The sequence below is a fragment of the Frankiales bacterium genome (assembly GCA_016125335.1).
In the GTDB taxonomy this organism is placed as follows: Bacteria; Actinomycetota; Actinomycetes; order S36-B12; family CAIYMF01; genus Longivirga.
On record WGLY01000010.1, the window covers coordinates 57,672 to 102,177 of the forward strand.

The following is a 44,506-nucleotide window of genomic DNA, read 5'->3' on the forward strand; positions in this document are numbered from 1 at the left end:
CGAGCACCAGGCCGGTGGGCAGCGTGGCGATCCGCCACTCGTTGCCGATGCGGGCCATGCCGTAGGAGATGCCGTCGAGCTTCGACCCCGGCGCGGCGACGGTGTACTCGCCCTCGCGGTTGATCTGCGCGGTGAGGCTGCCGTCGACGGTCACCACCGAGCCCGCGCTCTGGTAGGTGAGCTGCCCCGCCGTGATCTTCACGCCCGCGGTCGGGTCCCACACCGACGAGGCGCCGGGCGTGAGGTAGAGCCGGGCCACGTAGTAGTCGGCGTCGGCACTGGCGGTGGCCTGCTGGAAGCCGCGCACGATCTGCTCCGGGGTGGCCCCGGGCTGCGGCGGCTGGGCGATCACGCGGGTGAGCGGGTCCTCCCCCACCGGCGCCACCGTGGGGCCCTGCTGGATCGGACCGGACGTCGGGATCCCGGCGCAGGCGGCGAGCAGCAGCGCCAGCGGCGCGAGCAGGGCGGCCCGCAGGCGCGGCGTCACGGCGACACCTCCTCGCGGCGCGGGCCGGCGTACGGCGTGGCCAGCGAGGCCTGCACGCGGGGGCCGGCGTCGGTGGGCTCGAGGGGCAGCGGCGACTCGTTGATGGTGCCGTGCACGCGGCGCGGCAGGGTCATCCGGAAGTTCGCGCCGTCGCCGGGGGCGCCCCACGCCTGGAGCCAGCCGCCGTGCAGGCGCACGTCCTCGAGGGAGATCGACAGGCCGAGCCCGGTGCCGCCCGTGGTGCGGGCGCGCGCGGGGTCGGCGCGCCAGAACCGGTTGAACACCAGGGAGGACTCGCCGGGCCGCAGGCCCACCCCGTGGTCGCGCACGCCGACGGCGACGGCGTCCGCGCTCATCGCGATGCGCACGTCGACCGGACGCCCCTCGCCGTGCTCCACCGCGTTGACGACGAGGTTGCGCAGCACGCGGTCGATCCGGCGCGGGTCGCACTCGACGATGCAGGGGCTGCCGGGCAGCGTGACCCGCACCGCGGTGCCCTTGCGCTCGGCGAGCGGCGCGGCGGACTCGACGACCCGCTCGACGACGGTGCGCAGGTCGACCTGCTCCGGGTCGAGCACGGCGGCCCCGGCGTCGAACCTGCTGATCTCGAGCAGGTCGGACAGCAGCGCCTCGAACCGGTCGAGCTGGTTCTGGAGCAGCTCGGCGCTGCGCGACGTGGCGGGGTCGAACTCCTGACGGGACTCGTAGAGCAGGTCGGCGGCCATGCGCACGGTGGTCAGCGGCGTGCGCAGCTCGTGCGAGACGTCGGAGACGAACCGCTGCTGCACGCGCGAGAGCGTCTCGAGCCGGTTGATCTGCTCCTGGAGGTTGGCGGCCATGCCGTTGAACGACGTGGCCAGCTTCGCGAGGTCGTCCTCGCCGCGCACCCGCATGCGCTCGGCGAGGTTGCCGGCGGAGAACTTCTCGGCCGTGCGGGCCGCGAGGCGCACCGGCGAGACCACCTGTCGGGTCACGACGTAGGCGATGACGGCCAGCGTGAGCACGAGGATGATCCCCACCAGCAGCACCGTGCGGCGCACCAGGTCGAGGGTGGTCTCCTCCTGCGTGAGCGGGAACAGGTAGTAGACCTCGTAGGGGACGCCGCCCACCGAGAGCGGCGCGCCCACGGCCAGACCGGGCTCGACCCGCCCGTCGAGGTACTGCATCTGGGTGTAGGTCCACCACTGGCTCTGGCCGCTCTGCACCGCCTCGCGCAGCTCGGGCGGCACGCTGGCCTCCGAGACGAGCGTGGCGTAGTCGACGGTGTCGGCGCGCTTGGGCGGCGAGGCCAGGATCAGCAGCTCGAACAGGTGGGGCGTGCCCGCGCGGGCGGCCAGCGTGCCGATGACGACGTCGACGAGCCGGGCGGGTGTCTGGCTGGTGTCGGCCGCGCTCAGCTCGGTCTGCGCCTCCGCGACGCCCGAGCTCGCCTCGGCGACCGCTGCGCGCTCCTTGGCGTCGAGCAGGCCCGCGGTGATGCGGCCGACGAGCAGCACGCCGGCCAGGCCCACGAGGATCATCGAGAGGAAGAGCGTGGTGGCCACCACGCGCAGGGACACCGACGAGCGCCACGCCGCGAGTGGTCGGCGGAGGACGGCCCAGGCCCGCAGCCGCCAGTCCGACCAGCGGTTCATGCGATCACGCGCTCCCGGCCGCTCACGGGGGGCCGGCCTTGTATCCCACGCCGCGGACCGTGACGACGATCTGCGGGCGCTCCGGGTCGTGCTCGATCTTCGACCGCAGCCGCTGCACGTGGACGTTCACCAGGCGGGTGTCGGCGGCGTGGCGGTAGCCCCAGACCTCCTGCAGGAGGATCTCGCGGGTGAACACCTGCCAGGGCTTGCGCGCGAGCGCCACGAGCAGGTCGAACTCGAGCGGGGTGAGCGAGATCGTCTCGCCCTCGCGCTTGACCGAGTGGCCGGCGACGTCGATCTGCAGGTCGCCGATGGTGAGGTTCTCCGGGCCGGCCTGGTCCGTGCGGCGCAGCCGGGTGCGCACGCGGGCGACGAGCTCCTTGGGCTTGAACGGCTTCACGACGTAGTCGTCGGCCCCGCTCTCGAGCCCGAGCACGACGTCGACGGTGTCGGTCTTGGCCGTGAGCATGACGATGGGGACGCCGGACTCGGCACGGATCGAGCGGCACACGTCGATGGCGTCGCGGCCGGGCAGCATGAGGTCGAGCAGCACGAGGTCGGGCTTGGTCTCGCGGAAGACCCCGAGCGCCTTGGCGCCGTCCGCGCAGAAGAACGGCTCGAAGCCCTCCGTGCGCAGCACGATGCCGAGCATCTCGGCCAGCGCGGTGTCGTCGTCGACGACGAGGACGCGTCCCTTCACACCGGTCATCGTGGCACCCGTCTCGCCAGGGCGTAGCCGGACCTCCCAGCTCGCTGTCGTCATGATCGTCGCTCCCTGCCCGTGAGAGGCGCAACGCCACGTCCGCGCCCGTCCTCATCGGACGTCCGGCGGGCGCGAGTCGTTCCCCCGCACGCGGCGGGCCGCAGCGGTCGAGACGTACGCCCTCGGGCCGCCGCGGCTGCGTCCACAGGGGGACGGTGCGCGTCGGGCACCCCGTCGCACCCGCCGGGATGGCACGATCGTGCGGGGGGAGGGCCCGCCGAGGGCGGGCCGCCGTCGAGGCACCCCCCGTGACGACGCCCGGAAGGATCTCGGACGGCTCATGAGCGACGACGCCGGCACCCGGCCCGACGACGCCCCCGAGCCGGACCGGAGCACCCCGGACCCGGCCGGCGAGCAGCCGGCGCCGCCTCCCCCGGCCCCGGACTGGACCGACACGAGCGTGCTCGTGCCGCCGCCGACCACGGTCGAGGACGCCGACACCGCACGGCTCGGGCAGGCGCCCACGGCCGTCGAGCCGGGCACCGGGGCGGGCACACCGGCACCGCCCGCCGCACCGCCGCCGGCTGCGCCTCCTGCCGCGGGGCAGCCGGCCGCGCCCGCGTGGCCCGCACCGTCACCGTCCCCCGCGCCGCCGGTCGCCCCCGGCTGGACGGCGCCGGCCGCCCCCGCGGGCGCGGCGGGGGACGCCGCGTCGTGGGTGGCGCCGTCGTGGACCTCGCCGTCGCCCGGTGCCGCGCCGGCCGGCCCCGGGGGGCCGCCCCAGTACGGGCAGCCCGGCCAGTACGGGCAGCCCGGCCAGTTCGGGCAGCCCGGCCAGTACCCGCCGCCCGGCCAGTACGGGCAGCAGGGGCAGTACGCGCAGTACGGGGCGCCCGCCTACGGGGCGCCCGGCGCGCTGCCGGGCGTGGCCGGCTGGGGCGCGGTGCCGCTGGCTCCCAAGCCCGGCGTCATCCCGCTGCGCCCGCTGGGCGTCGGCGAGATCCTCGACGGCGCGATCAGCTACATCCGCCGCGACCCCAAGACGGTGCTCGGCATCTCCGCGGCGATCTCGGCCGTGGTGGCGCTGCTCCAGCTGCTCTCGCTCGCGGTCACGTCCAGCTCGATCGACGCGCTGAACAACCTCGGGGGGCCGGGCAGCACGCCGAGCACGGCCGAGGTCGACAGCGCCCTGGCCACCGCGTTCGCGGGCCAGGGCGTCACGCTTCTGCAGTACGTCGTCACCGGGGTGCTCGGGGTACTGGCCACCGGGCTGCTCACCCTCGTCATGGGCCGGGCGGTGCTCGGCCAGCGGGTGACGCTGGCCGAGGCGTGGGCCGGCACGCGCCACCGCTTCTGGCCGCTGCTCGGCCTCACGCTGCTCACCACGCTGCTGGTCGGTGCCGCGATCGTCGTGGGGATCCTGATCGCCGTCGGCGTCGGGTGGGCGGCCGCCCAGGGCGGTTCCACGGGGCTCGGCGTTCTGGTGGGGATCGTGCTCGGGGTCGCGGCGCTCGTCCTGGGCCTGTGGCTGCACGTGCGGCTGCTGCTGGGGCCGGTCGCGCTCATGCTCGAGGGAGCCAGGGTCACCGTCGCGCTGCGCCGCTCGTGGGCCCTGGTGTCCGGCGCGTGGTGGCGCACGTTCGGCATCTGGCTGCTCGCGTCGATCCTCGCCTCCATCGTCAGCTCGATCCTGGCCATCCCGTTCGCGCTCGTGGGCGGCATCAGCACCGCGCTGTCCTCCGGCAGCGTGTTCACGCCGGCGTACCTCATCGCGACGACGATCGGCACGCTGGTGGCGAGCACCGTCGTGATCCCGTTCAGCTCGGGAGTGGTCGCGCTCCTCTACATCGACCGCAGGATCCGGCGCGAGGCGCTCGACATCGAGCTCGCCCGCGCCGCCGGGATCCCGGTCTGAGCCCGACGTGACGCTCCCCGGTCTCGAGGTGGTCGCACGGCTGCCCCTCGACGTCCCGGTGACGCTCGGCCGCGACGAGGCGCAGCGCCTCGCCCGGCTCGAGCTCGCCAAGCCGGAGTACCACACCGGCGACGAGAGCTGGGTGCAGCGCGCGTTCCGCTGGGTGCTCGACCGGATCAGCCAGCTGCTCGACGTGGCCGGCGGCACCTCGCCGCTCGGCTGGTTCGGCGTGCTCGGGCTCCTCGTGGTGGCCGTGCTCGTGGTGGTGGTCGTCCGCCGGCGGATCGGGTCGCTGCGTCGCAGCGGCGGCGGAGAGACCTCGTTCGACCTCCGCGGCCGTCGCGCCGCGGACCTGCGCGCGGAGGCGGAGCGGTTCGCCGCCGCCGGCGCCTGGGCCGAGGCCGTGCGCGCGCGGCTGCGCGCGATCGTGCGCGACGTCGAGGAGCGCGACCTCATCGACGCCCGGCCGGGGCGCACGGCCGACGAGGTCGCCACCGACGCCGGCCGTGCCCTGCCCGCGGTGGCGGGCGACCTGCGCGCGGCGGCGCGGCTCTTCGACGACGTCTGGTACGGCGGCCGCCCCGCCGACGCCGACGGCTACGCGCGGATGGTCGCGGTCGACGACGCCGTGCGCAGGGCGCGGCCCGCGCCCGCCGCCGAGCCGCCCGCACCGGTGCTGGCGGCGCCGCGATGAGCGCGCCCACGGTGCACCGCGACGCCGGCGCGCCACCGCCCCCGGCCACGGCGCCGGCGGCCACCTCCACGCCGGCCGCTCCCACGATGCGGGCGCGCCTGCGCGCCAACCGCGGGCTGCTCGTCATCTGCGCGCTGGTGCTGGTGGTGGGGCTGCTCATCGCGCTCGCGCAGTCGCGCCAGCGCTCCGGGCTGCTCGACCCGGATGCCGTGGACCCCTCGGGTGCGCAGGCGGTCGCGACGATCCTGCGCGACCAGGGCGTCACCGTCGTCCGGGTCACCTCGGCCACGGCCGCCCGCGACGCGATCGCCTCCGCCGCGGACGCCACGCTGCTGGTGGCGCCCACCGCCCCGGTGTCGCCGCGCATGGCGCGTGCGGTCGCCGGCGCCGGGCGCCTCGTGCTGCTCTCACCGGATCCGGGGACCCTCGACGGCCTGGCCCCGTGGGCCTCGCTGGACTCGCCGACGGTGTCCGCTGCCGACGTCGAGCCGTACTGCTCGTGGGACGTCGCGGTCCGCGCGGGAAGCCTCCCCGGCGGCACCGACGTCGCGGTGCAGTACTCCACGACGCGCACCGACGTCGCCCGCTGCTGGGACTCCACCGTGCTCGACGCGCCCGCGGCGGGCAGCGGGCCCGCCACGACCGTGGTGGGGCGCGCCTCGGCCCTCACCAACGCCCGGCTCGCCGACGGCGGGAACGCGGCGTTCGCGCTCGGGGCGCTCGGCCGCTCGCCCACCCTGGTGTGGTGGCTGCCGTCGGCCAACGACCCCCTGCAGCAGCCGGACACCGGGGAGGCGCCGAGCATCGCCGACCTCGTGCCGTCGTGGGTGCCGTGGGCCCTCGTGCAGTTCGCGCTCGCCGTGCTCGTGGTGGTGTGGTGGCGGGGACGGCGCCTCGGGCGCGTCGTCGTCGAGCCGCTCCCCGTCGTCGTGCGCGGCACGGAGGTGGTCGAGGGCCGCGGCCGCCTCTACCGCCGCATGCACGCCCGGCAGCGCGCCGCGGACGCGCTGCGCTCGGCCGCGCTCGCCCGGCTGCGGCGCCGGCTCTCGCTGCCGCGTTCCGCGGACGCCGCCACGGTGGTCTCCGCGGTGAGCGGGCGCACCGGGCGCGCCGACGCCGACGTCGCCGCCCTGCTCGTCCCCGGACGCACACCCCCCGACGACGCGGACCTGACCAGGCTCGCCACCGCGCTCGACCAGCTGGAGAACGAGGTCCGACACTCATGAGCGACACCCCGGGCACGAGCCCTGAGCCCCAGCAGCCCGCCGACCCCGGCACCGCGCCGTACGGCGTCCCGCCCGGGCCGCAGCCCGCGACGCCCGCGCCCGGCCCCGGCGACACGGCCGCGCCGGACCCGCGCGAGTCGCTGGTCTCCTTGCGCGCCGAGGTCGCCAAGGCCGTCGTCGGCCAGGACTCGGTGGTGACCGGCCTGGTCATCGCGCTGCTCTGCCGCGGCCACGTGCTGCTCGAGGGCGTGCCCGGCACGGCCAAGACGCTGATGATCCGGGCCCTGGCGGCCGCGCTCGACCTCGAGAGCACGCGGATCCAGTTCACCCCGGACCTCATGCCCGGCGACGTCACGGGCTCGCTCGTCTACGACAGCCGCAGCGCGGAGTTCTCGTTCAAGCCCGGGCCGGTCTTCACCAACCTGCTGCTGGCCGACGAGATCAACCGCACCCCGCCCAAGACCCAGGCCTCGCTGCTCGAGGCGATGGAGGAGCGGCAGGTGTCGGTGGAGGGCGCGGCCCGGCCGCTGCCGGACCCGTTCATCGTGGCGGCGACGCAGAACCCCGTGGAGTACGAGGGCACCTACCCGCTGCCCGAGGCGCAGCTCGACCGGTTCCTGCTCAAGCTCACCGTGCCGCTGCCCGGCCGCGACGAGGAGTACGCCGTGCTGCGCCGTCACCTCGACGGGTTCGACCCGCGCGACCTCGCGGCCGCGGGCGTGCGGCCGGTCGCCCGCGGGGCCGACCTCGTGGCGGCGCGCCGCGCCGTCGCGGCGGTGGCCGTCGCGCCCGAGGTGGCCGCGTACGTCGTCGACCTCGTGCAGGCGACCCGGTCGAGCCCGTCGCTGCGGCTGGGCGTCTCGCCGCGCGGCGCGGTCGCGCTGGTGACCGCCGCGCGGGCCTGGGCGTGGCTGTCCGGGCGCGACTACGTCTCGCCCGACGACGTCAAGGCGCTGGCGCGTCCCGCGCTGCGCCACCGGGTGTCGCTGCGGCCCGAGGCCGAGCTCGAGGGCGTCACCGCCGACGCCGTCCTCGAGGGCCTGCTCGCCTCGGTCCCGGCACCGCGGTAACGGCGCCCGCCATGGTCGTCACCGGCCGCGCCGCGCTGCTCGCGCTGCTGCTCACCGTGCCCGTCGCGCTGGCCGCGCGGTCGTGGGGCGCGGTGCTGCTGCTCGACGCCGGGCTGCTGGCGCTGCTCGGGCTCGACGCGTGGCTGGCCGGGTCGCCGCGGGCGCTGTCGCTGCGGCGCAGCGGCGACCACACGACCCGGCTCGGCGAGGAGGCCGTCGTCACGCTGGTCGTGCGCAACGACGGACGCCGGCAGGTGCGCGGGCTGCTGCGCGACGCGTGGGCCCCCACGGCCGGCGTCGCGGTCACGCGGCACGCGCTGGACCTCGAGCCCGGCCGCGCGACGCGGGTGGCGTCGGTGCTGCGGCCGGTGCGTCGGGGCGAGCGCCGTCCCGACCTCGTCACGGTGCGCTCGCTCGGGCCGCTGCGCCTGGCCGGCCGCCAGTCGTCGCACGCGGTCCCGTGGGCGGTGCGGGTGCTGCCCGGGTTCCCGTCGCGCAAGCACCTGCCGTCGCGGCTCGCCCGGCTGCGCGAGCTCGACGGGCGGGTCGCGCTCATGGTGCGCGGGCAGGGCAGCGAGTTCGACTCGCTGCGCGAGTACGTGATCGGCGACGACGTGCGCTCGATCGACTGGCGCGCCACGGCCAGGGCCAGCGACGTCATGGTGCGCACGTGGCGCCCGGAGCGCGACCGCCGCGTGGTGCTGGTGCTCGACACGGGGCGCACGTCGGCCGCGCGGATCGGCGACGGCACCCGGCTCGACGCGTCGATGGACGCCGCCTTCCTGCTCGGCGCGCTCGCTGCGAAGGCCGGCGACCGGGTGGACCTGCTCGCCTTCGACCGCACGGTGCGGGCCGACGTCCGGCGCGCCGACGCGAGCGAGCTGCTGCCGCGCATGTCCTCGGCGCTGTCCGACGTCGAGCCCGCCCTGCTGGAGGTCGACGCGCACGCGATGGTCGCCGCGATCGACGCGCGGGTGCGCCAGCACGCCCTCGTGGTGCTGCTCACCGCGCTCGAGCCCGCGGCGCTGCGCGAGGGCCTGCTGCCCTACCTCCCGGCGCTCGCCGCGCGGCACACCGTGGTGCTCGCCTCGGTGCGCGACGGCCGGCTCGACGAGCTCGCGGCCGCGCGCGGCGACGCGCCCGCCGTGTACGACGCGGCGTCCGCGGCGCTCGCGATCGGCGCCCGCGAGCTGATGACCGAGACCCTCCTGCGGGCCGGCGTCGAGGTGGTCGACGCCGGTCCCGACGAGCTCGCCCCGCGCCTCGCCGACCGCTACCTCGCGCTCAAGGCCGCCGGCCGCCTCTGACGCTCCCGCCCCGTGTCGGGTCAGCCGGCGTAGGGGGCGAGGTCCGTCGTGGCGGCGCGGTCGGTGACGTCTCCTGTCGCTCCCTCGTGCACGCCGCGGCGGCCGAGCACCCAGACGTAGGCGAGGAACGCCGACCACACCACGGCGCCGATGCCGATCCGCGCCCACGTGGGCAGCGGCGAGGGGGTCACGAACGCCTCGACGACGCCGCTCACGAGCAGGACGACGACGAGCCCGAGGGCGATGGTGAGCGTCGAGCGGCCCTCCTCGGCCAGGGCGACCGAGCGAGGCCGCGGCCCCGGCGCGACGATCTGCCAGCCCAGCCGGATGCCGGCGCCGCCCGCGACGAACACCGCGGTGAGCTCGAGCAGGCCGTGCGGCGTGATCAGACCGAAGAACAGGTCGAGCCGGCCGGAGTAGGCCATGAGACCGCCGACCAGCCCGATGTTGAGGGCGTTCTGCCACAGGATGTAGACGCCGGGCAGGCACAGCAGCGCGCCGCCGACGAGGGACAGCGCGGCCACCCAGGCGTTGTTGGTCCACACCTTGAACGCGAACGAGCCGGCCGGGTTGGAGGTGTAGTAGTCGGCGAAGTCCTGGTCCACGAGCCGCTTGAGGTCCTCGGGCGTCGCGACCGCGGCCACGACGTCGGGGTTGTGCGAGACCCACGCGCCGATCGACACGGCCACGAGCACGGTGGCCGCGGCGATCGAGAGCCACCACCACCGGGCCCGGTAGACGGCCACGGGGAAGGCGCGCAGCACGAAGCGCGACACGTCCGTCCAGGACGCCCCGCTGGCCGACGTCACGGCCGCGCGGCCGGTGGCCACGAGGGTCGACAGCCGCGACACGAGCGCGGGGTCGGGCGAGGCCGACTGCACCATCGACAGGTGGGTCGCCGTGCGCTGGTAGAGCTCGACGAGCTCGTCGGCCTCGGCGCCGCTGAGCCGTCCCCGACGCCGGGCCAGCGACTCGAGGCGGTCCCACTCGGCGCGATGGGCCGCGACGAAGGTGTCGAGCTCCATCCGTGTGGCTCCTCCCCCGGTCGGGCCGTTGCCGCGAGACTAGCCCGGTGAGCACGTCGTCCGGTGACTACACCACCCTCGTGCCGGTCACCGGCGAGGCGGTGGCGCTCGACCTGCGGCTCGCGCAGTTCCCCAGCCGCACGCTCGCCCTCGCCCTCGACCTGCTCATCCAGGGCGCCTGCCTGCTGCTGCTGTTCTTCCTGGGCGCCACCCTGCTCCAGGGAGCGGACGCCGCGGCGGTCACGGCCATCTCGCTCGTCGGCGTGGTCGCCATCATCGTCGGGCTGCCGACCGCGATCGAGACCCTCGCCCGCGGCCGCTCGGTGGGCAAGATCGCCGCCGGGCTGCGCGTGGTGCGCGACGACGGCGGTCCCGTGCGGTTCCGCCACGCGTTCGTCCGCGCGCTCTTCATGATCATCGACTTCTGGCTGCTCACCGGCGCGGTCGGCCTGATCACGGCGCTGCTGTCCTCGCGCGGCACGCGCCTCGGCGACCACTTCGCCGGCACCGTCGTGATCCGCGAACGGGTGCCGGCCGCGGCGTCGGTGCGCCTGCAGACCTACGCGATGCCCCCGGTGCTCGAGCCGTGGGCGGCCACGCTCGACCTCAGCCGGCTGCCCGACGTCACCGCGGGGCAGGCCCGCCAGTTCCTCACCCGCGCGGCGTCGCTCGACCCCGGCGTGCGCGCCACGATGGGCCTCGGGCTCGCGGCGGAGATCTCGGCATACGTCGTGCCCCCGCCGCCGACGGGGACGCCGCCGGAGACCTACCTCATGGCGGTGCTCACCGAGAGGATGCGCCGGGCGGCGCGGTCCGGGCCGGCACGCTCGCCGTCCGCCGCCGCCCCCTCGCCGGGTGCTGCCGCCCGGCGGCGCGCCGCGGGCGTGGCGTCCCCGACGACGGCGCCCGCCCCCGCGGCTCCCCTCCCGCCCCCGCCCGCGCTGCCCGCCCCGGGGCTGGACGCCGCCCCGGCCGCACCACCTCGGGCTCCGGCACCCGCCCCGGCCGCGCCGGGTCAGGCCGCCTCCCCCGGCCCTGCGACGCCGGGTCCCTTCGCGCCGCCCGCCTGAGCCCGGCCGCGTGGGCTCCGGCGGGCGGTGTCCGACGCACGCCCGCCCGGCGCCGTGGTGGTCGTCTACCGTGGACGGCGTGATCGCCCGCCGCGCGTCGCGCGCCCTCCTGCCGCTGGCCGCCGTCGCCCTGGCGCTCCCCCTGCTCGCCGCGCCCCCCGTCGCGGCGGCGGCTCCCGTGCTGCGCACGAGCGCCCTGCCGGCCGCGCCCACGACGGCGGTCAGGGCGGCGGTGGTGCGGCCCGCGGCGATCCGGGCCGGCACCTACGCGATCGGCGACTCGGTGATGCTCGGCTCGAAGTCGTTGCTGACGTCGCACGGGATCACCGTGAACGCCTCGGTGAGCCGGCAGTTCCATGCCGCGGTCGCCACCGTCGCCCTGCTGCGACGCTCGGGCAAGCTGCCGCGCAACCTCGTCGTGCACCTGGGCACCAACGGCTACGTCAACCTCTCCGACTGCACCACGATCGTGAACACGGCCGGACCCTCGCGGCGGGTGTTCCTCGTGACGGCGAAGGCGCCCCGCTCGTGGATCCCGCTGGCGAACAAGCACCTGCGCGCGTGCGCCGCGGCCTACGGCGGCCACCGGGTGGTGCTCGTCGACTGGGTCCGGATCTCCTCGCGGCACCCCGAGTGGTTCTACTCCGACCGGGTCCACCCCAACAGCACCGGCCGGCCCCACTACGTCGCGATGATCACCACCGCGCTGCGCGTGTGGGGGCTCTGACCCCGTCGGGGCGTGAGTGACGAGGGCCCGGCCGCGGCGGCCGGACCGTCGTGATCACTGCCGCATGGCCTCGCGGATGAGGTTGGCGTAGGCGACGCTTCCGTCGCCCTTCGTGTGGATGCCGTCGGAGTAGAACCAGTCGCGGTGGCCCTGCGACGCGGCGTTCCAGTCGGCCAGCCGGACGTTCTTGCTGCCGTACTTCGCGATGGCGTTCGCGATCGCCTGGTTGGACTGCGCCACCCACGAGCGGTCCGCGTGCACGTTCACGAGGATGATGCGCGACCGGTCGCCGATGGAGCGGATCAGCGACATGAGGTCGGCGGTTCGGATCGCGCCGTTCGTGCCGGCGCCGATGATGACGACGTCGCCGAGCGCGCCGGCGGCCTTGCGCGCACGGATGCGGGCGAAGATCTCGGTGGGCTGCCGGCTGATGTGCGCGTCGACCGTGATGCCCGGGAACTCCGCGCGCAGCGCGTCGCGCGCGGCGAGCATGACCGAGTCGCCTACGGCGGTGACGCTCAGGCCGTACGCGTCCTGCCCGGCGGCCAGCACGGGCGGCGCGTTCGCGGGCCGGCCGGCGGGCTTCGACGAGCCCGGGGACGCCGACCCGCTGGCGCGGGGCGAGGCCGACGGGCTCCCCCCGTGGTGCGAGGCGCCGGGGCTGGCCGTGGGCAGCGGCGTGAGCGGGTCGTCGCCCACCGAGGTGACGCCGCCGAGCTCGTCCTCCAGCGTCGGCTCGTGCGCCGAGCTCAGCCCGACGCCGAGCCCGATCACCACGGCCACCGCGCTCAGGGTGGCGACGGCGGCGCGCCCGACCGTGGCGAGGGTGCCCCGCTCGCGCCAGTCGCGCCAAGCGCGGCTCAGCGCACCGCGCCGGATCGGCATCTCCACGAAGCGGTAGGAGAGCTCGGCCGCGACGAGCGTGAGCGCGAAGCGGAGGGCCTGCACCGGCCAGCCCTCGGCGTCGAGGTCGATGCCGGGCCGCAGCACCATGAAGATCGGCCAGTGCCACAGGTAGATGCCGTAGGAGCGCTCGCCCACCCAGCGGAGGGGCTGGTGGCCGAGCACGCGCGCGAAGGTCGTGCCGGTGACCGCGGCTGCGCCCACCACCACGGCCGTGACCAGCCCCACGACGAGGAAGCCGCCGCGGTAGAGCGCCGCGGACTGCGGGTCGACGAACCAGAGGATCCCCACCAGGGCGAGCAGCCCGGCCGCGCCGATGCTCGTGATGACGCCGCGACCGCGGGCCGTGAGCGCGTCGCCGATCCGCTGCGGGGTCCACACCGTGGCGAGGACGGCTCCGACGAGCAGCGTCATCGCGTGGGTGTCGGTGCCGAAGTAGACGCGGCTGGCGTCGGCGGCGCCCGGCATGTCGTGCGTGACGGCGATCCAGGCCATGAGGCCGGTCGAGGCGACCGCCCCGACGGCGGCGCCCACGCGGATGCCGCGCACGCCGCCGAGCCGCCACAGCAGGAGCAGCAGGACCGGCCAGAGCAGGTAGAACTGCTCCTCCACGGCCAGCGACCACAGGTGCTGGAGCATCGGCGGCCGGCCGGTGGCCTCGAAGTACGACTGCTGGTGCAGCACGTACCACCAGTTGGTCACGTAGAAGAAGGCGGCCGTGGCGTCCTCGCGCACCCGCTGGGCGGCGTCCTGGGCCACGGTGACGGCCAGCAGCGAGGTGGCCACCAGCACCAGGAACAGGGCGGGCAGCAGGCGCCGGGCCCGGCGCAGGTAGAACCGGCCGAACCGGATCCGGCCGGTCTCGCCGAGCTCTGCGATGAGCAGCGAGGTGATCAGGAAGCCCGAGAGCGTGAAGAAGACGTCCACGCCGAGGAACCCGCCCGGCAGCCACGAGGGGTCGGCGTGGAAGAGCAGGACGGCGGTGACCGCGACGGCGCGGACGCCGTCGAGCCCCGGCATGTGCACCCACGCGCGGGCTCGCGCGCGCGAGGACGTCGGCGCGTCGAGAGCGGTGGCGGTCATGCAGCGATCCTGTCGTGGGGGCGCTTGAAGGATACGACGGCGGAGCCTATGTGTCGTCGACCTCGCGCCGCGATCCTCCGTCCGGTCCCCCGCGTTGCGCGCCATTCGTGCAACAGCCGAAAACTGGTGCAACGAAAGGAGAACCGCTAGCGGTAGATGACGAAGAGCCCGAGCACGGCGATGAGGTTGTTCAACGAGTGCGCGACGATGCTCGCGCCGAGCCGGCCGGTGCGCGCACGCAGCAGCGAGAGCACGAGGCCGATGGTGAACAGCACCGGGATGCGCACCGGCTCGAGGTGCACGAGCGCGAACAGCAGGGCGGACCCGAGCGTCGCGACGGGCACGGCGGCCCAGCCGCGTCGTGCGGAGGTGCGGGCGAGCGCGGCGAAGACCAGGCCGCGGAAGCACAGCTCCTCGAACACCGGGGCACCGACGACGGCGCACAGGGCGAACGCCACGACGACCCACGGGGCCACGTGGGCGTTGGCGAGAGCATCTCCGGCCGCGGAGTCGAAGTTCCCGAAGATCTTGCTGGTGAGCCAGGCCACCGCGCCGCCGAGCACGAGGGCGGCCACGGCGCCCAGAACGCCCCAGGCCAGGTCGATCGGTCTCAACGTGAACCCGAGGTCGAGCTTCGGGCCGTTCCCCTGGATCCGGGTGGTGAGGATCGGCCAGAGGCCGAACCCGACCCAGGGCAGCGTGAGGCTGAGCAGCAGCACGACGGCCCCGTCCGTGCTGGCGCCGGCGGCGATGGCGCCGCCCACGCCGAGCACCGGGACGACCAGGCCGAGCACGAGGGTTACGACGACGTCGCCGAGCCCCCACCGCGAGGGGCGCAGCTCGACGCCGGCGGCCGAGGCCTCGACGTACGGGACAGGGGCGCCCGGGTAGGGCGCCCCTGTCGTCGGCACGGGTGCCGGTACGGCCATGCGGGTCCTCGTGCTCGGGAGCGGCGGACCGCTCGTGCCGGTCGGCCGACCGGCGGTCAGTAGCGGTAGTGGTCCGGCTTGTAGGGGCCGGCCACGTCGACGCCGAGGTACTCGGCCTGCTTCTTGGTCAGCTCGGTGAGCCGCACGCCGAGCGCGTCGAGGTGCAGGCGCGCCACCTTCTCGTCGAGGTGCTTGGGCAGCACGTGGACGCCGAGCGGGTAGGCGTCGGTCTTGGTGAAGAGCTCCACCTGGGCGAGCACCTGGTTGGTGAACGAGTTGCTCATGACGAACGACGGGTGCCCGGTGGCGTTGCCCAGGTTGAGCAGCCGGCCCTCGGACAGCACGATGATCGAGTGGCCGTCGGGGAAGGTCCACTCGTCCACCTGCGGCTTGATCGTCGTGCGCCGCACGCCCGGCACGGCGGTGAGCCCGGCCATGTCGATCTCGTTGTCGAAGTGGCCGATGTTGCCCAGGATCGCCTGGTGCTTCATGGCCTTCATGTGCTCGACGGTCACGACGTCGAAGCAGCCCGTGGCCGTGATGACGATGTCGGCCCGGCCGATCACGTCGTCGAGGCGCGCGACCTCGTAGCCGTCCATCGCCGCCTGGAGGGCGTTGATGGGGTCGATCTCCGTCACGATCACCCGGGCGCCCTGGCCCCGCAGCGACTCCGCCGAGCCCTTGCCGACGTCGCCGTAGCCGCACACGACAGCGACCTTGCCGCCGATGAGCACGTCGGTCGCGCGGTTGATGCCGTCGATCAGCGAGTGGCGGCACCCGTACTTGTTGTCGAACTTGCTCTTGGTGACCGAGTCGTTGACGTTGATCGCCGGGAACAGCAGCGAGCCGCTCTTGTGCATCTCGTACAGGCGGTGGACGCCGGTGGTGGTCTCCTCGGTGACGCCTTTGATCCCGGCGGCGATGTCCGTCCAGCGGGTGGGGGTCTCGGCCAGCGTGCGGCGCAGCAGGTCGAGGATGACGGCGTACTCCTCGGAGTCGTCGTCCGAGGTCGAGGGCACGGCGCCGGCGAGCTCGAACTCGCGGCCCTTGTGCACGAGCAGCGTGGCGTCGCCGCCGTCGTCGAGGATCATGTTGGGGCCGCCGCCGTCCGGCCAGCTGAGCACCTGCTCGGTGCACCACCAGTACTCGGGGAGGGTCTCGCCCTTCCACGCGTACACGGGCACGCCCGCGGGGGCCTCCGGGGTGCCGTGCGGGCCGACGACGACGGCCGCCGCCGCGTGGTCCTGCGTGCTGAAGATGTTGCACGAGGCCCAGCGCACCTGCGCGCCGAGCTCCACCAGCGTCTCGATGAGCACCGCGGTCTGGACGGTCATGTGCAGCGAGCCGGTGATCCGGGCCCCGGCGAGCGGCTTGGTGGCGCCGTACTCGGCGCGCATCGCCATCAGGCCGGGCATCTCGTGCTCGGCGAGGCGGATCTCGTTGCGGCCGAACTCGGCGAGCGAGAGGTCGGCGACCTTGAAGTCGGGCGAGGTGGACATGGGACTCCTTCGGGCGCCCGCGGTGCGGGCGGGGCGCGGCGGACGTCTCGAGGCCTCGATGGTTCGCCGGCTGCTCATGCGGGGGTGGACACCGCCGGGCTCGACCTAGTGTGCCATCACCCGGCGGGGGGCGGCGAACCTGCCGCCGGTCCCGGACCGGGTTCGGCGCCCTCGACCGCCGAGCCGGCGGCCTCCGCGGCGCTCCCGACGGCCGCGCCGCCGCGGTCGAGGTCCGGCTCGAGGTAGATCCACCGCGCCTCGGGCACGGCCGCGCGCACCCGCACCTCCGCGCCGTCGATGGCCGCGGCGATGGCCGTCGCGGTGTCGTCGTGCTCGACGGCGATCTTGGCGGCCACCAGCAGCTCGTCCGGGCCGGTGTGCAGCGTGCGCAGGTGGATCACCCGCGACACCAGCGGCTCGGACTCGAGCGCGGCGCGGATGGCGGTGGTCTGCTCGGGGACGGCGCTCTCCCCCACGAGCATCGAGGACATCTCGACGGAGAGGAACACCGCGATCACGAGCAGCAGCGCGCCGATGGCGAGCGCGCCCACACCGTCCCAGCGGCCGTCGCCGGTGACCGTGGCCAGGGTGACGCCGAGCAGGGCGAAGACCAGGCCGGTCAGGGCACCGGCGTCCTCGAGCAGGACCACGGGCAGCTCGGGCTGGCGCGCCTCGCGGACGAAGCCGAACAGCGACGTGCGCCCGCGGGAGCGGTTGGCCTCGCGCACCGCGGTCCGGAACGAGTAGCCCTCGAGCGCGATCGCGATGAGCAGGACGGCGAAGGCCACCCCAGGACTGGTGAGCTCCTCGGGCTGGCGGACCTTGTGCCAGCCCTCGTAGAGGCTGAACAGGCCGCCGAGGCAGAACAGCACGATCGAGACGACGAAGCCGTACACGTACCGCACCCGGCCGTAGCCGAACTGGTGCTGCTCGTCGGCCGCCCGGCGCGCCCGGCGGCCGCCGAGCAGCAGGAGCATCTGGTTGCCGGAGTCGGCCACGGAGTGGATCGCCTCGGAGAGCATCGAGCTCGAGCCCGTGACGGCGAAGGCCCCGAACTTGGTGACCGCGATGCCCATGTTGGCCACGAGGGCGGCGATCACCGCACGCGTGCCGCCTTCGGTGCTCATGGCGCCAGGCTAGCGACGGGAGGCAGGCGGAGGGCCTCGCCGGCGGCGGCGCCCCGCCGGCACGGGGTGCTCACGGGTTCGAGACGGCGACGACGACGTGGCCGTCGGCCTCGACCCGCGGCGAACCGTCGGACGGCGAGAGCAGCACCGCACGGCCGGCCGCGACCACCTCGGCGCCGGACGGGCCGGTGACGCGGGCCTCGCCGCGCACAGCCAGCACCGTGGCCGAGGTGTGGGGCGGCACGGTCCAGGAGGCGCCGTCGCGCAGGGCCACGACGAGGAACGGAGCGCCGGGCGCGAAGTACGTGGAGACGCCGCCGTCGCCGGTCGGCCGCAGCAGCACCGGCTCGTCGCCGCTGACCGCCGCGAGCGCCTCCGGCACGGCGAGCTGCTTGCCGGTCAGCCCGAGCCGCAGCACGTTGTCCGACGCCGTCATCACCTCGACGCCGAGGCCGTTGACGTAGCAGTGCACCACGCCGGCCGGCACGTACATCGCGTCGCCGGGCTCGAGCTCGTGGACGGCCAGGCACAGCGCGACGAGCGCACCGCGGTCGTGCGGGTACCAGGCGCGCACCAGCTCGATGGCCGAGCGCTCGTTGGCGTCGAGCAGCGGGTGGATCACGTCGGAGAGCCGGCGGAAGGCCTCGTCGACCTCCACCTCGGACAGCGCGAGCAGCGCGTGCACGGTGGCCACGAAGTCGCCGCCCGAGGCGATCTGGGCCACCCGGGTGAGCCCCATCCCCTGCATGATCCGCGCCGTGAGCGCGGGGTCGCGGAAGCCGGCGAAGCTCGTGAACGGCTCGAGCGCGACGAGCAGCTCGTTCTTCTCCACCTGGTCGACCAGCAGCCCGCGGCCGTGGCCGGCGTCCGACCACAGCACCGCGACGAGGTCGCCCGGCGGGTGCACCTGGATCGACAGCGGGCGCGCGGCGGCGAGCAGCTTGGTGAGCAGCGGGTGGCGGGGCGCGTCGGGCGTGTCGCCGAGCGCGCCGTACCAGAGCTCCGCCTGCGGGCCGGACGTGGCCGAGGTCCAGGCGCTCAGACCGTCGATGCGGCCCCAGGCGTAGGGACGCAGCGCCCCGTCGACGACGATCACGCGCCACCGCCGGCGAGATCGGCGAGCGCCTCGGCGTCCTCGCGCGTGGTGGACGGATCGACGCCCAGGGCGACGGCCGCGTACACGGCCGCCCAGTCGAGCACCGCGACGAGCGAGGCGAGCCGCACCACGGGGTGGCCGTCGAGCGCCTGCACCGTCTCGACGGCGACGCCGCGGCTCTCGGCCAGGGTGCGCACGGCGTCGGCCAGGCGGGCGGAGGAGTCGCTCTCGCCCGGCTCGCGCAGCAGCACCACGCGCAGGCGCGGCGGCGCCGTGCCGTCCTCGACCGGGTCCCGGAAGATGTCGTCGTCCGACGCCGCGGCCACCGGGCCGTCGACGATCGCGACCTGCGCGTGCGCGACCTCCGGCAGGCATCCGTGCACGGCGGGCAGGTGGGCGTCGGCGGCCAGGCGCGCCGCCATCCGCTGCGCCGCGACCTCGGTGAGGGCCGAGGCCCCCCACACCGCGGGCAGCGATGCGGCGAGCGAGGCGCCGAGCAGCTTGGCCGGGTTCTCCGCGGCGGGGGCGGCCGGCCCGCACTCGACCGCGCACTCGTCGAGCACGTCGGCCGCGCGGTCGAGCACGCCCCGGGGCACCGCGGCCAGGCCGAGGGCGTCGGCGAGCACGAGCAGCGGGGTGGTCATGAGCCAGAGCAGCGCGCGGGCCGGCAGCCCTCGCGTGTCGAGGGGCACCGCGGCGCTCGACGACGAGCCCGCGACCAGCTCGTGCAGCGGGCTGCCGGCGGGGGCCACGGCGACGACGCGCGCCCCGCGTCGCAGCGCCTCGCCGGCGATCTCGGTGGTGGCCCGGGCGCGGCCGTCGGGGGCGAGCGCCACGACGAGGTCGAGCGGACCCACCCAGCCCGGCAGCATCGCCTCGCGGGTCACGGTGACGGGGACGGGGCAGCCCGGCCCGCAGACCGCGGCGAGCAGGTCGCCCGCGATCGCGGCGGTGCCGTTGCCGGCGACCAGGACCGAGCGCGGCCGGCCGTCGGCGACGACGCGGTCGAGCGCGTCGGAGCCGATCGCCGCCAGCGCGCGCCGCACCTGGGCGCCGGACTCCGCCGCGGCCCGCAGCAGCCCGCCGGGGTCGGCGTCCTCGAGCGCGCGCGGGTCGTCGAGCAGCGCGTCGTCGACGTAGCGCACTCGGCTCAGGTCCCGAGGTCGGCCCCGACGCCCTGCGGGCCGGGGGTGGCGTCCTCGAGCAGCATCACGGGGATGCCGTCGCGGACGGGGAAGCTCGTGGCGCACCGGGTGCACACGATCGCCTCCGCGGGGGAGCCCTCCACGCGCACAGGGGCATGGTGCTCGCACGGGCAGGCGAGGACGTCGAGCAGCACGGGGTCGAGCGAGCTCATGCAGTGTCTCCTCGGATGATGGTGAGGACGTCGTCGCGCACGGACGCCATGAGCGGCTCGTCGGCCGCCTCGACGTTGAGCCGCAGCAGCGGCTCGGTGTTGCTCGGTCGCACGTTGAACCGCCAGCGGCGCCCGTCGGGCTCGGCGCCCGAGACCGTGAGGCCGTCGAGGTCGTCGGAGCTCACGCCGTCGCGGCCGGCGTAGGCCGCGGCGACCGCGGCGAGCACCGCGGCCTGGTCGGACACCGTGGTGTTGAGCTCGCCGGAGGGGACGTAGCGCGAGTACTCGGCGAGCAGCGCCGAGAGCGTCGACCCCGCCGGGGTCTCGCCGAGCGCCGCGAGCGTGTGCAGCGCGGCGAGCATGCCGGAGTCGGCCCGCCAGAAGTCGCGGAAGTAGAAGTGCCCCGAGTGCTCGCCGCCGAAGACCGCGCCGGTCTCGGCCATCGTCGCCTTGATGAAGGAGTGGCCGACGCGGGTGCGCACCGGGGACCCGCCGTGCTCGCGCACGATCTCCGGCACCGCCTCGCTCGTGATGAGGTTGTGGATGATCGTGGCGCCGGGGACCTTGGCCAGCTCGCGGGCGGCGATGAGCGCAGTGAGGGTGGACGGGTCGACGATGTCGCCCTTCTCGTCCACGACGAAGCACCGGTCGGCGTCGCCGTCGAAGGCGAGCCCGAGGTCGGCCGACTCCGCGACCACGGCGCGCTGGAGATCGCGCAGGTTCTCCGGCTCGATCGGGTTGGCCTCGTGGTTCGGGAAGGTGCCGTCGAGCTCGAAGTACATCGGCACGACGGTGAGCGGGAGGCCGTGGAGCACCGCCGGCACCGTGTGGCCGCCCATCCCGTTGCCGGCGTCCACGACGACGGTGAGCGGGCGGATCGCGTCGAGGGGCACCAGGGAGCGCAGGAAGTCGGCGTAGTCCGCGAGCAGGTCGCGCTCGGAGACGGTGCCCGCAGGCCCGTCGAAGGCCGGCACGCCGGTGGTCGACCACGCGAGCACGAGCGCCTTGATCTCGCCGAGCCCGGAGTCCTGGCCGACCGGCGAGGCCCCCGCGCGGCAGAGCTTGATGCCGTTGTAGCGGGCGGGGTTGTGGCTCGCCGTGAACATGGCGCCGGGCAGGCCGAGCGACCCGGCGGCGAAGTAGAGCTGGTCGGTCGAGGCCAGGCCGATGTCGACGACGTCGACGCCCTGCGAGGTGACGCCCTCGGCGAAGGCCGCGACCAGCTCGGGGCCCGACGGGCGCATGTCGCGGCCGACGACGACGGTGCCGGGGCCGCCGGCCGAGGCGGCCACGCCGAGCACCCGCACGAAGGCCGCGCCGACGAGCCGGGCGACGTCGGGGCCGAGGTCGTCGGGGACGACGCCGCGCACGTCGTAGGCCTTGATGAGGCGGTCGAGGAGCTCGGCGTCGATCACCGGGGAACCCTATCGGGCAGGCGCCGGGGGACGACGCTCGAGACGGGCGCGCTGCGCCGCGACGGCCGGACCGGTGCGCGACCGCGCGGTGCCCGGTGCGCGGACGTGCGCGGGATCAGCGACGGCGCTGGGCGCGGTGCAGGACGTGGTCGACGGAGAGGACCTCCCCGCCGTGCTGCCAGGAGCGGTGCTCGCACTCGAGGCAGTGGCTGAAGTCGACCTCGGACCCGTCGGTGAGCTCCATGGAGATCCGGGTCACCCGCTCGGAGCCGCACATCGCGCAGCGGACGCCCTCGCGGGCCCCGGGCTGCGTGAGCGATCCGAGCGGCACCGCCGCCGCGGTCTGGGAGCTGCGCGCCATGGTGGTCGTCCCTCCTGTCCCCCGCCCGGCCGGTCCTCCCGGCCGAGCCGTGCCTGCCGGACCGGGGTCCGGCACGCCGCGGTCCGGGTGCGCCCAGGCCCCGGACCGTCTCGAGCACGTGGAGACTACGACGTGTGACCGTGAAGGGGAAGTACCTGTGGGGTCCACGAGACACATGTGACGTGTGTGACCACGCTCCGACAACCCACTGTCACACACGGTGGAGCGTTCGCAGCATCGGCCGTCCGGCCGAGATCCGCGCCCGACCGGCGGTCACCGGCCCGTCACCGGTCGCGGCCAGGCGCTGACGAGGTCAGGCGTCGACGTCGGTGCGCAGCACGCGCAGGTGGCCGCGCCGGCCCACCTCGACCGGTGCCGGCACGACCTCGCGCGGGCGGGCCGCCTCGCGCACGGCGTCGGCGAGAGCCTCGAGGTCGTCGCTGGAGGGACGCAGGGCGTCGGGGTCCGGCTCGAGCCGGACGACCTCCCAGCCGCGCGGGGCGGTCATCCGCGACGCGTGGTGCTCGCACAGGTCGTAGCAGTGCGGCTCGGCGTAGGTGGCCAGCGGGCCGAGCACGGCTGTCTGGTCGGCGTAGACGTACGTGAGCGTGGCGACCGCGGCGCGGGTGCACGACGGCTTCGAGCAGCGGCGGACGGGGCTCACGGCGCCGACCCTACGGCTGTCGGGGCACGCCGCCCGGCAGCGGCGCGCCGGAGGCGCCGCGCGGCGGCCGCGGACCGGGTCTCCGCGCCTCCTAGGCTGGACGGCGTGAGCCCCGACCCCGGCCGCCCGAGCCGCGGCGCCGCGTCCGGCCCGCGCCGGCGCGACCGCCACGGTCGAGGGCTGCGCGGTCCGCTGGCTCCGCCGTCCTCCCCCGCCACGGTGCCGCGCGCCGACGCCTTCGGCGACCTCGTCGTCGACGCGGTGGACCGCATCGAGCCGCGGTGGGGCGGACATCTGGCCGCCGTGGACGTCGAGGTGCGCGAGGCGCCGGTGGTCGAGCCCGGCACGCACGAGGTCCCCCTCGCCGAGCACCGCGCGACCACCGGTCCGCGGCGCACCGCGACGCTCGTGCTCTACCGGCGCCCCGTCGAGCTGCGGGCGCCGGACCGGCCGGCCCGGGTCGACCTCGTGCGCGACCTGGTCGCCGAGCAGCTCGCCGAGCTGCTGGGGCTGGCCCCGCAGGACCTCGACCCCGCCTACGACGAGCGCGCGGGCGACTGAACGCGGATCGAGGAGCCGGGCACCTGCACCACGGGCGGCACCACCGTGGTCGCCCGGATCGGGTAGATCGGGGCGAGCGCCAGCATGGTGCCGCCGGGCGCCGCCTCGCGCACCTCGTGCGTGGCGTAGACCGCTCCGCCGGACACCGGCGTCACCACCAGGCTCGTGCGCGCCGTCGGCGTCGTCACCGGGACGGCGACGGTCGTGGCCGTGCCGCCGGTGACCGAGACGGTGCGGGTCCAGCTCGGCTGGGTCGCGCCGGGCGTGTAGACGTCGAGCCGCACGACGGAGTCGGTGTCGGGGGCGGCCAGGCCCACGGCGTGCGTGAAGGCGCCGCCCCGCAGGCCCACGACGATGCCCGGGGCGGACAGTCGCGGCGTGCCGGCGGTGGCGTCCTTCTCGCGCAGGCTCTTGCCGCCGCCGGTGCCGACGACGACGCCCGCCACGACGTCGTCGGAGGAGGACACCACCACGCCGGCCGCCTCGCCCGCGAGGGCCGGCCCGAGGTCGACCGAGGTCACGTGGCCGGCCTGGAGGTCGACGTGGTCGATGCCGGCGGGCACGATCGGCCCGTCCGCGGTGAGCAGCTCGATCGCCACCGTGGTGTCGGTGCCCGGCGCCAGCAGGTCGAGCCGTGCGCCGCTGACACCCGCGGGCACGTCGGGGATCACGAGGTCCGTCCCGGCCTGGGTCGCCGGCAGCAGCGCCATCCCCAGCGGCACGAGCCCCTCGGCGGACTGGTCGAGGCCGACCACGCCGACCCGGCCGGACGTCGCGAGCAGGTGCACGGCGGTGACGAGCTGGTTGGGCGCGAGGGAGTCGAGCCGCACCTGCTTGCGCGAGGACGGGCCGAGCACGATCCCCGCGCCGCCCGGGGCGGTCACCTGCCCGGTGGGCCCGTAGACCAGGAGGTCGACCTGCGCCGGGCGGTCGTCGTCGTTGACGAGCAGCACCTGCGTGAGGCGGCCGACCGTGGAGCTGCCGCCGATGATCCAGGCGTCGGTCAGCGGCCGGGCGCACGGGGCGACCGCGAGGCCGCGGGAGGCCCCCTGGCCCGACCGGATCAGCTGGTCCGCGCCGAACCCGCCCGCGAACGAGCCGGTCGCCCGGGCGAGCTGCGCCGGGCCGGACGAGCCGGTCACCTTGCGCGTGACGGTGCCGCCCGGCGCGTCGATCACCATCGGCTGGGACGCCGAGGCCTTCGTGGTGAGGTCGGCGAGGGTCGCCACGCCCTTCTCGACGCCGGGCAGCGGCACGACGCCGGCGGAGACCGTGGAGCTCAGGGTGCTCGTGGCCGAGGTGACCGGGCACACGAGCTCGGCGGAGGCCACCGGCTCGGCCACCGGCGCCGTGTCGGCGCGCGTGGGCTGCGGCACGAGCAGCTGGCCGACGAGCGCGACGACCACGAGCAGTGCGGCCGCGACGGCGAGCGACACCGCGGGCCGGCGCAGCAGGCGCAGCACCGCCGCACGGCGCGAGCCGCCGACCGGCGCGCTCTCCGCCGACGTGGGCACCGTCGCGGCGCCCGCCGCCGTCACACCCTTCGACGCGGCACTCGCCGCCGCGGTGGGTTCCGTCGTGGCCTCCTGCGACGCGGCGCTCCCCGGGCCGGCGCCCTGCGCCGTGCCGCTCCCGGCCGTCGCGCCTGCCGACGTGGCGCTCTGCGCCGCGGTGCTGTCCGCTGCGGCGCTGACCGCCGCCGTGCTCTCGGCCGCCGTGCTCTCGGCAGCCGTGCTCTCCGTCGCCGTGCTCTCGGCAGCCGTGCTCTCCGTCGCCGTGCGGTCCGCGGCCGTGCCCTGCGTGGGCTCGGCCGGTGCGGCCGCGACGTCGGTGGCCGGCGGCTGCTCGCCGCGACGGGTGCGGCGTCGGCGCGGCGTCTCGTCGGAGGTCATGCCGGCACCTCCGTCCCGGTCGTGGCGGGGCGTCCGGGCGCGGACCCGGACCCCGACGGGGCGGGTGAGCCCGGCACCGGGTCCTCGGGGGCGGCCGGGTCGGGCCGGTCGCCGTCCGGTGCCGGCGCGTCGTCCGGGCCGGTGCCGGTGCGGGCCTCGCCCTCGCCCTCGAGGGTGTCGGCGTCGTCGTCGTCCTCCGTGCGCCGCGAGGGCAGCGCGAGCAGCACGACGACGAGCACCGCGGCCGCCTGCCCCCACAGCCATGCGGCGCGCGAGCCGCCGTCGAACGCGAGCGTCACGGGCACGGCCGGCGCGACGAGCCCGGCCTGCTGGAGCGCGGGATCGGTGGCGTTCTCGTCACCGGGCACGCGGCCGGGCACCGGCGTCACCGAGGCGCCGTCGACGGTCCAGGTCCAGCGCGAGTCAGCGGTCTCGGCCACCACGAGCGTGCGGCCGGCCTGCCCCGAGGGCACCGTGGTGTCGACGGACGTCGGCGTCCGCGGCTCCGGCGACTGCACCGGCACCGCGGTCGACATGCGCAACGAGACGGTGCCCGCGGCGTCGCCGGCCGTCGGCTCGATCACCTGCACGCGGGTGGCGGTCGTCACCACCTGCCACACGGCCGCGCCGTCGCGGGAGGAGAGCCGGCGCAGGCCGCGCTGCCCGTCGAGCTGCTCGGCCAGGGGGTCGCGGCGGGGCGCGGCGTCGGCCAGCACGACGTAGCGGATGCCGTGCGTCGCGATCTGGTCCACCTCGTCGGCCCCGAGACCAGCCGCGAGCCGGGCCACGAGCTTGTCGAGCTGCGCGGACACCGACGCCGGGGGCGCCACGTCGAGGTCGCCGAGCTGCGGCCAGGGCGCAGCGAGCAGGTCGTACATCAGCCGCTGCCCGACAGCGCGGCGCAGCACGAGGGTGCGCGGCCGCAGCGGCGTGGCCATCTCCGCCTCCACGTACGCCGGCAGCACCTCGCGGTCGCCGCGGCGCAGCGGGCCGTCGACGCCGCCGGCCAGCAGCACCAGCGAGACAGCGGGCGCGAGCAGCAGGGCGAGCACGAGCACCGCGGCGCCGGGCTGCCGCCAGTCGAAGCTGGCGCCGGCCAGCCTCGCGGGCAGCTGGTCGACCAGCCGGGCCGAGACGACGATCAGGGCCGAGGCCCACACCGCGGTCGCCACACCGGGCCACGGGACCACGGGGTCGGCGAGCGCCGAGGGGTGCACCCGCAGCAGCGACTGCACGACGCCGACCAGAAGCGCGACGAGCCCCACCGCCCACGCGGCCAGCACCACGCGCCGGCCGCCGCGCACCGCCACCGCCGCGAGCCCGCCCACCAGCAGCCCCGCGGCCAGCCAGAGCGGCGTCGAGCCCGCGCCGCCGGGCCGCAGCAGCAGCACGTCGTACGGCGCGATGTGCGAGTTGACCGGGCCCACCAGGCCCGGCTCGAGCCACAGCAGCGCCGGCTCGCGCACGACCCGCAGGCTCCACGGCACCAGGAGCACCACGGGCAGCAGCGCGGTCACCGCCAGGCGCAGCCGGCCCTGGAGGTCGGTCACGAGGGTGAGCCCCGCCACGACGGCGAGCACCACGGCCATGAGCCACACCACGGGGGTGAAGCTGCACACCACGGCCAGCAGGAGCGACGTGGCGAACGCCCGGCGCCACGTGGGCGGCCGGCCGACGCCGACGAGCCGCGCGCACGAGCGCGCCAGCCACGGCAGCAGCACCAGCGACACCGCGGTGCCCACGCGGCCGCCGGAGATCGCGCCGGTGACGGCGGGCAGCGTCGCGTAGGTGGCTGCCGCGATCGCGCGCACCCACACCGACGACACGACGCCGCGCAGCGCGAGGTAGGAGGTGAGGCCGGCCAGCGGCACCAGCCCGAGCAGCACGACGTCGACGGCCAGCGGCGCGGAGCCGCGCAGCACCAGGGCGAGCGCGGCCAGCGGCACCAGCCACGGCGGCGCGTCGGCCGCCGAGCCCGGGCCCACCTCGTGCCAGGCGGACAGGTACGACTGCCACAGGTCGCCCGCGCCGTCCGGCGCCGGCAGCAGCGCACCGCCCATGAGGTAGCCGCTGCCCAGCAGCCCGCGCACCCCCACGAGCGAGACCGCGAGCAGCACGAGCACGACGAGCGCGCCCGGGCGCGCGAGGAAGCGGCGCACGCGCGAGGGCCGCCGGTCGTCGGCGTACCAGCCGTCCGGGTCGTCGGGCGTCGAGTCGAGCACCGACCGCGAGGGGTCGCCGCTGTCGCGGCCGGCGACGAGGTCGGCCAGCCGCTCGATCGCGTGCCGCGCCACGAGCCCGCGCGGCGCCAGCAGCGTGCGCACGTCGCGCTCGGGCACCGCGCCGGGCAGCGCCGCCGCGTGCGCGACGCGGGCGCGCGAGGCGCGCAGCGCGCTGCGGTCGCGCACGGCGTCGCGGAAGGCGCCCCACTCGTCGCGGGCCTCCTGCGGCGCCTTGGCCAGCAGGAGGGCGAGCGCACGCAGGAGCGAGCCGAGCAGCAGCCGCACGGTCACCAGCAGCCCGTGCGCTCCCGTGGCGTGCGCGCGCATGAGATGGATGGCCGCGGCGCGGTCGATGCGCCGCGGGCGGTCGCCGTGCGGCGGGTCGCCGGCCACGACCTGCCGGCGCCCGTGGGTGGCCGCCTCGCGGTGGTGCACCACCGACGACGTCGCGACGACGACGCGGCAGCCGGCGCGCCTCGCGCGCCAGCAGAAGTCGACGTCGTCGCGGAACATCGGCAGCGACGGGTCGAAGCCGCCGAGCGCGTCCCAGACGTCGCGGCGCACGAGCATGCCCGCGCTGGACACCGCCAGGACGTCGCCGACGTCGTCGTGCTGCCCCTGGTCGAGCTCGCGCCGCTCGAGGCCGGTGACGCGGTTGCCCGAGCGGGCCACCGTCACCCCGCACTCGACCAGGACGTCGCGGTTGCGCCAGCCGCGCACCTTGGGGCCGAGCACCTCGACGCTGCGCTGCCGGTCGGCCTCGAGCAGCAGCTCGTCGAGAGCGGTGGGCGCCGGGGCGGAGTCGTCGTGGAGCAGCCAGGCCCAGCGCACCACGTCGGGCTCGTCGTCGGGCGTGCCGGACCCGGTGGCCAGCCCGGCCGCCACCGCCGCGCCGAAGGGGGTCTCGCGCGCGACCGTCACGATGCGGTCGACCAGCCCCGCGCGCTCGGCACGGTGCAGCACGTCGACGGTGGTGTCCTCGCTGCCGGTGTCGACGGCCACGACGCGGTCGGGCCGACGGGTCGAGCGGGAGAGGGCGGTGAGCACCGCGGGCAGCCAGCGCGCGCCGTCATGGGTGACGATCACCGCGGTGACGCGGTGCGCACGCGGGGTGGTGTGGTCGACGTCGTCGAACGCGTCCTCGTCGAGCGCGTCCACGTCGTCCGGGTCGTGGTCCGAGGCGATGCCGGCGTCGCGGGCGTCGTCGGGTCGGGCGTCGTCGGGGCCGATGTCCGAGCGGGCCGGCTCGTCGCCGTACGACGCGCGGCCGGCTCGCGGCCGCGCGGTCACGTCGTCGGCGCGCGACGCGGGGTCCGACCCGGTCCGGCGGGCCGAGGACGGGCGGCGCAGCGCGTCGGGCGCGTCGACGGGGGCGTCGACGGCAGGGACATCGGTGGCCATGGCTCGACGAACCCTATGCGACGCGTGGCGGTGCCCCGGCGGCTGTCACCGGGCCTGAGCACGACGGCGTGAGAACACTCAGGACACTGTGACGGACCTGTGCCCTCGACGACGCCGCGCGGCGCCGGAACGGCGGACCGCCGCTAGACCGCGGCCTTCTTGAGACGACGGCGCTCGCGCTCGGACAGGCCGCCCCAGATGCCGAAGCGCTCGTCGTGCTCGAGCGCGTACTCGAGGCACTCGACACGGACCTCGCAGGTCGTGCAGACCCGCTTGGCCTCGCGGGTCGATCCGCCCTTCTCCGGGAAGAAGGCCTCGGGGTCGGTCTGCGCGCACAGGGCGCGCTCCTGCCAGCCGAGCTCCTCGGCGTCGGTCAACGGCAGGACGGTGGCAGTGCTGTTGCTCACCGCGTTACCTCCTCGACCCGGGCCCTCGTGCCACGCGGCACTCGGCGCCCTGCGTGGTGTCCCCCACACTGCGTGAACGGCACGGGGTGAATTACACGCGTGTAAGTGCGTCGAGTCAACCCCTCGAACGGTGGACCCGTCTCCGGGCGTCCGGTCACGGCGCCTTGGGGCCGTGCGGGTTCCGCGATCGCAGGTGCCCGACGCCGGGCCACGGGCGCGACGCGCCCGGGCGCGGGGTGCGGGGGCGACGACCCCCTCCGGTGACGCAGCGTGACATCCGGTCTCAGGGCGCGGCCACGGCCTCGAGGTCGAGGTGCACGCGCCGGGCCGCCGCGAGCCGCTCCGGCGGCACCGTCCCGTACGTCGTGGTCCGCTGCCGCGGCACGCGCCCGGCCGCACGGGCGAGCTCCTCGAGCTCGGCCACGCTCTTGCGCGACCCGTGCTGCGACCCGGCCATGCGGCTGATGGTCTCCTCCATCAGCGTGCCGCCGAGATCGTTGGCGCCCCCGTGCAGCAGGGCGCGTGTGCCGTCGACGCCGAGCTTCACCCACGAGCACTGCACGTTGTCGATGGCGCCGTGCAGCATCAGCCGCGCCATGGCGTGCACGGCCCGGTCGTCACGCGCGGTCGAGCCCGGCCGCGCGACGCCGGCGAGGTAGACGGGCGCGTTGTGGTGGATGAACGGCAGGCCGACGAATTCGGTGAAGCCGCCGGTGCGCTCCTGGATCGTGCGCAGCAGCGCGAGGTGCGCGACCCAGTGGGCAGGCGTGTCGACGTGGCCGTACATCATCGTCGAGCTGGACCGGATGCCGAGCTCGTGCGCCGTGGTGACGACGTCGATCCACGCCGCCGTCGGCAGCTTGCCCTTGGTGAGCACCCAGCGGACGTCGTCGTCGAGGATCTCGGCCGCGGTGCCGGGGATGGAGTCGAGGCCGGCGGCCCGCGCCTCCTCGAGCCACTCGCGCACGCTGAGACCGCTGCGGGCCGCGCCGTTGACGACCTCCATCGGCGAGAAGGCGTGCAGGTGGATCGCGGGCGCGCGGCGCTTCACCTCGCGGGCGAGGTCGAAGTACGCCGTGCCCGGCAGGTCCGGGTGGATGCCGCCCTGCATGCACACCTCGGTGGCACCGACGTCCCACGCCTCCGCGACGCGGTCGCCCACCTCGGCGAGGGAGAGCGTGTAGGCGTCGGCGTCGGTGCGCCGCTGCGCGAAGGCGCAGAAGCGGCAGCCGGTGTAGCAGACGTTGGTGAAGTTGATGTTGCGGTTCACCACGAAGGTGACGTCGTCGCCGACCGTGTCGCGGCGCACGTCGTCGGCGATGCCGGCGAGCACGTCGAGCGCCGGGCCGTCGCACGCCATGAGCGCGACGGCGAGGTGCGCGCGGTCCGGACGCGCCAGCGCCGCGGGGTCGTCCGCGGCCAGCGACAGCCCGGCGCGGACGTCGTCGTCGAGCCGCTCCGGCGCGCCCGCGGCGACCCGCGAGGCGATCCGGCGGGCGCGCTCGCCCACCTCGCCCCAGTCGCCGTAGACGGAGTCGAAGTCGCCGCGTCGGTCGGCCGAGCGACCGGTCTCGTCGATGGACGCGTGCAGGTCGGTGCGGCCGCCGGCGTTGGCGGCGGCGAACGCGGTGTAGCCCGGGTCCGGCTCCTGCCACGGCGAGCCCTGGGGCTGACGGCCCTCCTCGGCGAGGCCGTCCGCGGCGGCGAGCGCGGCCACGTGCGGCCGCACGCGCGGGTCGATCCACGGGTCGGGCCGCAGGACGTACTCGGGGTGCGCGGTGAGCCGCTCGCGCAGGACGAACCCCGCGTCGGCGGTCGCACGGGCGAGGTCGTCGAGGTGCGGCCACGGACGCTCGGGGTTGACGTGGTCCGGCGTGAGCGGTGAGACGCCGCCCCAGTCGTCGACGCCGGCGCGCAGCAGCAGCGGGATCTCGTGCGGCTCGCTCAGGTTGGGCGGTGCCTGCACCCGCATGCGCGGGCCGAGCAGCAGCCGGGCGACCGCGATCGTGGCGAGGTAGTCGTCGAGCGGGAGGTCGTCGTCGTCGCGCATCGCGGTGTCCGGCTTGGCCCGGAAGTTCTGGACGATCACCTCCTGCACGTGCCCGTGCTCACGGGCGGCACGGCGCAGGGCGAGCACCGACTCGACCCGCTCGCGCGGCGTCTCGCCGATGCCGACCAGGATCCCGGTGGTGAAGGGCACGGCCTGGCGGCCGGCGTCCTCGATCACGCGCAGCCGCACGTCCGGGTCCTTGTCCGGGCTGCCGTGGTGCGGCAGCCCCGGCGTCTCGAACAGCCGGCGCGAGGACGTCTCGAGCATCAGGCCCATGCTGGGCGCCACGGGCCGCAGCCGGCGCAGCTCCTCCCAGGTCATGACCCCCGGGTTGAGGTGCGGGAGCAGCCCGGTCTCCTCGAGCACCCGCACGGCCATGGCGCGCACGTAGGAGAGCGTGTCGTCGTAGCCGTGGGCGTCGAGCCACTCGCGCGCGGCCGGCCAGCGCTCCTCGGGCCGGTCCCCCAGCGTGAACAGCGCCTCCTTGCACCCCAGCGCCGCCCCCTGCCGGGCGATGTCGAGCACCTCGTCGGGGGTGAGGAACATCCCGTGGCCGGACCGCCGCAGCGACGCCGGGTCCGTGGCGAACGTGCAGTAGTGGCACCGGTCGCGGCACAACCGGGTGAGCGGCACGAACACCTTGCGGCTGTAGGTGATGACGCCGGGGCGGCCGGCACCCTCGAGCCCCCGGTCGCGCACGGCCGCGGCGAGCCCGAGCAGCCGTTCGAGGTCGTCCCCCCGGGCGTGCAGGAGGGCGGTGGCCTCGTCGAGGTCGAGGGCCACGCCTCGGGTCGCGCGCGACAGCGCGCGCGCGACCTCGCCGGCTGTCGGTCCCGCTGCATCGGTCACGGCATCGACCCTACGTCGGGCTCTCCCCGGGGCGGGGAGCGCGGGTGACAGGATCGCCGCATGCGGATCACGGTCCTCGCGGGCGGCATCGGCGGCGCACGCTTCCTGCGCGGCCTGCTGCGCCACCTCGACGCGAGCGCGCCCGGCTCGGAGGTGACCGTCGTCGGCAACACCGGCGACGACATCCGGCTGTTCGGGCTCCAGGTGTGCCCGGACCTCGACAGCGTGATGTACACCCTCGGCGGCGGCATCAGCGAGGAGCGCGGCTGGGGCCGCGAGGACGAGACGTTCACCGTCAAGGAGGAGCTTGCGGCCTACGGCGTCGAGCCCACGTGGTTCGGGCTCGGCGACCGCGACACCGCGACGCACCTCGTGCGCAGCCAGATGCTCGCCGCGGGCTACCCCCTCTCCGCCGTCACCGCGGCCCTGTGCGACCGGTGGCGCCCCGGCGTGCGCCTGCTGCCCATGAGCGACGACCGCCTCGAGACCCACGTCGTCGTGGACGGCGACGAGCCGGGCACGCGTCGCGCCCTGCACTTCCAGGAGTGGTGGATCCGCCACCGCGCCGCGCTGCCCGCGCGCGAGTTCGTGCTCGTCGGGCTCGAGTCCGCGACGCCGGCACCCGGTGTGCTCGAGGCGATCTCGGACACCGACGTCGTGCTGCTCTCGCCGTCCAACCCGGTCGTGTCGCTCGGCACCATCCTCCAGGTGCCCGGCGTGCGCGACGCCGTGCGCACCACGTCGGCGCCCGTCGTCGGGCTCTCGCCGATCGTCGGCGGGGCACCGGTGCGCGGGATGGCCGACGCGTGCCTGTCCGCGATCGGCGTCGAGACCACGGCTGCCGCGGTGGCCCGCCACTACGGCGCCCGCACCGCGGAGGACGGCTCGGACGCCGGCGGCCTGCTCGACGGCTGGCTGGTGCACTCCCCCGACGACGACGGCGCGGTCGACGAGCTCGCGGGCACCGGGATCGCGGCGCGTGCGGCGCCCCTTCTCATGACCGACCTCGCCGCCACTGCCGCCATGGCCGCGGCCGCCCTCGACCTCGCGCAGGACGTGCGCCGATGACGGCACCCGTCGTGGTGGTGCCCGTGCCCGGGGTGCCGGAGGTGGCGCCCGGCGACGACCTCGCGGCGATGCTGGTCCCCCTGCTGGCCGACGTCGCCTGGCCCGACGGCACGACCGGCCTGCGCGACGGCGACGTCGTCGCGGTGACGAGCAAGGTGGTGAGCAAGGCCGAGGGGCGCGTGGTGCGCGCCGAGTCGCGCGAGGACGCCATCACGGCCGAGACGGTGCGGGTGGTGGCCACCCGGCGGACGCCGCGCGGCCTCACCCGGATCGTGGAGACGGCGCACGGCTTCGTGATGGCCGCGGCGGGTGTCGACGCGTCGAACACACCGCCGGGCACGGTGCTGCTGCTGCCGGAGGACCCCGACGCCAGCGCGCGCGGGCTGCGCGCCGCGCTGGCCGCGGCGACCGGCGCCCGCGTGGCCGTCGTCGTCACCGACACCTTCGGGCGCCCGTGGCGCGAGGGGCTCACCGACGTCGCCGTCGGCGCCGCCGGGCTGGCCGTGCTCGACGACCACCGCGGCCGGCCGGACACGTTCGGGGTTCCGCTCGAGATGACGATCACCGCGGTCGCCGACGAGATCGCGTCCGCCGTGGACCTGGTGTGCGGCAAGGCATCCGGGCTCCCCGTGGCGGTGGTGCGCGGCATGTCGGCGTACGTCGTGGACCACGACGGCCCGGGGGCCCGGGCGCTGGTGCGCCCGTCCGGCGACGACATGTTCCGGCTGGGCACGTCGGAGGCCCTCGCCGAGGGCCGCCGCGACGCCGTGCTCTCGCGTCGCACCGTCCGCTCCTTCACCGCGGAGCCGGTCGACGACGCGTCGCTGCGCGCGGCGGTCGCCGCCGCCATCACGGCACCGAGCCCGCACCACACGGCGCCCTGGCGCTTCCTCGTCCTCACCGACGCCACCCGCGCGCGGCTGCTCGACGCGATGAGCCGTCGGTGGGAGGACGACCTGCGTCGCCTCGACGGGTACGACGACGCGTCGGTCGAGCGCCGCCTCCGCCGCGGCGACGTCCTGCGGACCGCCCCGGCGGTGGTGCTGCCCTTCCTCGAGCTCGAGGGTGCGGCGCACGACTACCCCGACGAGGCGCGGCGCGGCTACGAGCGCGACCTGTTCCTCGTGGCGGGCGGCGCGGCGGTCGAGAACCTGCTCGTGGCGCTCGCGGCCGAGGGACTGGGCTCCGCCTGGATCTCGAGCACGGTGTTCTGCCCCGACGTCGTGCGGGCCGAGCTCGGCCTGCCCGCCAGCTGGCAGCCGCTCGGCGCGGTGGCGGTGGGGCGTCCCGCGGCGGAGCCCGCCCCGCGCCCCGTGCGCGACGTCGACGACCACCTGCGGCACGTATGACCGCGCCACCCGCGGCGCACCGAGGAGGAGCCATGGACCCCACGACGACCGGAGCGCTCGCGCACGCCGGCGCGCGCTACGACCACACGGCCGTGGCCGGGCCGTCGCTCGCCCCGCTGGTGGCGTTCTACCGCGACGTGCTCGGCGGCCAGTTCGTCTACGGCGAGGTGCTGCCGATCGGCGCGGTCACCGCCGTGTTCCGGCTCGGCGAGGGCCGGATCGAGCTCATGGCGCCCACGCCCGGCTCGACGTTCTTCGACCGCTTCTTCCAAGCGACCGGCGGCCGGGGCGGGCCGCACCACATCACCTTCGCGGTCGACGACATCGACGCCGCCGTCGCGGTGCTCGACGCCCACGGCGTGGCCCACTTCGGCCTGAGCCACGACATCGAGGGTGTCTGGTCGGAGGTCTTCGTCCACCCGCGCGACAACGGCGGCACGCTCGTGCAGCTCGCGCAGATCGGCGACGTGTCGGGCGTGGTGTCGCGCAGCCTCGATGAACTGGTCGCGCAGGCCCTGTGACGGGCGCGGCGGCGACGGGTCAGGCCGGCTGCGGCTCGCGCCGCGCCGCGACGTCGACGTCGGCGGCCGGGCCGGCGGTGACGTCGGCCACCTCGACGACCGCGGGCGCCTCGACGACGCGCAGCGCCGGCGCGGGGCGCGGCCGGAACACCGGCTGGGGCGGGTCGATGAGCCGGATCACCGGCTGACCATGGTCGGTGCGGGCGCGCACCGCGTACTGGCCGCAGGCGCAGATCAGCCAGCGCGGGTCGTCGTGACCGTAGAAGGCGTGCTGGTGGTCCGGGGTCGTCACGGTCGCCTCCTTCGTCGCGGGGGGAAGTCGCGAAGGGCTTGTGTCACAGAACGGTAACCCCGGATCCGGGGGGATGGCACCCCCGGGAGAGCGATCGGTCGGACTCCGGAGATGACATCGCTTACGTCGCCGGTTCGGCCTGTGCGCCGTGGGAGCGCTCCCTCTCACATGCGCCGGAAATCCTTGGGGCTGTAGCGAGGACCGCGTGCCGGCCGACTGATCCCGGTGAGCTCCACGAGGCGCACGACGCGCCCCCGGTGGCCCGGCCACGGGGCCAGCACCTCGGCCAGGCGGGCGTCGGTGCCGTCGGTCTCGCCGGTGAGCGCGAACACGACGTCCTGGGCCACGTGGAAGTCGCCGAAGCTCACCGCGTCGGCATCCCCGAGCGAGCGCGACGCGACCTCCGCGGCGGTCCACACGCCGACACCGGGCAGCGCGCGCATCCGCTCGTGCGCCGACGCCAGGGGGAGCAGGTCGCACTCCTCGAGCCGGCCCGCGTGCCCGGCGACCCGCATCACCGTGGCGGCGCGGGACCCGTCGACGCCGGCGCGGTGCCACTCCCACGACGGCACCCGCGCGAGCACGTCCGGGGCCGGGAACACCCGCAGGGCCGCCGGCCCGGGGCCCGGAGCGGGCTCGCCGTGGGCGGTCAGCAGCCAGCGCCAGGCGCGGCGCGCCTCCAGGCCCGTCACGCGCTGCTCGAGCACCGCGGCGACGAGCTGCTCGACGACGCAGCCCACCGCCGGGGTGCGCATGCCCGCGCCCACCCGGCGCCACTGCTCGGCGACCAACGGGTGCGGCGACGGGTCGAAGCCCGAGACGTCGTCGTCGACGCCGAGCATGCGCGGCAGCCGCTCGGCGGCCCACGCCGCGCCCGGGCCCCACGAGGTGGAGATGACGGTGCCGGCGGAGACTGCCAGCCGCTGCGTCGCCGGGCCGTCCGGGGTGCGCATGGTGCGCCACAGGGCGCGGGACTCGTCGCGCTGGTAGGTCGGGTCCCCCGACCCGCGGCGCAGGCCGCCGAGGGTGAGCCCGAGGCTCACCGGCCAGGACGGCGTCCACACGCGGGTGATGCCGTCGGTCATGGCTGGACGCTCTCACGCCGCCCGGACGGGGCGCGCGGGGCGGCGGGTCAGCGGTCGGACGAGAAGCGCACCGCGGTCTCGCCGAGGGCCACTCCGGGCCACACCCGGGCCCCGCGGACCAGCTCGTTGCCGGGGCCGATCATGGCGCGGTCGCCGACGACGACGCCGTCGAGCCGGGCGCCGGCCCCGATGATCGCGCCGGAGCCGATGACGGAGTCGCGCACCTGGGCGCCGGAGGCGACCATCGCGCCGTCGAACAGCGAGGAGCCGTCGACGACGGCCCCCGAGCCGACGGTGGCGCCCGCGCCGACGCACGTGCCGCCGCGCAGGATCGCGTCCGGCTCGACCTCCGCGCCGGGACGCACCAGGAAGTCGCCGACCGGCCCCGGCAGCGCCGGGCTCGGCGCCCGGCCGGTGACGAGGTCGCGCGAGCCGCGGACGAAGGCGAGCGGGGTGCCGAGGTCGAGCCAGTAGCCGTCGTCGACGAACCCGGTGACGTGGGCGCCGGACGTGAGCAGCCCGGGGAACGTCTCGCGCTCGACCGACACGGGCCGGCCCGTGGGGATCTCGTCGATGAGCGAGCGGCGGAACACGTAGCAGCCGGCGTTCACCTGGTCGGTGACGCACTCCTCGGGCGTGCTGGGCTTCTCGAGGAACTGCTGCACGCGGCCGTCGTCGTCGGTGGGCACGAGGCCGTAGGCGCGCGGGTCGTCGACGCGGGTGAGGTAGAGCGAGACGTCGGCGCCGTCGGCGGACCAGCGCTTGACCTGTCCGGCGATGTCGTGGCCGGAGAGGATGTCGCCGTTGAAGACGAGGACCGGGTCGTCCGGTCCGCTGTCGAGGTAGGGCGCCACGTGACGGATCGCCCCGCCCGTGCCCATCGGGATCTCCTCCGTGACGTACACGAGTTCGACGCCGAAGCGCGAGCCGTCGCCGAAGTAGCTGGAGAAGACCTCGGGCTTGTACGAGGTGCCGAGCACCACCCGGGTGACGCCTGCCTCGCGCGCCCGGGCGATCTGGTGCTCGGTGCACGGGACGCCGGCGACGGGCAGCATCGGCTTGGGCGTGGTGACCGTGAGCGGGCGCAGACGCGTCCCCTGGCCGCCGACGAGGAGGACCGCTTCGAGCACGCCCCACTGTCCCACACGCTCGGCGACGGGCACCCCCTACGTTGGGCTGATGAGCGACACCACCGTCCGGTCCGCGTTCGCCACCGTCGCCGCCGGCGACCCGGCCCGGCCCTTCGTCACGCACCTCGGTCCGGACGGCGCCCGCACCGAGCTGTCGGTGCGCACGTTCGAGAACAACGTCGCGAAGACCGCCAACCTGCTGCGCGACGAGGGCGACGTGGGGCAGGGCTCCGTGGTGGTGCTCCGGCTCCCCCTGCACTGGCAGGCGTCGGTGTGGCTCGCGGCGTGCGCGGAGCTCGGCGCGCTCGCCTGGATGGACGGCGACCCCGCCGACCCGGCGGTGGACGTCGCGCTCCTCGGCCCGGACGAGCTGGACGCACCGCACGCGCCGTTGACCCTCGCCACGGCGCTGCACCCCCTCGGCATGCCGTTCGCGTCGCCGCTGCCGGCGGGCGTGCTCGACGCCGCAGTCGAGGTGCGGATGCACGCGGACCGCTTCGCCCCTTACGACGTGCCGCCGGCGTCCTCGCCCTGGCTGCGCCTCGGCGAGCGCACCTGGACCCAGGCCGAGGCGCTCGCCGACGCCGCCGCCCTGGCCGAGTCCGTCGGGGCGCCGGCGAACGGCCGGGTGCTGTGCGCCCGCCCGGTCGACGAGCAGGGGCTGCTCTGCCTGCTCGCCGTCCCGCTGGCCGTGACTGGCTCGGTGGTGCTGCGGCCCGAGGTGCCGGGGGCCCCGGGGCCGCTCGAGGACGTGGCCGCGCGCGAGCGGTGCGACGCCGTGGTGCGCTGAGGCGGGATCGCCCCGCGCACAGCGGATCCCCAGCCTGACGCCCCGCGCGCCTGTGAGCCGGCGGGAACGACGTCGGCGAGGCCGCTCAGGGGAACGCGATGCCCTTCCCGGACGTCGCACCGGTGTGCGACTCCGCCGGTCACGACCCCCCTCGGGCGACCCCTACACTGTCGCGGTGACCTCCCCCGACCCCGGTGACGGCGCTGCCTCGGGCCGCCCCCACATCGGGCGCCGGGTGCTCGCGGTCGCCAGCGTCATGACGGTGGTCGCCACCACGATCTGCGGCGCGGGCTGGATGAGCCTCAACCACCTCACCGGCAACATCACGACCATCGACGTCACCGGCGAGCTCGGCACCAACCGGCCCACCAAGGCCACGCCCTCGAGCAGCACGCCCACCGAGTACCAGGCCATGAACATCCTGGTGATGGGCACGGACACGCGCACCGGCCAGGGCAGCGGTTATGGCAGCGCCGCCACCACGGCGAGCGGCAACGGCCACAGCGACACGACGATCCTCGTGCACATCTCGGCGGACCGGCAGCACATCCTCGCGGTGAGCATCCCGCGCGACTCCGTCGTCACCCGGCCGCTGTGCAAGGGCACCGGGATGCACTCCCCCGACCGCATCAACACCGCGTTCGCCGAGGGCGGCGCCGGGTGCGCCATCAAGGCGGTCGAGTACCTCACCGGCGACTTCATCGACCACTACGTCGTGGTCGACTTCAAGGGCTTCAAGTCGGTCGTGGACGCGCTCGGCGGCGTCGAGGTGTGCCTCACCACCGCGGTCAACGACCCCAAGAGCCACCTCGACCTCTCCGCCGGCAAGCACCTGCTGACCGGCGACCAGGCCCTCGCGTTCGCCCGTGTGCGCCACAACATCGGCGACGGCTCGGACATCGGCCGCATCGGCCGGCAGCAGGACTTCCTGTCCTCGATCGTGCGCGCCGTCACCAACAAGGGGATGCTCGCCGACCCGGTGAAGCTCTACAACGTGCTCTCGGCGGTGACCGACTCGCTCACCACCGACCCCGAGATGGGCACGCTGGACTTCGAGACCACGCTCGCCACGAGCCTGTCGTCGATCTCCCCGTCCAACGTCACGTTCGTCACCGTGCCGTGGACCCTGAACTCGGACGGCGCCACCCTGTCGTGGAACACCCAGGAGGCCGACAAGATCTGGTCGGCCATCAAGAACGACACGGTGTACGGCAAGGACAAGTCGTCCACGACCACGGGCGGCAAGCCGCTCACGGTCGCGCCGTCGGCGATCCAGGTGAAGGTGCTCAACGGCACCGGCGTCACCGGCGCGGCGGCCGCGGCCGCCCAGCAGCTCAAGGCGATCGGCTTCGTGGTGACGGGCCTGGGCAACACGAGCAGCCCGGTCACCACGTCGAGCATCACCGCGCCCAAGGCCTACACCGAGAGCCTGCGCACGCTGTCCTACTCCACGGGCATCTCCTCGACGACGCTGTCCGGCTCCGGCCGCGTGCTCACCGTCACCGTGGGGCCGGACTGGGCGAAGACGCTCAAGAAGGTCACCATCGCGACGCCGGGCTCGACCACCGGCCCCGCCGTCAAGACGGCGAACCAGAACATCTGCTCGTCCTGACTGCACCCGGCTGACCTTCGCCGCGCGTGACGCGGGACCGACGCCGGTCAGGTCACGGTGAGCGTCGTCGTCAGCCGGTCGTGGCTCGGCACGAGGATCTCGACCGCGCCCAGCGCCACCCCCGGCCGAGGCAGCACCCAGCCGCCGACCGGCGAGGTGCTCCTCACGAGGATCCGGGCGGAGGAGCCCGGCGACACCGAGACGGTGAGCCGGTGCCGTCCGTCGGTGAAGCCGAGCGACCGCGCCGTGCGCCAGGTGGGCCGCCACACCGGGTCCAGATGGACATGGCTGGTGAACGATCCCGCCATCTCGTCGACGATGACCAGGCGGTGGCGGGCGTCGTCGACCCGTACGGTGCGCACGCCGCGCGTGGTGAAGAGCCGGCTGTCCACCACGGACGTGTCGACCCGCCCGCTCCGCCCGATCGAGCGGAGCACCGCGCCGCCCGTGCCCAGCCGCGCCGACTGCGGCACCGCGATGTTGTGCCCGGACGGGCTGTGCAACCAGGTGGCCACCGCGTCGTGGCGGTCGTTGGCGCTGCCCCCGGGGTCGACGAGCACGGCGACGCCGCGCGTGCCCCAGGTGACCGAGCCCCAGTCGTAGTGGCCGTGCGAGAAGAAGGAGTCGCCGAGCCGCTGGGTCCAGTACGTCGTGGCCGGGTCCCGCCAGGACCACCGCCGGGCGAGGACGCCGCCCACCCGGTCCGTCACCGCGAGGTACCGCTGCGGCGGCGGGGGTGCCGACGTCGACACGAAGCCGTCGCCGATGGGGATCCGGGCACCCGTCGGTGACGTGAGGTGCGCGGACATGCGCGCGGCGCGGACCAGCATCGACCCCACGGCGCGACCGACGACGGAACCGCCGGGAACGCCCGCGAGCCGGGTGCGCACGGTCTGCCACAGCACGCGGTTGAACTCGTGGTAGGCGGTGGACTGCTCGCCGGTGAAACCGGCTGGGGAGAAGGCGCCGGGCAGCTCGGCCCTCAGCCGCGAGACCGCCGTGGCGGCCCACTTGGGGCTCCCGAGCAGCGCCGCGCTGTCGAGCAGTGCGAGGTTCGCCATGGTGCCGTGGTTGTGCACCGGGTAGGCCGGTGGCCCGTAGTAGCGACGAGGGTCCAGGTTCGCGGCGACGGTGCGGCGCAGCTCCCCGGTGAGCGAGGCGCTCCGCGTGACGGCCACGAGGCAGTCGAGGGCCTGCTCCCGGCGGGTGTTCGTCCCCTCCGCCCACCCGACGGCGTACGACCGGTCCAGCGCCGACGCCGTGGCCGACCCCGGGTCGGCCACGCGGTGCACGGCCTGGGCGAGCTGGTCGGCGATCCGGGATCCGCCCCGGTCCTCCGGGACGAACAGCGGCACCACCCAGGTGAGGGAGCGCCACCACATGGCCCGGGTGTCCTCGCGGAACGCCGCCGGCGGCGTGGTGAGGTCGAGGTGCCGCAGGTCGACCGTGGCGGCGCGGCCCAGGATGCGCACCCGCCCCGCGGCCAGGTCGCTCGCGGTGTTGCCCCAGCTCCTCGCGGCGGCCAGCGGCGACGAGCACCACCTGGCCGGGGACACCGCTGACGGCGCCACCCGGCCGCCCACGGGCGGCGCGCTCGTGGCAGGCGGGGCAGCGAGCGGGCTCGGCCGGGTGGTCGCGGCGTGGGCGGTCGCGGCCGAGGGCGCGCAGAGGGCGAGGACGGGGCCGGCCATGACCGCGCCCACGAGCAGCGGCCGTCGCCCGGACCGAGCCGTGCGCACCGCCGTCACGCGTGGTCCTGAGTCGACGGCGCCTGCGCGCCGCGACCTGCGCCCACCGGTCATGGCCGACCCCCGATCCCGTCGGACCCCCCGTCCGACCGGACACCGCTCACCGTAGCGCTCGCTCCACCACGTAGGCTCGCCGACGGCGACGACGTTCCCCGGCCGTCCGGCAAGCCGTTCGGCGGCTCAAGGCGCGTCCGCCCGCGGCCGACGTTGTCCGTACTCGACGCTCGCGCGCCGCCGTGCCCGAACGGCGCCGCCGGGCCTCACGCAGCAGACAGGGAGCGACACCGGTGGCCAACGTCCGAGGGGTGCGGATACGCGCCCGGATCACCGGCCTGGCCGCGGCCGCCGTGCTCTGCGCCGCGCTCCCCGTCGTCGCCCCGGTCCCTCCCGCAGCGGCCGACGCGCCGCTGCCAGGACAGGTGTGCTCGGGCAGCGACTGGAGCGGGTTCTCCGCGGCCAACCCGTGGCGGCGGCTCGACGCCGGCTACGTCAGCGTGGCCGGGCGGACCGCGGTGCACCTCATCACCCGCGGCCACGTCGCGTGGAGCGCGGACCCCTACCGCAGCAGCACCTGGCGCGCCTGGTTCATGTCGCTCAAGTGGCTTCAGGACTACTACAACAAGGCCAACGGCCGCATGGGCGTGGACTCGCACGTGCCGACCATGACCGAGCGCCGGGCGTTCCTCGAGAAGGCCCTCGTCATCCTGCGCGACTACGACGTCTCGGTGCCCATGGGCTCGAGCATCCAGGCCGCGGCCCGTCGCACCAGCGACGGCCACCGCGCGCTCGTCTTCGCCTGCCTGGCCGAGGAGGACAAGCTCCTCAACGGCAGCACCCGCTCGTGGCTGTCGTCGCGGCTGTCGGCGGAGATCTCCGACGTCCTCGCGCACCAGCGCGGGCTCGCCTGGAACCAGACCGTCGAGGACATGCTCCCGGTGCTCACCGCCGGGTGCACGACCGGTCGTCAGGACTGGCTGACCGCCGCCGAGTCCGCGCTGGCCAAGGCCGCCCGCACCAACATCGACGCGCAGGGCGCCACCATCGAGCAGTCCCTCGGCTACGCCAACTACAACCTCTCCCTGTGGGAGCGGGTGCTGACGCGCTACGCGGACTGCGGCGTCAGCGAGCCGGCGAGCCTCGGCGACCGGCTGGGTCTGCTCGCGTCGTTCCTCACGGCCGGCACCACGCCGGCCGGCACGCTCGAGCAGCTGGGCGACACCGCCACGCAGAAGGCGCGCTACGACGTCATCCCCGGCGACCAGTCCTTCGCCTGGGCGCAGAGCGGCGGCACGCGCGGCACGGCCCCGCCGGCCGTCGCCGTCTACGACGCGGGGTACGTGTTCGGCCGGCCCGACCGCAGCTTCGGCGGCGACTACTACACGATCCGGTTCGGCCCCGCCCGCAACTACCACGGGCAGCGCGACGCCACGTCGGTGACGTGGTGGCCGGCCGGCCGGCCGCTCGTGACCGATCTGGGCTATCCGTCCTCGTCGCAGTCAGCGCGGCAGAAGTACTGGGGCACGCGCTACCAGAACGACGTCATGGTCACCGGCACCAGGGCAGGGGCGGAGCGCTCGGCCCCCTCGAGCCTCACGACGCGCTCCGCGGGCTTCGGCCCGTCGTTCACCGTCACGCAGTCGGGCGGCTGGAGCCGGGTGAACCACCGTCGCGACGTGGGCGTCGTCCCGTCGCTGCACGCCATGGTGGTGCGTGACTACACCTACTCCGGCAACGGACCGGTGATGACGAGCCAGGTGTTCAGCCTGGCCCCCGGCTACACCGCGCGAGTCGGCAAGAACGGCCGCTTCAACATCTACCGGGGCAGCGCCCTCGCCTACGTCGCCTACGCCTTCGGCGGCTCCGGCCGGCGCTCGGCGGTCACGACGTCGGTGAAGTACGCCTCGGCGACGCACGGCACGAAGGTGACCACCCTGGTGCAGGCCTCGATCGGCCGGCGCGCCACGCTCGGCCTGGTGATCGTGCCGTCGTCCGTGGCGTTCGCCCTGCACCCGGGACGCATCGTGCTCTCGACGCGCTCCGCGTCGGCCTCGATCGGTCTCGGCTCGTACCTGTCCTGACGTTCCTCGCTTCCCTGTCTGTCGTCCGTCCTGGGGCGCCGTCCTCGCCCTGTGCTCGTCCCCGTGGGTGTGCCGGGCCCGCGACCCTCGGCGTAGCGACACCGCTCGCCCCGGTACCGGGATTCGGGCCGGTCTTCGGGCTCGTCCTCGGGTTGACCCCAGGGCCGCGGCAGCGACGTGCCGGCGGCCGAGGACCGAGCGGTGGTGTCCACACCCTGTGGACAGTTGAGCGGCGAAATCCCTTGGGATTGCTGGGGATTCGGGTTGTGCCTGTCGGTGGCCTCGGGTAGCATTCCTACATTCGTTCGAACCCCAGCCGGCTCCGTGGGAGGTGCCCGATGACCGCCGTCGACGACCCGGACACCACCGGCCCCGCAGGTTCGCACTGGGAGATCTACCTCGAGATGGGCAAGGCGGCCGTCGGTCCGCTGGACTGGCTGACCGGGCAGCCGAGCGTGCTGGCCCACGTCCTCGACCGTCCCGTGCAGGCCACCGACGCGCTGCTGCTCAACCGGATCGACGTCGAGGCGATCACCGAGCCGGCCGAGCTGATCGACTTCATCGCGGTCACCGCGCGGCTCGAAGCCCGTCTGGCGTCGATGCGCCTCGCGGCGGAGGCGGCGTTCGCGGCCAAGGCGTGCCCGGACTCGACGTCCGCGCACGCGACGTACGCGGACGCAGCGGCCGAGCAGGAAGTCGCCTACGCCACCCACAACAGCGTCTACGCCGCGTCCAAGGAGATCGACCGCGCCCGAGCGCTCAAGGAGATCTTCCCCTCGTTCCGTGCCGCGCTGGCTGCGGGGGAGATCACCGAACGGCACTGCGCGGTCCTCGTGGACCAGACCAGGTTCCTTACCGATCCCGAGGTCCTCGCGACCATCGAGGCTGCGGCGCTGGAGAAGGCCCGCACCCTCACACCGTCCGAGCTGCGCAAGCACCTCGACAAGCTCATCGCCCGCCACGACCCCGACGCGACCGTCCGCGCCCACAAGGCCGTCGCGACGCGGGACGTGTACCGGCAGCCGATCGGCGACGGCATGGCGTTCCTCGGCGTCACCCACCAGGCTCCCGTGATCGACGCCGTGTTCGACGCGATCGAAGCGGCCGGCAAGGCACTGCGCGCCCAGCGCGGCGGCGCCGAGGCCCTGCGCGCGGGGAA

At 75.5% G+C, this 44,506-nt stretch carries 36 protein-coding genes and 1 pseudogene (1 of these 37 running past the window's edge); 14 read left to right on the plus strand and 23 right to left on the minus strand.

The features are described 5' to 3' along the window. The 4 genes and pseudogenes from GC157_06355 to GC157_06370 all read right to left on the minus strand — a co-directional run. Positions 1-487: the beginning of a hypothetical protein gene (locus GC157_06355; protein MBI1377086.1), read on the minus strand. The gene continues 1,250 nt to the left of window position 1, outside the view; the window shows 487 of its 1,737 coding nt (coding positions 1-487); its start codon is at positions 485-487; the stop codon falls past the left edge of the window. Further along, positions 484-2,121 (minus strand): HAMP domain-containing protein, encoded by a 1,638-nt coding sequence (locus tag GC157_06360; protein MBI1377087.1) that lies wholly within the window; start codon positions 2,119-2,121, stop codon positions 484-486. The genes GC157_06355 and GC157_06360 overlap by 4 nt, the downstream gene beginning before the upstream one ends. 22 nt (positions 2,122-2,143) lie before the next feature. Then, the gene (locus GC157_06365; protein ID MBI1377088.1) at positions 2,144-2,830 is read right to left on the minus strand and encodes a response regulator; all 687 of its coding nucleotides are present in this window, start codon (positions 2,828-2,830) and stop codon (positions 2,144-2,146) included. Between the two features lie 854 nt (positions 2,831-3,684). Further along, positions 3,685-3,777 (minus strand): annotated as a pseudogene (locus GC157_06370) (molecular chaperone DnaJ). Between the two features lie 1,020 nt (positions 3,778-4,797). On the opposite strand from GC157_06370, the gene GC157_06375 reads away from it, so the two are divergent. The 4 genes from GC157_06375 to GC157_06390 are packed head-to-tail and all read left to right on the plus strand — an operon-like array spanning position 4,798 to position 9,036. Then, positions 4,798-5,433, plus strand: a complete 636-nt coding sequence (locus tag GC157_06375) for a DUF4129 domain-containing protein (protein MBI1377089.1) — start codon at positions 4,798-4,800, stop codon at positions 5,431-5,433. Further along, a complete protein-coding gene (locus tag GC157_06380; GenBank protein MBI1377090.1) occupies positions 5,430-6,659 on the plus strand; it encodes a DUF4350 domain-containing protein in 1,230 nt (409 codons plus the stop codon). The genes GC157_06375 and GC157_06380 overlap by 4 nt, the downstream gene beginning before the upstream one ends. Further along, positions 6,656-7,729, plus strand: coding sequence for an AAA domain-containing protein (locus GC157_06385; GenBank protein MBI1377091.1), 1,074 nt, complete (start codon positions 6,656-6,658; stop codon positions 7,727-7,729). The genes GC157_06380 and GC157_06385 overlap by 4 nt, the downstream gene beginning before the upstream one ends. 11 nt (positions 7,730-7,740) lie before the next feature. Further along, positions 7,741-9,036, plus strand: coding sequence for a DUF58 domain-containing protein (locus GC157_06390; GenBank protein ID MBI1377092.1), 1,296 nt, complete (start codon positions 7,741-7,743; stop codon positions 9,034-9,036). A gap of 20 nt (positions 9,037-9,056) precedes the next feature. Here the strand turns inward: GC157_06390 and GC157_06395 are convergent, their stop codons facing one another. Beyond that, on the minus strand, positions 9,057-10,061 hold the full coding sequence (locus tag GC157_06395) for a stage II sporulation protein M (GenBank protein ID MBI1377093.1): 1,005 nt from the start codon (positions 10,059-10,061) through the stop codon (positions 9,057-9,059). A gap of 80 nt (positions 10,062-10,141) precedes the next feature. Here GC157_06395 and GC157_06400 point away from each other — a divergent pair, with 80 nt between their 5' ends. After that, positions 10,142-11,131: an RDD family protein gene (locus GC157_06400; GenBank protein ID MBI1377094.1), complete on the plus strand. Its 990-nt coding sequence runs from the start codon at positions 10,142-10,144 to the stop codon at positions 11,129-11,131. A 79-nt stretch (positions 11,132-11,210) separates the two neighbouring features. Beyond that, a complete protein-coding gene (locus GC157_06405; protein ID MBI1377095.1) occupies positions 11,211-11,858 on the plus strand; it encodes a hypothetical protein in 648 nt (215 codons plus the stop codon). Between the two features lie 54 nt (positions 11,859-11,912). On the opposite strand, the gene GC157_06410 is transcribed toward GC157_06405, so the two are convergent. The 10 genes from GC157_06410 to GC157_06455 form a co-directional block, all read right to left on the minus strand. Next, positions 11,913-13,949: an acyltransferase family protein gene (locus GC157_06410; protein ID MBI1377096.1), complete on the minus strand. Its 2,037-nt coding sequence runs from the start codon at positions 13,947-13,949 to the stop codon at positions 11,913-11,915. Positions 13,950-13,990: 41 nt separating this feature from the next. Continuing rightward, a complete protein-coding gene (locus GC157_06415; GenBank protein MBI1377097.1) occupies positions 13,991-14,773 on the minus strand; it encodes a CPBP family intramembrane metalloprotease in 783 nt (260 codons plus the stop codon). A gap of 56 nt (positions 14,774-14,829) precedes the next feature. Beyond that, positions 14,830-16,272: an adenosylhomocysteinase gene (locus tag GC157_06420; protein MBI1377098.1), complete on the minus strand. Its 1,443-nt coding sequence runs from the start codon at positions 16,270-16,272 to the stop codon at positions 14,830-14,832. 116 nt (positions 16,273-16,388) lie between these two features. Further along, positions 16,389-17,399, minus strand: a complete 1,011-nt coding sequence (locus GC157_06425) for a cation diffusion facilitator family transporter (protein ID MBI1377099.1) — start codon at positions 17,397-17,399, stop codon at positions 16,389-16,391. Between the two features lie 70 nt (positions 17,400-17,469). After that, positions 17,470-18,870: a hypothetical protein gene (locus GC157_06430; GenBank protein MBI1377100.1), complete on the minus strand. Its 1,401-nt coding sequence runs from the start codon at positions 18,868-18,870 to the stop codon at positions 17,470-17,472. After that, positions 18,492-19,640, minus strand: a complete 1,149-nt coding sequence (locus GC157_06435; GenBank protein ID MBI1377101.1) for a hypothetical protein — start codon at positions 19,638-19,640, stop codon at positions 18,492-18,494. Before GC157_06435 ends, GC157_06430 begins: the two co-directional genes overlap by 379 nt. 5 nt (positions 19,641-19,645) lie before the next feature. Beyond that, a complete protein-coding gene (locus tag GC157_06440; GenBank protein MBI1377102.1) occupies positions 19,646-19,852 on the minus strand; it encodes a Trm112 family protein in 207 nt (68 codons plus the stop codon). Further along, complete coding sequence (locus tag GC157_06445) at positions 19,849-21,264, minus strand: phosphomannomutase/phosphoglucomutase (protein MBI1377103.1); 1,416 nt, start codon at positions 21,262-21,264, stop codon at positions 19,849-19,851. The genes GC157_06440 and GC157_06445 overlap by 4 nt, the downstream gene beginning before the upstream one ends. A 118-nt stretch (positions 21,265-21,382) precedes the next feature. Beyond that, a complete protein-coding gene (locus tag GC157_06450) occupies positions 21,383-21,628 on the minus strand; it encodes a hypothetical protein (protein MBI1377104.1) in 246 nt (81 codons plus the stop codon). Positions 21,629-21,941: 313 nt separating this feature from the next. Next, a complete protein-coding gene (locus GC157_06455) occupies positions 21,942-22,292 on the minus strand; it encodes a DUF3499 family protein (protein ID MBI1377105.1) in 351 nt (116 codons plus the stop codon). Between the two features lie 105 nt (positions 22,293-22,397). On the opposite strand from GC157_06455, the gene GC157_06460 reads away from it, so the two are divergent. After that, positions 22,398-22,853 (plus strand): peptidase, encoded by a 456-nt coding sequence (locus tag GC157_06460; protein ID MBI1377106.1) that lies wholly within the window; start codon positions 22,398-22,400, stop codon positions 22,851-22,853. On the opposite strand, the gene GC157_06465 is transcribed toward GC157_06460, so the two are convergent. The 4 genes from GC157_06465 to GC157_06480 form a co-directional block, all read right to left on the minus strand. Next, positions 22,829-24,745 (minus strand): hypothetical protein, encoded by a 1,917-nt coding sequence (locus GC157_06465; protein ID MBI1377107.1) that lies wholly within the window; start codon positions 24,743-24,745, stop codon positions 22,829-22,831. The two genes, GC157_06460 and GC157_06465, sit on opposite strands and share 25 nt — an antisense overlap. Next, entirely contained in the window at positions 24,742-28,368 is a 3,627-nt protein-coding gene (locus GC157_06470; protein MBI1377108.1) for a glycosyltransferase, read from the minus strand. Before GC157_06470 ends, GC157_06465 begins: the two co-directional genes overlap by 4 nt. A gap of 143 nt (positions 28,369-28,511) precedes the next feature. After that, entirely contained in the window at positions 28,512-28,751 is a 240-nt protein-coding gene (locus GC157_06475) for a WhiB family transcriptional regulator (protein MBI1377109.1), read from the minus strand. A 307-nt stretch (positions 28,752-29,058) separates the two neighbouring features. Then, positions 29,059-31,674, minus strand: coding sequence for a 7,8-didemethyl-8-hydroxy-5-deazariboflavin synthase (locus GC157_06480; protein ID MBI1377110.1), 2,616 nt, complete (start codon positions 31,672-31,674; stop codon positions 29,059-29,061). Between the two features lie 60 nt (positions 31,675-31,734). Here GC157_06480 and GC157_06485 point away from each other — a divergent pair, with 60 nt between their 5' ends. From GC157_06485 to GC157_06495, 3 genes are read left to right on the plus strand one after another with little or no spacing between them, the layout of a single operon-like run. Further along, positions 31,735-32,742, plus strand: a complete 1,008-nt coding sequence (locus tag GC157_06485; protein ID MBI1377111.1) for a 2-phospho-L-lactate transferase — start codon at positions 31,735-31,737, stop codon at positions 32,740-32,742. Continuing rightward, entirely contained in the window at positions 32,739-34,091 is a 1,353-nt protein-coding gene (locus tag GC157_06490; GenBank protein MBI1377112.1) for a coenzyme F420-0:L-glutamate ligase, read from the plus strand. The genes GC157_06485 and GC157_06490 overlap by 4 nt, the downstream gene beginning before the upstream one ends. After that, the gene (locus GC157_06495; protein MBI1377113.1) at positions 34,088-34,612 is read left to right on the plus strand and encodes a hypothetical protein; all 525 of its coding nucleotides are present in this window, start codon (positions 34,088-34,090) and stop codon (positions 34,610-34,612) included. Before GC157_06490 ends, GC157_06495 begins: the two co-directional genes overlap by 4 nt. Before the next feature lie 19 nt (positions 34,613-34,631). Here GC157_06495 and GC157_06500 read toward each other — a convergent pair whose 3' ends face one another. The 3 genes from GC157_06500 to GC157_06510 form a co-directional block, all read right to left on the minus strand. Next, positions 34,632-34,904, minus strand: coding sequence for a hypothetical protein (locus tag GC157_06500; protein ID MBI1377114.1), 273 nt, complete (start codon positions 34,902-34,904; stop codon positions 34,632-34,634). 164 nt (positions 34,905-35,068) lie between these two features. Continuing rightward, complete coding sequence (locus GC157_06505; GenBank protein ID MBI1377115.1) at positions 35,069-35,989, minus strand: DNA-3-methyladenine glycosylase 2 family protein; 921 nt, start codon at positions 35,987-35,989, stop codon at positions 35,069-35,071. Between the two features lie 47 nt (positions 35,990-36,036). Beyond that, positions 36,037-37,119 (minus strand): NTP transferase domain-containing protein, encoded by a 1,083-nt coding sequence (locus tag GC157_06510; GenBank protein ID MBI1377116.1) that lies wholly within the window; start codon positions 37,117-37,119, stop codon positions 36,037-36,039. A gap of 49 nt (positions 37,120-37,168) precedes the next feature. On the opposite strand from GC157_06510, the gene GC157_06515 reads away from it, so the two are divergent. Both GC157_06515 and GC157_06520 read left to right on the plus strand, forming a co-directional pair. Continuing rightward, complete coding sequence (locus GC157_06515) at positions 37,169-37,909, plus strand: TIGR03089 family protein (protein ID MBI1377117.1); 741 nt, start codon at positions 37,169-37,171, stop codon at positions 37,907-37,909. A gap of 175 nt (positions 37,910-38,084) precedes the next feature. Beyond that, positions 38,085-39,521 (plus strand): LytR family transcriptional regulator, encoded by a 1,437-nt coding sequence (locus tag GC157_06520; protein ID MBI1377118.1) that lies wholly within the window; start codon positions 38,085-38,087, stop codon positions 39,519-39,521. Positions 39,522-39,568: 47 nt separating this feature from the next. Here GC157_06520 and GC157_06525 read toward each other — a convergent pair whose 3' ends face one another. After that, complete coding sequence (locus tag GC157_06525; protein MBI1377119.1) at positions 39,569-41,269, minus strand: hypothetical protein; 1,701 nt, start codon at positions 41,267-41,269, stop codon at positions 39,569-39,571. Positions 41,270-41,574: 305 nt separating this feature from the next. Here GC157_06525 and GC157_06530 point away from each other — a divergent pair, with 305 nt between their 5' ends. Then, positions 41,575-43,347 (plus strand): hypothetical protein, encoded by a 1,773-nt coding sequence (locus GC157_06530; GenBank protein ID MBI1377120.1) that lies wholly within the window; start codon positions 41,575-41,577, stop codon positions 43,345-43,347. Between the two features lie 338 nt (positions 43,348-43,685). Further along, positions 43,686-44,506, plus strand: an 821-nt coding sequence (locus GC157_06535) for a DUF222 domain-containing protein (GenBank protein MBI1377121.1), incomplete at its 3' end; no start/stop codon positions are given.

Bases quoted from the DNA above. Each gene is read 5' to 3' on its own strand.
- GC157_06360 (MBI1377087.1), bottom strand. From the start codon at position 2,121: ATGAACCGCTGGTCGGACTGGCGGCTGCGGGCCTGGGCCGTCCTCCGC.
- GC157_06365 (MBI1377088.1), bottom strand. From the start codon at position 2,830: ATGACCGGTGTGAAGGGACGCGTCCTCGTCGTCGACGACGACACCGCG.
- GC157_06380 (MBI1377090.1), top strand. From the start codon at position 5,430: ATGAGCGCGCCCACGGTGCACCGCGACGCCGGCGCGCCACCGCCCCCG.
- GC157_06385 (MBI1377091.1), top strand. From the start codon at position 6,656: ATGAGCGACACCCCGGGCACGAGCCCTGAGCCCCAGCAGCCCGCCGAC.
- GC157_06390 (MBI1377092.1), top strand. From the start codon at position 7,741: ATGGTCGTCACCGGCCGCGCCGCGCTGCTCGCGCTGCTGCTCACCGTG.
- GC157_06395 (MBI1377093.1), bottom strand. From the start codon at position 10,061: ATGGAGCTCGACACCTTCGTCGCGGCCCATCGCGCCGAGTGGGACCGC.
- GC157_06410 (MBI1377096.1), bottom strand. From the start codon at position 13,949: ATGGCGCGCAACGCGGGGGACCGGACGGAGGATCGCGGCGCGAGGTCG.
- GC157_06415 (MBI1377097.1), bottom strand. From the start codon at position 14,773: ATGGCCGTACCGGCACCCGTGCCGACGACAGGGGCGCCCTACCCGGGC.
- GC157_06420 (MBI1377098.1), bottom strand. From the start codon at position 16,272: ATGTCCACCTCGCCCGACTTCAAGGTCGCCGACCTCTCGCTCGCCGAG.
- GC157_06425 (MBI1377099.1), bottom strand. From the start codon at position 17,399: ATGAGCACCGAAGGCGGCACGCGTGCGGTGATCGCCGCCCTCGTGGCC.
- GC157_06430 (MBI1377100.1), bottom strand. From the start codon at position 18,870: ATGCCTGCCGGAGGTCGCGCACGCGCAGGTCGCGATCGTCGACGGCCC.
- GC157_06440 (MBI1377102.1), bottom strand. From the start codon at position 19,852: ATGAGCTCGCTCGACCCCGTGCTGCTCGACGTCCTCGCCTGCCCGTGC.
- GC157_06450 (MBI1377104.1), bottom strand. From the start codon at position 21,628: ATGGCGCGCAGCTCCCAGACCGCGGCGGCGGTGCCGCTCGGATCGCTC.
- GC157_06465 (MBI1377107.1), bottom strand. From the start codon at position 24,745: ATGACCTCCGACGAGACGCCGCGCCGACGCCGCACCCGTCGCGGCGAG.
- GC157_06470 (MBI1377108.1), bottom strand. From the start codon at position 28,368: ATGGCCACCGATGTCCCTGCCGTCGACGCCCCCGTCGACGCGCCCGAC.
- GC157_06485 (MBI1377111.1), top strand. From the start codon at position 31,735: ATGCGGATCACGGTCCTCGCGGGCGGCATCGGCGGCGCACGCTTCCTG.
- GC157_06490 (MBI1377112.1), top strand. From the start codon at position 32,739: ATGACGGCACCCGTCGTGGTGGTGCCCGTGCCCGGGGTGCCGGAGGTG.
- GC157_06495 (MBI1377113.1), top strand. From the start codon at position 34,088: ATGACCGCGCCACCCGCGGCGCACCGAGGAGGAGCCATGGACCCCACG.
- GC157_06505 (MBI1377115.1), bottom strand. From the start codon at position 35,989: ATGACCGACGGCATCACCCGCGTGTGGACGCCGTCCTGGCCGGTGAGC.
- GC157_06515 (MBI1377117.1), top strand. From the start codon at position 37,169: ATGAGCGACACCACCGTCCGGTCCGCGTTCGCCACCGTCGCCGCCGGC.